This window comes from Ruminococcus sp. N15.MGS-57 (assembly GCF_000980385.1).
Taxonomy (GTDB): Bacteria; Bacillota; Clostridia; order Oscillospirales; family Ruminococcaceae; genus Hominimerdicola; species Hominimerdicola aceti.
On sequence record NZ_LARF01000001.1, the window covers coordinates 57672 to 100324 of the forward strand.

The window sequence follows — 42653 nt, forward strand, 5'->3', positions numbered from 1 at the left end:
GATATTCAAAGCTTCAGGCAGAAAGATATCACGTCAGATAGCGAGATGCCTTTATACAGGCATTGCAACGGATACAGGCTGCTTCAAGTATGAAAACACAACTCCGCAGGCTCATATCGCCTGTGCAGAGCTTATGTCATATGGCATAGATTTTGCTTATATCAACAGAAAAATGTTTGATGTAAAAAGCAAGGGCAGACTTATGGTGGAGCAGTCCGTTACAGCGAATATGGAGTATTACTGCGGTGGCAAATGCTCTATGATAGTGCTTACAAAAGAGCTTATGGAGAAAAGCGGCGTTGACGCTGCCGAGTTCGAGGGACTTGCTTCTATACCATTGTCCGTTGAGGGCGTGAAAATAGGCATAACAGTTAAGCAAAGACACGAGAACGTCTTTAAAATATCAGTAAGAAGCGACGATGAGATAGACGCTTCTGCATTCTGCCGTGAGTTTGGCGGCGGAGGACACATAAGAGCCGCAGGCTGTGAGATAACAGGAAGCCTTGAAGAAGTCAAGGCTAAGCTTCTCAAGCAAGCGGAAAAGGTCTTGGGCTGATGAGCTTGGATAACAGCAAGGATAATATCTGCGGCATTTTGCCTGTAAAAAAGCCCGAGGGCTGGACTTCTTTTGACGTTATCGCAAAGCTCAGAGGAGTTCTAAGGATAAAAAGATTGGGTCATTCAGGGACCCTTGACCCCATGGCAACAGGTGTTCTGCCTGTTTTCGTTGGCAGAGCCACAAAAGCCTGCGATATTATCCCCGACAGACGAAAGGTCTATACCGCAGGCTTTCAGCTTGGGGTAAGCACCGATACCTTAGACAGCACAGGAAAGACGTTAAAAACAAGCGACAAGGCAGTTACCAGAGCCGACCTTGAATGTGCAAAAAGCAGTTTTGTAGGCGATATTATGCAGGTGCCGCCTATGTATTCTGCAATAAAAGTGAACGGCAAAAAGCTCTATGAGCTTGCAAGAGCAGGCAAAGAAATAGAGCGTGAGCCGAGAGCTGTCCATATCGACAGCATTGATATAATAGAATATGACGAAGCTTCACGCAGGGGCGTAATGAAAGTTGATTGCGAAAAAGGTACTTATATACGCTCCGTTATCAGCGACATAGGTGAAAAGCTTGGCTGCGGCGGAATGATGACTTCTCTTGAGCGTTCCTATTCAGGGGGCGTTGATATAAAGGATTGCTATACCATAGAGGAGATAGCCGAAATTTGTGAGCAGGATAAGCTGTCACAAATGCTTATCCCCCTTGACAGAGCCTTTGTAAGCTACGAAAAAACTACCCTTGGACAGTGGGAAACAAAGCTTTATAGAAACGGAGTAAAGCTCAGACCTGAGCAGACAGGGATAAAAGACCTGTCTGAGGACAAGCTCTACCGTGTCTACGGCAGTGATAACAGCTTCCTGGGTATCGGCACTTTTCATGAGGGCAGCTTCAGAAGCTTCAAAAATTTCTGATAATTTGTTTTATTCGGAGGGATATTTTGACGGATATAACAAACAGCGGGTTTATCCCCGAAAAAAGGACAGTTTGCGCTCTTGGACTTTTTGATGGAGTCCACAGAGGACATCAGCTCATAATAACAACGGCTGTGAAAAAGGCTCAGAGCTTTGACGGACATTCGGCAGTTTTCTGTTTCAAGACCGACACAGTGACCTCAAAAGGTCATGACGGCAGGATAGAAATGCTTATGAGCGACGAGGAAAAGCATAAAAAAATGGCAGAGCTTGGGGTCGAAGTGCTTTTCTCACCTGATTTTGCAGAGTTCAAAGGAATGTCACCGGAGGATTTTGTGAAAAAGGTGCTGAAAGAAAGGCTCAATTGCAGCGGCGCAGTGTGCGGAAACGATTTTACATTCGGCAAAGGCGCACAGGGCAAGGCTGTTGACCTTAAAAGGCTCGGTGAAAAATATGATATAGATGTGGAAATAGTAAGTCCACTGCTCATGGGCGGTGAGGTCATAAGTTCCACTGAGATAAGAAGATGCGTCCGTGAGGGCGAGATAGCCAAAGCAAATGAAATGCTGGGTTATCATTTTGGATTCTGCCTTGAAGTGGAACACGGCTTTCAACGTGGCAGAACGTGGGATTTCCCCACGATAAATCAGCAGATACCAAAGGGCAGGGTAATGCCGAAATTCGGCGTTTATTGCTCCGCTGTTGAAATAGACGGAAATAAGTATGCAGGCGTGACAAATATAGGCGTAAAGCCTACCGTCCATGTTGAAACAGCTCCCCTTGCAGAAACCTTCATCATGGATTATCATGGGGATCTTTACGGCAGAAAGCTAAAACTTGAACTGCATGAATTTCTCCGCCCCGAAAAAATGTTTGACAGCTTTGACAGCCTCCGTGAGGAGATAGCAAAAAACAAAGAGCAGGCGGTCAGATATTTTGAGGAAAATAAAATATGACAAGTGAAGATTTGCCAAGACGAAAGAAAATACGTCTTGAGGGTTATGATTATTCTGCGAACGGCTTGTATTTTGTGACGATATGTGTTACTGAAAAATACCAAGTCCTGTGGGAGAATGTAGGGGCGAACAGTGTTCGCCCGCTGACTGCAAATGAAATTCTGCACCCAAAACTTTCTGTTACAGGAAAACTTGTAAAGAGAAAACTCACAGAGATATCTGAGCACTATCCCGACGTTTTTGTAGAGATGTCTTGTATCATGCCTGACCATGTGCATATTATAATCAAAATTGAAAAACAGCCGAAAAACGGGCGAACACTGTTCGCCCCTACAAGTGAAACACCGACACTTTCAAGGGTCATAAAACATTTCAAAGAGGCTGTCACAAAAGAACTAGGTTATTCCATATGGCAAAAATCTTTTTATGATACGATAATCAAAAACAGAAAGCAACACGCAGAAATAAGGCAGTATATTGCAAATAATCCTGCGAAATATGTAAAAATTGCATTTGATGAGCAGGATATGAAATAAGACTCTAATTTTGAAAGGAAGATATAAATGAACAAGGTAAGAACAAGATTTGCACCTTCACCAACAGGTTATATGCACATAGGTAACCTGAGAACAGCACTCTTTACCTATCTTATTGCAAAGCAGAACGGAGGAGACTTTATTCTCCGTATCGAGGATACAGACCAGGAACGTTACGTTGACGGTGCTGTTGAGGTCATCTATAAGACACTTAAGGACGTTGGTCTCAACTGGGACGAAGGTCCTGATATCGGCGGACCTGTAGGCCCTTATATCCAGTCACAGAGAATGGGTATGTTCAAGAAATATGCCGAGGAGCTTGTTGAAAAGGGCGAGGCTTATTATTGCTTCTGCGACAAGGAAAGACTTGAGGAAGTAAGAGCCATTCAGGAAGCAAGCGGTATCGCTCCAATGTATGACAGACATTGCCGCAACCTCTCACCTGAAGAGATAAAGGAAAAGCTTGACGCAGGTGTTCCTTATGTTATCAGACAGAAAATACCTACAGAGGGCGAAGTTACTTTCCATGACGAGCTTTACGGCGATATCACTGTTGACTGCTCTACCCTCGACGACCAGATACTTATAAAGACAGACGGTATGCCTACCTATAACTTTGCAAACGTCGTTGACGACCACCTTATGGGTATCACCCACGTTGTTAGAGGTAACGAGTACCTTGCTTCTGCACCTAAGTATAACCTGCTCTATAAGGCTTTCGGCTGGGAGATACCAACCTATATCCATGTTGAGCATATCATGAAAGATAAGCAGCATAAGCTTTCAAAGAGAGACGGTGACGCTTCCTATGAGGATCTTATGAAAAAGGGCTACCTTAAAGAAGCCGTTATAAACTATATCGCTCTGCTTGGCTGGGCGCCAAAGGGCGAGAACGAGATATTCTCACTTGAAGAGCTTGTTAAGGAGTTCGATATCCACGGACTTTCTAAGTCCCCTGCTATCTTCGATCCTGCTAAGCTTAAAGCTATCAACGGCAAGTATATAAAGGCTATGACCCCTGAGAAGTTCGCTGAGTATGCTATCCCTTATATCAAGCAGTCAGTTCATAGAGAGGACGTTGACCTTAACGAGATCGCAAAGCTCTTGCAGGCAAGAACAGAGCTTTTCACAGAGATACCTGAAATGGTAGACTTTATCGACGCTCTCCCCGAGTATGATATAGCTCTCTATACACATAAGAAGATGAAAACGAACCCTGAAAATTCTCTTGAATCTCTTAAAGAAGTTCTCCCTGTTCTCGAGGGCGTTGAGGACTGGACAGAGGAAAATATCCATGACGCACTCTTTGACCTTATCGGCAAGCTTGGCGTAAAGAACGGTATCGTTCTGTGGCCTCTTAGAGTTGCAGTTTCAGGTAAGGCGTTCACTCCGGGCGGCGGTGTTGAGATATCATATCTCATCGGCAAGGAAGATACTCTTGCAAGAATAAGAAAGGGCATTGAGAAGCTGTCATAATAAAAACTACGAAAATGTTGAACGTGTGTAGGGGCGAAATAATTTCCAAACAAGTGGGCTGTCGGATCTCTGCAAAGCAGAAATTGCACCGCTCCCCTACAAATTACATAGATACATCGCTTTTAGACAGATAAATAATTCAACAGCGGAGCATTTTGAGTATTTGCTACTTTAAATTTACTTAAAATGCTCTGTATTTCGTACAGCTATCACTCCCCTGTCACATAAGTATTATAAAATTGTAAAGACTTATGAATGCTTTTCCTAAGAGGAGGAAATAAAATGATAGAGGTTATAAACCTTACCAAGAGATACGGCGACAAAAAAGCTGTCGATAATATCTCTTTTAAAGCGGAGGACGGCGAAGTTCTCGGCTTCCTCGGTCCTAACGGAGCGGGAAAATCCACCACCATGAATATCCTTACAGGCTACATATCCTGTACAGACGGCAAAGCCCTTATAGACGGCGTAGATATCCTTGAAGACCCTATCAAGGCTAAAAAGCAGATAGGCTATCTCCCTGAGCTTCCGCCTCTTTATATGGATATGACCGTAAAAGAATATCTCTATTTTGTCTATGACCTTAAAAAGTGTAAGCTTCCAAAGGTGTCACATCTTAAAGATATATGTGGACTTGTAAAGATAGACCATGTTTATAACAGAATAATCAAGAACCTGTCAAAAGGTTATAGACAGAGAGTAGGTCTTGCTCAGGCTCTTATCGGCAACCCAAAGGTTCTTATCTTGGACGAGCCTACAGTAGGTCTTGACCCTAAGCAGATAATCGAGATAAGAACTCTTATAAGAAAGCTCGGCAAAAATCATACCGTTATCCTTTCTTCCCATATCCTCTCTGAGGTGCAGGCTGTCTGCGATAAGATAATAGTTATCAACGAGGGCAAGGTCGTCGCAAACGATACAGAGGAACACCTCTCACAGAAGCTCTCAGGCGAGCATAAGCTCACTGCAAAGATACAGGGCGATAAGGATAAGATCGTCAGAGCAATGCAGGGCATAAAGGGCGTTGAAAAAGTCATCTGCGACGCAAGCCATAAAGACGGCGTGAACGATATAAGAATAGAGGCAAAAGAGGGCGTGGATATCAGACGTGACGTCTTTGAAACAGTTGTTAAAAACGGCTGGTATATGCTTGAACTTAAGACCTCTGAGCTTTCACTTGAAGATATATTCCTCAAGCTCACAATGGGCGAGGCTTTGCCTGCCCTTGAAAATACTTCCGATAAGGAGGAAAATGACTAATGGGCGCAATATTCAGACGAGAGGTAAGAAGCTATTTTACCTCACCTATCGGTTATATATTCCTTGCGGCATTCTATGCCTATTCAGGCGTAATGTTTGCAAACTACAGCCTTGAAAGCGGCTATACAAGACTTGATTCCGTTTTCAGTGCGCTTCTTATAATCATAATAGTGCTTATACCTGTCCTCACCATGAGGACCATATCCGAGGAAAAGCGAACAAAAACAGACCAGTGTCTGCTCACCGCCCCTGTGGGTCTTGGCAGCATAGTTGTAGGTAAATTCCTTGCCGCTTTCCTTATCTATATCATAGCTATCGCTATCACAGGCGTTTTTGCAGTTGTCGTATCCGCTTTCGGTACGCCTGACTGGAACGTCGTTGTGGGCAATATCGTCGCTCTGGCACTTGTTGGCGGCGCTTATATCGCTATCGGTATCTTCTGCTCATCTTTCACAGAAAACCAGATAGTTGCCGCAGTAATAAGCTTTATCGCACTTATCTTCGTGTCGTTCCTGTCAACTATAGGCAATCTTCTGCCTTTTGAATGGCTCACAACAGTGTGCGAAAAGGTGTCATTCGGCGAGAGATATTATTCATTCACCTATGGACTTTTTGATTTTTCTAACGTTGTGTTCTTTCTGAGTGCAATAGTGGCATTTCTTTTCCTCACGGTGAGAGTGCTTGAAAAACGCCGCTGGGGCTAAAGGAGGGCTGTTTAAATGGAAGAGAATAATAACGAAAAGATCTCTGTATCAGGAGCAGACCTGCTTAAAGACGTTGTAGCAGACGAAAAGGCAGCAAAGACCGCTCCAAAGGATACAGAAAAGGATAAAAAAGATAAAGACAAAAAGAAAGATAAAAAAGAGAAAAAGACAAAGGACGGCAAAAAGTTCAATGCCAAAAAGCTCAAGCATGGAACAATGGCAACAGTGTTCACCTGCGTTTTTGTCGCTCTGCTTGTCCTAGTGAACGTTGTCACAACAATGCTTTTTGACAGATATCCTATCACTATCGACCTGACTACAAATAAGATATATTCAGTTTCAAACGATACAGAGGATTATGTAAAGAAAGTGAACGTTGACGTTCAGGTAACTATCTTCGCAGACGAGAATACTTATACAAATTACAGCTCTTATAATAAGCAGGCTGTTGAGCTTTTGAAAAACTATTGTAAGCTCAATCACCATATCACATATCGTTTCGTTGATATCGACTCACACCCTGAGATAGTTAAGGAGTATACCGATACTATCAGCCAGTTCGATATGATATTTGAAACAAAAACAAAGGTTGACGGCAAAGAGATAAGCCGAACAAGAAAACTTGGTATGCTCGACCTCCTTACATTCACAGACGAGTTCGAGCAGAAGCTGTCACAATCAGGCTACAGCATAGATACCCTTGCCCAGCAGGCAGGCGGCGACCTTTCATTCCTGTCCTATTACGGCAGCTATGTTGAGTCCTCAAACGCAGAGCAGGCTTTCACTTCTGCACTTATGACAGTAACAGACCCTAACCCTGTCTATGTTACTGTCCTCACAGGCAGAAGCGAGCTTACACAGCTCACATATTTCCAGACGCTTCTTACAGCTAACGGCTATAACGTGAACACGGTGGATATAACCTCCGAGGATATCCCTGCCGATACAGACGTTGTGGTTATCCCTGCTCCTAAGACTGACTATCTGGAGGAGGATATCAAAAAGGTCAGCGACTTCCTCAATAATGACGGAAATCTTGGCAAACAGCTCCTCTATATCGCTTCTTACGGTCAGGAGGACACCCCGAATCTTGATGAGTTCCTGTCAGAGTATGGACTTTCTGTCGGCAAGGGCGTTATCTGCGAAAGCGACTCAGGCAAGTATTATAACTCACCTTGCGTAACAGTTGCGTCAGATGTGTCCGATAACTTCACACAGGACGTTTCTACAGAGAACCCAGCTATCCTTTCAGCACTCTGCCGTCCTGTAAACACACTCTTTGACGAGCAGGATATGGTGTCTACAGACGCTTACCTCAAGTCCTCAGATTCTGCCTATACCGCAAATGTTGATATATCACAGACCACAGGTCAGGTGAATATAGGCGATGCTCTGGTAAAGGGTCAGCAGAATTATATGGCTGTCGGCTCAAAGGCAAAATTTACAGACGATAACAAAACTCTCTATAGCAATGTTATCGCAGTAGGTTCAGAGGGTATGCTGTCTGATACCTACTTGCAGTATTCACAGTATCAGAACAGCGAGTATTTCATAAGCGTTATAAACGGCCTTACTGGAAAGACCGCAGGTATCACTATCACACCAAAAACTATCACAGGCAATGTTTTCGATATCACTCAGCAGCAGAAAACAGTTCTTAAATGGACATTCTGCCTTGGCGTACCTGTTGTAGTTCTTATAGTGGGTATCGTTATCTGGGCAAGAAGAAAGAATAAGTAAAACACAGAGGTAATCACAAATGAATGGTAAATTGCAGGGTATCATTATCTGCGGAGTCACAGCCGCTTGTCTGGTGGGAGTAATGGCGTTTCTCAACTCCACCTCAGGCAAATCAGACGCAGACTCCAGCTCATCGTCAACAGCGGCAGTTTCAAGTCAGGACGAGAGCGTTGTTATCCTTACAAAGTCAAGCGACGATATAACAAGCGTAAAGGTTTCAAACGAACATGGCGAGTATTCCGTTAATAAGTCCGAGTCAGGTAAATCCACATGGAGCATACCTGAGCTTGGCACTCTCAATGCAAATGCCAACGCAGAAGCTTCCATGATATCGAATCTTGACGGCTTCAAGGCGAAAAAGCTCGTTGAAGAAAACGTTGAGGATATGTCAAAATACGGTCTTGATAAGCCCACAGCAGATCTCACAGTTGAATACAGCGACGGCACTGCCACTACCCTTCATGTAGGCTCTGTTTCACCAAGCAACGAAAGATACAGATATGTGAGCCTTGACGATGAAAAGACCGTCTATATGGTAATGGGAACAAAGCTTTCATACTATACAGATCCAGTGACCGCATATGCGAACCTTACTTTGCTCACAAAGCCGGCTGACGACGATTGGCCTGACTATGGCAAGGAAACAGTTACAAGAAAAGATCTGGACTATGAAATGGCGTTTGAAAATAACCCGAACGAGATAGAGGGACTTTCAGGTCAGGTAATGACAGAGCCTATCTTCTCATACCTGAACATCACAAATTCTTCAGCAACTACCCATGGTATGTGGGGACTTACAGCACAGAGCTGTGAGGTCATCGCACCTGATGAAACTGCAATGAAGGAGCATGGACTTTCCGACCCGTTCGCAACAGTAAGACTCTCGGGAGACGGCTATGACTATACCCTTAAAATAGGCGACCCTGTCTATGCTACCGCAGGCGACAGCAGTGAAACAACAGATACAGTGTCTGCATATTATTGCTACTTTGAGGGCGTAAAGGGCGTTGACGCTATATACCTCGTTTCAGCCGATAACCTTCCATGGGCAACGATCAAAGCAGAGGACGTTATCACAAGCCTTATGACTTCAAACTACCTTGTTGACCTTAAGAACGTTGAGGTAGTCTATAATGGTAAAAAGACCGTTTATGAGGTGGAAAGCTCAGGCACAAGTGCTGATACAGATTCTGACGGCAAAACTACCGCACAGGTAACAAAGGTCACAACAGACGGCAAGGAACTTGACGTTGACAACTTTAAGACCTTCTATCAGTATCTTATGGGTTGCCCGACAAATGAGATTTACTTCACAGACCCTGAGGGCGAAAGCTATCTGACTATAACATTCGACCGCAAGGACGGCAAAAAGGACGTTATGGAGATTTATAAGGATTCTTCAAGACGTTCTGTAGTCAAGCTAAATGGTCAAACCTCATTCAGAATACAGTCAACTTGGGTAGATACGTTCGTTGCAAATATGGACAGACTTCTTAAAGGCGAGGCTGTGGACGATAACTATTAAAACGCATATCCCATGCTAAGCATATGATCTGACGGGCGAACAGCGTTCGCCCCTACGGTCTTGTTTCGACAGCTTTCGCAAAGAATATGTGATACAATATGTATCCCACATAAAGCAAGGCTGAAAACCTGCGCAAAAAAGTTGTCAAAAGCTCTTTTAATTATGTGAAAAGTATGGTATAATAAAATAGTAAACAAAAAGAGAAATATATTATGAGAAAGGCGGAGAGATAAATGGCAGAAGAAAAGAAAGCTTTTTTCACCTATAAGGGCGTTCCACTGGTGAGAAAAGGTAATAATATCTATTTTGGAAATATGTATGACGAGTTCGTAGTCATGATAGAAATACTTTCTACAGAAAAGGTCGGCGGTATCGACGTTGCAAATAAGGTAAGAATAAGAAAATTTGCAACAGACAGCACACTGCCTCCGAATAAGCAGATAGTTAAGGTGGCAGAAAAATCAAGCCTCTATGAAGCTCTTGATTTTGCCTGCGCATGGCTCAAAGTATCATAAAAACATAATAGAAACGACCGGCGTGTATCTTCGTGATACACGCCGGTTTTGTATGTGTTGTATGCTATTCAACATTAGGTCTTGTTATAAGGGGCATTATCTCATCTATCATTTCCTTTGGCAAATTGTAATCCTGAAATTCGCCTGTATCATCTTTTATGCTAAAATTGCATATTTTACTTTCAGAGTGCATACCGCCTGAGGTGTCCCACGAATACTGTGAAACATCAATAACACAAATGCTCTCATACGCATCACTTGATTCATCCTTTTCGAGAGAGATTCCATAAGCGTCTGCACCGCCGTATTCTAAGCCGTCAATGTAAGGATAATCCTTGCATACCGATTTAGCGTTCTCTATCCACGCAGTTATCTTGTCGATAGTGTCCTTGTCTGTTATCTCATATGGTTCTTCTCCATACCAGTGATAAATATAATATGCCGAAATTTCAGTGCTGTCGGGTGAACTGTCAGCATATTCACTGCTGTCTACATATTTGAAGTCGCCCTCCTGACCCCACTTGCCGAGAGTGTTTTCATCAAGCCAGCAAGGACCGCTTGTAAGTCCGGTCAGATTGCTGTTGTCGTCATATTCCCATTCTACCGCCAATATAACTGTGCCAATTTCAGTCACAACTATTTTATACTCTTTTTCGCCTGTCCAATAAGCAACATCCTCTTTGATAATGTCATCCTTGCCGGGATTCCACTTTTCAAAAAGAGCATACATATCATCGCAGTGGAGCTGTATGTGATTGCCTGCGGTGATCTCAAAATAATAGCTGTTTGTGTCACCGTTAAGGTAGTATCGACCTTCTTTGACCTTTATGTCCGAAGCGTCAGGCACGTCATAAGAAACATCGTCATCGGCGTTAGCTTCCTTTTCTTGCTGTTCATCAGACATTTTTTGATAAAACACAAAACCAAATACTATAGCCAGTATTACAATTGCAACTATTAGCACGATTTTAACAGGCTTGCTGTTACATATCTTTGCCATAGTATCTACCTCCTATAATTTATTATATACACAATATACCATATTTTCGGCACCACTGTCAATATCCAATATATACAAATAAATATCAGTTATTAGTGCCTTTTGGACAATGACAAAAAGCATGACGATTTTCAATCGTTTAAGTTTCAAAAGTCTACAATCCCGAAAAAGTTTTTTGAAAATACGCCCATTTTTTTGGCTTTACCCCCTTGTAAAGCTATCGGAAGTATGCTAAAATAATATAAGCGTTATGAATAATGACGGGATCTATGAGGGAAACGTTTACGCCATTTTGGTGAAACGTTTACAACTTTAAAATATTGAAAAGGAGCGTATAAAAAATATGCAGTATGGTTATTTTGACCTTGAACACAAGGAATACGTCATCACAAGACCTGACACACCTGCACCTTGGGCTAACTATCTCGGCTCACCAGAGTACGGTGCTATCGTATCCAACAACGGCGGCGGATACAGCTTTGTAAAGAGCGGTGCTAACGGAAGAATAATCCGTTACCGTTTCAACTCAAATATCGGTCTTCCTGGCAGATATATCTACATCAGAGATAACGACGCCAAGGATTATTGGTCATGCACATGGCAGCCTGTAGGCAAGCCTCTTGATCAGTATAAGACAGAGTGCCACCATGGTACAGCTTATACAACTATCAAGTCTGACTATGCAGATATCCACTCCGAGCTTACATATTATGTTCCTCTGAACAAAACATATGAGGTATGGAGAACTAAGATCACAAATAACTCTGACAGATACAGAAACCTTTCAACATTCGGCTTTGTAGAGTTCACAAATGAGAACAACTACGAGCAGGATCAGGTAAACCTCCAGTATACACTGTTCATCACAAGAACAAGCTTTGAAGGCAATAAGATCGTTCAGCATATCAATGAGAACAGCGGTAAGGACGAGAACGGCTCTAACTGGAGAGAAAGATTTTTCGGCGTAGTTGGCGCTCCTGTTTCCGCTTATAACGGTAACCTGGACAGCTTTATCGGCTCTTACAGAACATACGGCAACCCTGTTGCAGTTGAAAGAGGCTTCTGCGATAACAAGCTCAACTATAACTCAAACGCTTGTGGCGCTCTTCAGTCTGACATTATCCTTGCTCCTGGCGAAACAAAGGAGATAATCTATGTTGTTGGTCAGAAGAATCCAAAGGTAGCAGACGAGATACTCGCTGCATATAACGAGCCTGGCAAGGTAGACGCTGAGGTAAAGGAGCTTATCGCTTACTGGCATGGTCAGCTCAATAACTTCCAGATCGAAACTCCTTCTGACGAGTTCAATAACATGGTAAACGTATGGAACGCTTATCAGTGTTTTATCACATTTATCTGGTCAAGAGCTGCATCATTCATCTATTGCGGTCTGAGAAACGGCTATGGCTATAGAGATACAGTTCAGGATATCCAGGGTATTATCCATATCAATCCTGAGCTTGCTGCTGAAAAGATCAGATTTATGATCTCTGCACAGGTAGATAACGGCGGCGGACTTCCACTTGTTAAGTTCGACCACAAGGCAGGCCACGAAACTTGCCCGGACGAGAACGACGAGAACTCTATCTACGCTAAGGAAACAGGTCACCCATGCTATAGAGCAGACGATGCTCTCTGGCTCTTCCCAACAGTTAATAAGTATATCGGTGAGAGCGGAAACAAGGCGTTCCTCGATGAGGTTATCGTATACGCAAACGGCGGCGAGGATACAGTTTACGAGCATCTTAAGAGAGCTATCAACTTCTCAATGGAAAGACTTGGTGCTCATACAATGCCAGCAGGTCTTTATGCTGACTGGAACGACTGCCTCAGACTTGGCAAGAAGGGTGAGTCAACATTCGTTGCATTCCAGCTCTACTATGCAATGAGCATCATCAAGGGCTATGCACTTGACAGAGGCGATAATGAGTACGCTTCATATATCGATAAGGTACAGCCTGAACTCGGCAAGAGCCTTGAAGCTTGCTGGGACGAGGATAGATTTATCAGAGGCTACAGAGAGAACGGCGAGATCGTTGGCGCTAAGAAGGATCCAGAGGCTTCAATGTGGCTCAACCCACAGTCTTGGTCAGTTATCTCAGGCTTCGCATCTGAGAAGCAGGCTGAAACTGCTATGGAAAAGGTACACGAGATACTCAATACTCCATTTGGCGTAAAGATCATGGAGCCACCTTATGTAGATCATTACTTTGACGGTGCTCTCATGCACATCTTTAACCCTGATACAAAGGAGAACGGTGGTATCTTCTCACAGACACAGGGCTGGGCTATCCTTGCAGAGTCACTTCTCGGTCACGGTGACAGAGCATTCGAGTACTTCCTCGAGTCCTCACCTGCTAACATGAACGATAAGGCAGAAGTAAGAATACTTGAGCCATACGTTCACGGTCAGTTTACAGAGTCAACACGTTCACCATATGCAGGACGTTCACACGTTCATTGGCTGACAGGTACAGGCTCAACAGTAATGGTAGGCTGCGTAGAGGGTATCTGCGGTATGCGTCCAAACGCAGAGGGACTTGTAATAAGCCCATCTATCCCACACACATGGGACGGCTTCAAGATCGAAAAGAATTTCCGTGGCAAGCACCTTTCTATCGATATCCAGAACCCAGACCACGTTCAGAGCGGCGTAAAGTCTATGACAGTCAACGGCGAAGCAGTTGAAGGCAACTTCGTGTGCGAGTGCAAGATGACAGAGCAGACAAACATCGTTGTTGTTCTTGGATAATTGCTTTAATGCTTAAAACAATATAAAACTATCGGCAGCAGACGCTATCATGTGCCTGCTGCCGATTTTTTTCTCAAAAAAACTCCCGACAGTCGGAAAACCTGTCGGGAGAAGTCTTATTAAGGGGATCAATAAGTTATCGCTGTGTTTGTTTCTTTCAGCATATTTATTATATCATATCTATTTTCGTTTTTGTTAAGCTGGCTGCTTAGTTTTCACTAAATATTTTGTATATTCATAAAATATTATAACATTTATATTGCATAAAAGACGCAGTATAAAATTGTGTATCTTGCCTGTCTTGAAAAATCTTTTGCCAAAAAGCTTGACAAATGCCGCTATTTGTTGTATGGTTAGTTGCATGAGTAACTAACTAATAAACTTGTGAGAATAAAAGAAAAAAGACAGCAAAAATCGAAACCGAAAGGGGGAAATGATATGGAACTCAGACTGGAGAGCGAAAAGCCTATATATGTTCAGCTGTGCGAGTGGCTGTCGGATATGATAATAAGCGGAACGATACCTGAGGGAGAGCAGATACCGTCCACAACAGAAATATCAGTGGAGTATAAAGTAAACCCCGCCACAGCCTTGAAAGGCATAAATATGCTCGTGGATAAAGGGGTAATATTCAAAAAAAGAGGTTTGGGAATGTTTGTTAGCGTGGGTGCAGTGGAAAAACTCAAAGCAGAAAGACAGCAGGATTTTCAGCAGATCTACGTTGACAAAATGTGCGCAGAAGCCAAAAAGCTCGGCATATCAAAAAATGAGATAATCGCAATGATCGAAAGGGGATTTGACAAATGAGCGTAATAAAAATAGATAACGTCACCAAAAAATACGGCAAAAATATAGCCTTGGATAACGTTTCAGCCGAAATAGAAAGCGGCAGGATATACGGACTCCTCGGCAGAAACGGCGCAGGCAAATCCACTCTTATGAATATCATAACGAACCGTGTTTTTGCCACCTCGGGCAGGTGTACTCTTGACGGCGAAGACCTTTTGGAAAATGATAAAGCACTGAATCGTATATACGCAATGAGCGAGAGCGTCACAATGCCGGCAGGTCTGACCTTTAAGCAGGCGGTGAATATCACGGCTGATTTTTACGGCGGTTTTGATAAGGACTATGCCTATTCTCTTGCCGAAAAGTTCAAGCTTGACCCGAAAAAACGCCTTTCTGCACTGTCAACAGGCTATCTGACAGTTTCAAAGCTCATTCTCACCTTGGTGAGCGGTGCAGACTTTCTCTTCTTTGACGAGCCTGTTCTTGGGCTTGATGCAAACCACCGTGACCTTTTTTACCGCCTGCTGGTAGAACGCTTTGCCGAAACTCAGTGCGGCGTGGTAATATCCACCCACCTTATCGAAGAGTGCGAGAACCTTGTGGAGAATGTCATAATAATAGATAAGGGCAAGGTGCTTGCGGCAGGCAAAACGGAGGATATTTTGACGGATGGCTATTCCGTCACAGGTGCAAAGAGTTTAGTTTCTGCCTATTGTCAGAATAAAGAGGTGCTTTGCATGAAAAACATCGGAACAATAAGCTCGGCGTATCTAAAGGGCACGCCCGAAAATGTCCCCGAAGGTCTTGAGATCTCAAGACCCGACCTACAGCAGGTGTTCATAAATCTGACAGGTGAGGAGGGGGAACAATGAATGAGCTGAAACTCTGTAAAACTACTGTTGTAAGAACTCTCCTTCCCCTTGCAGCCGTGCTTGTGTTTTTCCTTGTGCTGCTTGCGGCAAAGGCTTTGAGCGTGGAGGGTGTGTCGGAATATTATGAATTGCTTACGGGGGCGGCAGCATTTGCGGCGGCGTTTTTTACGGTAAAAGAGATATTCTCACTTTCAGTCTGCTGTGGTGTGTCAAGAAAAACGTCCTTTGCTGCAATACTTATCTGTGCTTTTGTCACAGCATTTATAGTTGTTGCCGCACACAGCATAGAGAGCTTTATTTTTGCAGATAAGCTGAAAGGAACTGTTATACGCCTTGACGGCGTGGCAGTGGACTATACACACGCAGAGATACTGCAAAATTATTCTCTTTTATCGCTGTCATTCAGCAAAAGTGCAGCTTATATCTATTCGATGCTGTTTGTGAGAACTTTTCTCATATTTTTCAGCGGCTCGGCATTTTTCATTATAATGAGCCGACTTGAACGCACAGGCAAACTCATCAACTGCGGCGTTATAGTTATCCTTGCGGCACTGAATATCGGCGGCGGTATCTTCACAAAGGCTTTGAGAAGTCCTTTGCTGAGCTATGAGTTCTTTGAAAATATCGTTCCCGATGTTGCACCGATAGCCTTTTCCGTTACCTATGCGGCACTTACGATCATCGCCGCATTGACAGCTTACCTTTTTTGGCACAGAAAGCCTATCAAAAGACAAAGGGGTGTGAAATAAAATGCGAAAGATCAAAACACTCACACTTTTCAAGACGATCCAGAGATATTACTGCCTTGTGATATATGCCTTTATGCTTTGCCTCTACGGCGTCATCACAGTATCTGCATTTTTATGCGGTAGCGGCGATATGGCAATAGCCTGCGATTTTGTGCTGCCCTTGCTGCTGATAGCCTCTTGCGTCGTCACCGCAGTGTGTGCATATGTGGTCTGCACGAACACTATTCAGATAACCTGTGCACAAAATATCCCAAGAAAATGCGGCATAGGCTGTGTGCTCCTTAGTATGATAACAATGTCGGTATTCGTTTCAGGCGGCTATCTCCTGTGGCTGCGTGTCATAGAGCTTATGTGCGGCAGCTCCGCAGGCTCTGTCGAATATGAACTTCTTGAACAAAGATCACAGATATTCGATATATTTTTCAGCGGCTCACGGCTTGGCAGCTTTGTTTCGGCAATGATGTTTTTTGCCATAATATTTTTGTCCGCACTGCTTTTGAGCGTGGTGATAAAGCGTTTTAACAGGTCTGTCGCTATACTTACAGCGGCGGCGTACACCGCACTTTTCATAAAACTTTTTTCTGAGCTGTATGCAGGAAATTTTGCTGAAAGCATCGTATACCGCAGAACTCTGGGTCTGCTTGCCGTTGCAGAGCTGGCAGTATTTTTCGCAGTAGCTTGCAGGCGAATGGACGTTAAAAGATAATATGCCAACAAAAAGTGCCGATACGGACAAAACGTATCAGCACTTTTTTATGCCTTGCGGCTATTAGTTTCACATATTATGAAATAAGCCAGTTAAGTATCTGGAAGTTAGGCTTTGAGTCATCAACGACAGTTACCTCAACAGTGTGAGTAGCCACCTCGTCAGATGAGTATATCTGCTGTGCCTTAGCGTAGTTGCCCCAGCCGCTTGTGAAGTCAGCGTTGATAGTCGCAACGTCCTCGCCATCGACCTTTACAGCAGCCACGCCGGACTTGCCGTCAACTGTCATGTAGTATATCATACCAATGTTCTTTGCAGTTATTTCAAACTTGATAGTGCCGCCTGTTGTCGTTCCCCAACCGTCTGTGAACTTCTGGAATGTTGTAACATCTGTGAATGTTCCCTCGTCAGTTGTCTTTACAATGTCCTCTGTCTGACGGCTTCCGATAGTAGCGTCAGCGAATACATCGCCCGTCGGTGCAACAGTGCTTGTGTCAAATGCCTTTGCTTCCTTGTCAACGCTGTCAATATTGTCCTTTATGTTGCCAACGAATTTTGTGAGCAGTGAAGCCATTATAACGTGTCCGTCATCATTAGGGTGAACGTTGTCAGGTGAAATGTCAGCCCATGTGAAGTTGCCGGCCTCTATCTCAGGCATAACAGCGTCATGATAAGATATCATAGGAATGTTGTAAGCCTGTGCTACCTTGAGATGTGCAGCCTGTGGAGATGTACCCCCCTCAGTTGAAGGCTCAAGTATCATAACTGCAGGATTGTTGTCCTGCTCAAGACACATTCTTACAAGGCTGTCCATGCAGGACTCATAAAATTCATCATCAGCGTCATTGATAAACTCGATAACGATAATGTCAGGCTTAGCCTCCAAAGCGTCACGCTGTGCTCTGTGAACACCTATGTATGAGTCAGTTGCACCGATACCGGCATTAGTAACATCAACATAGAAGCTTACGTTTTCCTCCCACCAGCTCTTGAACTGGTTTACATACTGATTAGTTGAGGAGTTAGCACCCGAACCTGCCGTGATAGAGTCGCCGATGAAACAGATCTTTGTTACCTCCTTAGGATTTTGCAGAGCGTAGTCGAGCTTAGCCGCAAGACGGGAAGTGTCGCCCTCGTTGATAACGCTTCTGGCGATCATGTTCTCAGTAGCACCATTTTTAACATCTATCTTTTCCGTAGATGCAGGGTATTCAGCAAGAAGCTTGTCTGAAACACTTTCGGCATCAGCCGCACTTGAATCGGAAGCCTGAGAGTTTGCCGCAGCGGAGTTTGAGTCAGCAGCAGAAGAGCTGTTTGAATCACCGCAGCTTGTGAGAGCAGCGCTTGTCATGCAAAGAGCAAGAGCCGCCGCAAGGAATTTCTTCATAGTAATAAGGTCCTTTCATATCTTGATTTTGCCAAATGGCTGTATATATTAACAAATATATTATACAACAAAAAACAAATTAATGCAATAGGTATAAAACGATTACATTTGAATAAATCAGGGGCGAGGGTAAATGAGGAGCGAAGTTAAGTGAGGAGTGAGGAATGAGGAATGACAGTGCCACACAAAGTAGAGTACCCAACACCGAGCGAAGCGAGCAAAAGGTCCAGGGACACGTCCCTGGTCAGGGTCAAGGGGTGAAACCCATTGTGGGGTCTAGGGGCAAAGCCCCTAGCGGAGTATGAGGCAGAGCCTCATTCGGCGCAAGCCGACAAGGTGCAGATTGTAGTATCAAAAGCAGATAGAAATAGGATATCAGATGAAAGTGATATCGGAGAATTAAATCTGCACCGTCTTTCTAGCCCTAAGCGCAATGTAGATACGCAAAGAGCGGAGCGATTTTGCGGCGGCAGGAACTTGCCCGAATGAGATGTAGGGGCGAACATTGTTCGCCTGTGCTTGGAGTTTGCTGTAAATTCAGGATTGTAGGGGACGACGCCCTCGGCGTCCCGCTCGAAGGAGTGAGGTTTGTATTTTTTTCACAAGCCATGCAGGGGGACAAAGGCTGTCGAGGGGTCGGGACGTCGAGGGCGCCGTCCCCTACAAATGCGTTGTGTGGTTATTCGGGGTTGTTGTGAAAAAACACAAATGGTGACGTGCGAGAAATAATGGGACGTCGTATTTCTGCAAAGCAGAAATTGCGCCGCTCCCCTACATGGTTTGTGCTAACACCCCCAGAAACCATTTGACAATCCCCTACCCCCATGCTATAATAAATTCAGGAGGTGACATAACATGGAAATGTTTGATCTGAGAGCCGACTATAAAACACTGCCTGACGAAACTCTTCGCAGGCATTTCCGCAGGCTTATAAAAAGGCAGCGGCGATTTGCAGCTTTTACCTTTGCGTTGCTTATTCCTGCGGCTATAATATACGGAATGATGGGATGGGCGAATTATTTTGCGGCGGAAAGTGCGATGTTCGCATTTTTTGATGTAAGCTCAAATGCCTTTTTTAACTATGTGGCGTTTGCCGCAAGCGGAGCTTTGCTTGTGGCGGATACTGTTAAATTGATAGCCGCCTCCCCTGCTGTTATGATACTGTATATGGGTCTGAAAATCGGACTTTTCGACAGCGTGTCAGGCGATACTTTCGTTATGCTCGCCTACCTTATAGTAGCCGCTGTCATCACCGCAAAAACTGTGTCTGACCTTAATTTCATGCGTAAACTCCCCAACTTTCCCTTCGACGGCAGAAAAGAGCGTATAGACTTCGAGGGGCTTACCCGTGATAAAATGACCGAAAACCTGCAAAAATTGCTTGATAACCAAAAGGGCGATAAGGTCATAACTAACGATTATGAGGATATCTTTACAAGCGATAAACCACAGGATATCGCCAGCCCTCCCGAAAATACCGACGAGTATCTCCAACAGCATAAAATGTCTTATCAGCGTGTAAGGTCATGGAACGATGTGAGCAGACTGGATTAACAGCCTGCTCCTTTTCTTTAATTATTTAATCAAGTGTGCGAAACTATGTCTTAATTTCTTAAAAATCGTCCGATTTTCTCTTGATTTATTCATTAAATCATGTTATAATAACACTGTGTTTGAATTTATAGGAAAGGAGCTGTGCTGTATGATCGGTAACATCAAAATAATTGCGGTCTGTATGTGTAAAGTCTATGATGAGCGTAACTATAGAATCATACGGGCTCTTAATAATTTTGCTGTTGAAAACGATTACAGATTGTTTGTATATCACACCTGCTCAGACCTTTATTGGAAGACTCTGTCTGAAAAAGGCGAGCAGTCTGTGTTTGATCTTATTGATTATAATATAACAGATGCCGTCGTGACCTTTGAAGAGGGTGTGTATGCTGAGAATGTAATGACAAAAATCAGAATGGACGCCGCCAAATATGGTAAGCCTGTCATATCAGTTGGCGTAGAGCATGACGATTGTATAAGCATCAAATTCGGCTATGCAAAAGGCTTTGAACAAGTGGTTCGCCATGTGATAGAACAGCATGGTGTAAGAGATATAGGCTTTATCGCAGGCAGAAAAGACGAAGAAAATTCAGAAGAGCGTATAGCAGTTTTCAGAAAGCTACTCGAGGAGTATGATATCCCATTCAGAAATGATGTCTTTTATTACGGTGACTATTGGTCTGTTCCTGCTTTGAAAGCAGTGGACGATATGATAGAAAAAAATAAAGTCCCAAGAGCAATCATCTGTGCAAACGATATGATGGCTATAGCCGCAGGGGCTGAGTTTCAAAGAAGGGGCTATAAGATCCCGGAGGATATTATCGTAACAGGCTTTGACGGCTCAGAAGAAGCTAATTTTTGCACTCCTATGCTTACAACAAGCGGCTGTAGCTATGATGATACCGCTAAAACCATCATTGATGTTATAAGTAAAGCTTTGGCTGGTGAAAAGCCCGAAAAGATATATACAGTAGACTATGATCTGTCCGTTGAAAATTCCTGCGGATGTAAACCATCAGTCGAGCAGATAAATACAGGGGAGTATATCAGAATACTCCGAGACAGAATGAACCGCTATCAGGACGAGGAGCGTGTCCTCTATGAGCTTGCAGTGAATATCATGAATTGCGAAACTCCTAAGACTCTTGCTACACTGCTGAAGGAGTATGCTTTTGGCGATGTGGCTGTTGTGGTGAACGGCGATTTCTTTGACGAACGTAAAGCCCCTGGTGTAATAAGCGATAGAGAACCGCTTTTTAGCGATAAAATGATACTTTTGCGGAGCCGTGCCGTGGAAGATAGAAATATCCCACAGCCTTTTGACCGCACTAACATCATTCCCGATATAGAGAATATAATGGACTATAAAGTCCCCCTCATATTTTCAGCACTTGCCCATATCGGCGTACCACTTGGCTATGCCTGCTTCTATTTTCCGGCTCAGCTCAGCGAGTATTTTAAAATACCACTCTATGTAAATTCCCTAAATACCGCCCTGGGCAGCTTCCGAAGCGTCACCTATCAGAAGTATATGACAAAGCATATCGAAGAAATGTACCGTCACGATATGCTAACAGGGCTTTATAACCGTACTGGCTTTTATAATGCCCTTGAAACTCTCCCACGAAGAAACGACCAGCTTGCACTGGTGGTCTCAGTGGACGTTGACGGATTAAAGTATATAAACGATAATTTCGGACACGAGGCAGGCGACTATGCAATAAGAGCCGCCGCAAACGCTATCGACAGCGTGAGCATAGAAAATAAAGTCTGCGGAAGATTTGGCGGAGATGAGCTTGCTCTTTTTGCTATAGTTGATACAGACCTTGCCGAGCAGGTCAAGGAGGAGATAAAGGATAAAATGGCGGAGCTGAACAGGCGAAGCGGCAGATCCTATGTCCTCTCAGTAAGCGTCGGTGCAGCAGTAGCCCCGGTGGAAAACTTCTGGTTTGACGATGTAATGCACATCGCCGATAAATATATGTATGAAGATAAAAGACAAAAACCTCATAACAGAATATGATTTGTAATGGTTCTGAAAAAACTTTTATGGGCGACCTTTGGCCGCCCTCTTTTTGTCATTGACCGGTCGGCAAAAATTTTCATACACCCTCAGAGGACGGATAAAACCGTCCGTTTTTTATTTTTTGCATAATTTTGCTTGACAAAACGACATAAAAGTTGTATAATATTAATTAATGCTTTGTGAACTATGTGTTTCTAACAATGTGTACAAAAAGCAGAATGTATATTTGTGCGAAAGGGAGAAGTTGAGCCGCAGTAACCACCTGTGTGCAACTTTTTGCCCCTGTGAACGCATTTATATGTGTCAGCATATTAGGAACGGAACGTGAAAATGAAGATAAAACAGCTTTTTTCGGGCGATACCGATAATACATTCATACAGTTTTTCAGATACGTCTTTGTGGGCGGATTCGCATTTGTGGTGGATTACGGCATTATGACAGCTCTTGTGGAGCTTTGCCGCTTCGACCCAGTCATTGCCGCGACTATCTCTTTCGTGGCAGGACTTTTGGTGAATTATTCCCTGAGTACGTTTTGGATATTCAAAAATTCAAAGATAAAAAACCGCCTTGCAGAGTTTGCGGCATTTGCCGCCGTGGGCGTTGTGGGACTTGGCATAAATGCCGCAATAATATGGTTTTTCAAGGATATCCTTGCTTCAAAGCTCATATTCGGCACACTTCTCCCGCAGGATAAATATTATCTTGTGGGCAAACTCGTTTCCACAGTGATAGTTTTCATATGGAACTTTGCAGGCAGAAAATTTATTATATTTGATAAAAATAAAGTCTAAACAGGAGAGGATAACACATGGAAAAGGTAATTATTATAGGCGCAGGTCCAGCCGGTCTGACTGCGGCAATAGAGCTTCTTAAAAACGGCGGAGACTATGACGTGACCATACTTGAAGGCTCGCAGGCAATGGGCGGAATATCACAGACAGTGAGATATAACGGCAACCGCATGGATATAGGCGGACACAGATTTTTCTCCAAAAATCAGCAGGTCATGGATTGGTGGGCAGACCTTATGCCTTTGCAGGGCAAGCCTGCCTATGACGATAAAAAGCTAGGCCACGAAAAGCCGCTTGCCGAAAACGGCCCCGACCCTGAAACCGATGATAATGTAATGCTCGTCCGTGACAGAGTGTCGAGAATTTATTACAATAAGCACTTCTTCGACTACCCTATCTCAATGAAGCCCGAAACCATAAAGAACATGGGCTTTGTCACCACCATGAAAGCAGGCTTTAGCTACCTTTGGGCGTGCGTGTTCAAAAAGCCTGAAACAAACCTTGAGAATTTCTACATAAACCGTTTCGGAAAAGTCCTCTATTCAATGTTCTTCGAGGGCTATACCGAAAAGCTTTGGGGCAGACACCCAAGCGAGATATCCGCAGATTGGGGTTCACAGCGAGTAAAAGGTCTTTCTATCACAGCCCTTTTGAAAGATATGTTCAAAAAGGTGTTCGGCACAAAGAATAAGGGCGAGGTAGAAACCTCCCTTATCGAGCAGTTCTGGTATCCAAAATACGGCCCTGGTCAGCTTTGGGAAACCGCCGCTGAGAAAGTAAAAGAGCTTGGTGGAAAAATACTCACAGGCTGTCAGGTAAAGAAAATAATGTGCGAGGGCAGGAAAGTCACCTCCGTTGTCTGCGATACCGCTGAGGGCGAAAAGACCTTCACAGGTGATATCTTTATCTCCTCAATGCCTGTCAAAGACCTTATCCTCGGCATGGACGGCACAAAGCCTTGCGATACCGTCATAAAGATAGCCGAAGGTCTGCCATACCGTGATTTTGTTACCGTTGGTCTGCTTGTCAATAAGCTCAACCTTAAAAATGAAACAAATAAAACAACTCTCGGCAATATCGTTCCTGACTGCTGGATATATGTTCAGGATAAGGGCGTAAAGCTTGGCAGAATACAGATATTCAACAACTGGTCGCCTTATATGGTGGAAAAGCCTGAGGATACAGTTTGGATAGGCCTTGAGTATTTCTGTGCCGAGGGGGACGATTTCTGGAATATGTCCGAGGAGGATTGCGTGAAATTCGCAACCGCTGAGCTTGTTAAAATGGGAGTTATCTCTGAAAATGAAGTCCTCGATTCCCATAGAGAAAAGGTCAAGAAAGCATATCCTGCTTATTTTGATACATATAAGCATTTCGATACCATGATAAAGTTCCTCGATACTTTCCCGAACCTCTATTGCGTTGGCAGAAACGGTCAGCATAGATATAATAATATGGACCATTCAATGCTCACCGCCATGGAAACAGCCGAAGCTATAAAGACCGGCAAAAAGAGCAGAAAAGATATTTGGAACGTAAATACAGAAAAAGAATATCACGAAGAAAGATCTGGAAACTAATATGAACAAAAAGAAAGGTGGACTTCTTCTGTCCCTGCGGAAAGACATGAACAGAAGAGCCATAAGCGACAGACGGCTTGAGGCGAACTTCCGCACCCTCAGCCGTCACCCTTATATAGTTGCAGCGTTCATATGCCTTGCACTCACAGGCTTTGGAAGCTATAGCTATAAGTTTTTAAACGGCGTCATTGTGTGTGGCGTTTTCATGATAATAGAGTTTTTCTACCTCAGACGGTTTTTGAAACAGCTCGATGACAGCGGAAAGCATACCGCAGGCTCAGTTTTGACCTTTGCAGGCAAGACCTTTTTGACCCTTGCGGCAGTGAATTATTTCGTACATGCCCAATATAAAGCGGCTTTTATCTGCTTTGCAGGACTTTGCGTCGTGCTTGTTATGTATGTCGCATTGCTCAATAACGATAAAAAGTTCCACGACCGTGTCACCTGCCTTGCTTTGGCAGGAGCAGGCTTTGTCCTGCGCTATTCCTATGTCTTTATGTCCGATATCTATACAAGACAGAATGACGTGTGGTATTTCGGCGGCGAGGGCGGTCACGCAGGCTATATAGAGTATATCTATAATAACAACGCCCTGCCGAATTTCGACCCTACCACCCTTTGGCAGTATTATCACCCGCCTCTCCACCATATCATCTGTGCAGTGTGGCTGAAATTCTGCGCCTCCGTAGGCATAGAGTATTACATGGCTTGCGAGGCTATACAAGCCTTGACCCTATTCTATGTCTGTGCCGTAACGATAACAGTCTATAAGATATTAAGGCTCTTTGACCTTAAAGGCAAAGCCCTGACTATCCCGTTCGGTATGTGCTGTATGTATCCATACCTTGTCCTAATGTCAGGGGGAATAAATAACGACCCTCTTATGCTGTGCTTTACAGTGGGAGCAATATATTGCGTGCTGAAATGGTATAGAGAACAGACCACAAAGAATATCGTCAAAGCCGCCCTCTGTATCGGTCTTGGCATGATGACAAAAATATCCGTAGGGCTTATCGCCCCTGCCATAGCCGTACTTTTCTTTATGGCGCTTGTGCAAAATCGTAAGAATATGGCAAACCGCCTGGGTCAAATGTGCCTTTTCGGTGTAATATGCTGTCCTCTTGGACTTTGGTGGAGCGTGAGAAACTACCTGCGTTTCGGCGTAAAACCAAACTATGTCCCAAGCCTTTCAAATGCCGACGTCCAGTATATAGGCGACCTTACAGCCAAACACCGCCTTACAGACTTCGGCTTCTCACAGATCAAAATAGTCTTTGAGCAGTGGGGCGGTGAAAGCTATAAAGAGTATAACCCTACCATAGCAATGCTTAAAAACTCCATTTTTGGCGAGGGCATAAACGAAACTTTCTTCCCTGAAAACGCAAGGCTCGTGCCATATGCACTTTTCTGGATAGCCTTGGTTCTTGCGGTCATAGCGTTCATCGCAATGCTCATAGTGCTTTTTGTAAAGACCGATAACGCAAGATTTACCGAAAAACTCATGCTCACAGTGGTCTATGCCACTATCTTAGGCAACTATTATAACTTCTGCATCAAATATCCTTTTATCTGCACAATGAATTTCAGATACATAATCCCATGTATGCTCATAGGACTTATAAATATCGGACTTTTCACAGACCTTTGCAACCGCTCTGAAAAAGCCCCCTGCAAAGCCATAGTCAGCACCCTGAGCTATCTTTCTTCTGCGTTTATCGTCCTGTCCTACATAACATACTTCTTTGTGGCAAGCACCAACGGATAAAACCCCGACCCCATGCAGGGGCGAACAACGTTCGCCCGCCTAGCTTCCCCACAAACTGAAAAATATCGCAAAAAAATACCGACCGCTCAACCCGAGCCGTCGGTATTTTCATTATACCAATATAGCCTTATTTCTTAGTAGTCACATTCTTAACAGTCGACCAAGCCCCGTAATACTTTGTGCCACCTACAGTTGTGTAAGATCTCACACGAACATAATATTTCTTGTTGGCAGAAAGCTTTGAAACAGTGGTCTTGTCTGTCTTGTTGTTTGTTATAGTCACTTTCTTTGCACCAGTGAACTTTGAGTTGGTAGCATACTGAATTTCATATCCAGTAGCAGAGCCTTTTTGCGCCCAATCCACAAAGAATGCCTTTGACTTAGCCGTAAGCTTCTGTATCTCCTGTTTTGCAGGGTTTATGTTGAAAGTCTTTGTGATAACTCCGCCATACTTGCCCTTGCCTGTTATTTTTACAGTAGCCTTGCCAACTTTTTTGTTGTTGGAGTATGAAACTGTGTAGTCAGTGCCGTTTTTAAGAACAGTGTTTCCGACCTTTACAGTTACGTTCTGTGTAATAGCCTTTCCTGTGAACGCCTTTGTGGAAATGCCAGAAACAGTAGCCTTTGCGATGTCGTTGTTAGCTGTCTTTATGCTCTTTACATCAGACCATGCGCCGTAATATACCTTGCCGTTTACGTTTGTGTAAGAACGAACACGAACATAATATGTCTTGTCCCCCGACAGACCGCTTACTGTCAGTGTGTCAGGCTTGTTTGCTGTCAAATGCTTTGAAACAGCACTGCTCATGTTTGCGTTTACAGAATACTCAATGTCATATCCCGTTGCAGAGCCTTTCTGCGCCCAGTCAATATAGAAGCCCTTGTATTTTGTTTCAAGCTTCTGTATCTGCTGTTTTGCAGGAACAATGTCGAACTTAGCGCTCAGAGAGCCTGAATAGTTGCCCTTGCCGTATACATAAACGTTTGACGTGCCAACGTTCTTGTTGTTTGAGTATGAAACTGTGTAGTCAGTGCCGCTTGTAAGCGTCCTGCCTGCTACCTTTACTGTAACTGACGGAGTAATATTGCTTCCCGTGAATGAAACGCTTGAAGCCACTGAAACTGTTCCGCCTGCCATTGCACGCTTTGTGATAGTGAAGTTCTTTGATGTGTAACCTGTGTAGTCGCCCATGCCTGTCGCAATAACAGTTGTAACGCCAACGTTCAGATTGTTTCTGTATGAGATAGTGTAATCCTTGCCTTCCTGAAGCACCTTGCCGCCAAACGTAACTGTAGCCGCAGGCTTTTTGTATGTGCCGTCATAAACATAGCTTGTTTCTGAAAGCGTAATAAGTCCGTTGTTAAGGCTCTTCTTTGAAACAACTATCTTAACGTCCTTTGAAACGCTGTTATAACCATTTGCAGAAGCCGTAACAGTAACATATCCTGTGCCTGTCTTGAGAGCGGTCACGTTTCCGTTCTTGTCAACAGTGCATATATACGGAGTCGTGCTTTTGTATGTGAGAACAGCACCGCTTGTTGATGAGCTTGCGCCAATGTTCTTGCTCTGTCCCGCAACTATGGTAACGCTTGAAGAGCAGTTAAGATCTGCTTTTTTGCCGTAAGGCTTCATAAGAGCCTCGATAACGTCCTTTGCAGGGCTTGTAACAGTGTTGTTTTTTCTGTTTATGTAGCCGTGATATTCACTGTTGAGAACAATGCTGTTTCCGTTGTATACTGCAAAAGCATTGTTGTCCCACAGTACGCATGGAATGTTGTTCTTCTTTGCAAGCGCAGTGTAGTCTGTTGCCCACTTTACACGCTCAGCAGTGTTGTTCTTGTCCGTTGAGCCAAACTCGCCGATAACAACAGGTATACCCTTGTCACGGAAATTGCTTTTCAGCGTGCTGAAAAGGTCCTGAAGCTCGTTCTTTATAGAAGATGTATATGTAGAGGTCGAGCCTGAACCAACATTCATTGCAAAGTTGTAAGGGCTGTAAGCGTGAACTGATACAGCGATGCGGTTTTTGTTGCCTGAAATATCTGTAGGAAGCTTGAAGCCTGAAACAGTTGCCCCGTCTATGGAAGCGTCGTAACCAGGACACATGATAAGTCTGCCCCTGTTGTTTGAGCCTGTGTCTCTTATGGTGTCAACAGCCTTCTGATTGAGTTTGTTAATGCACTCTATAGCGTCCTTTACCTCTGACGGAATGTTCCACTTGCTGAACCACCACTCATAGCCTGTGCCAATAAGCCGAGGCTCGTTAAGGGTTTCAAATATAAGATGATAGTCATAATCCTTGAAATATTCTGCCATCTGTGACCATACGCTCGTAACAAATTTCTCAGAGCTTGAATATGCAGAAGACCTTGGATAATATCCTGCTCCCGAAGCGCTTTCAGAAGACTTTGTGTCATGATGAATGTTGAGAATTACATACATATCGTTTTTGTAGCAGTAGTCAACTACTTCCTTTACTCTTGCAAGCCATGCAGAGTCGATAGTGTAGTTGTCACCCGATACGTGCTTGCCCCAAGAAACAGGCACTCTCACTGTGTTGAAGCCTAAAGACTTTACCTTGTCTATAAGAGCCTGAGTTGTTTTAGGATTGCTCCACGATGTTTCCGTGTCAAGACCCGAACCGCCTGTTGCGTCAAGAGAGTTGCCCAAATTCCAGCCCAGACCCATATCCTCAAGTATGGCTTCCGTGTCAGCGTTTTTGAGAGTATCTCCCGACAATGCCTGCGCATTTATATCCCCAAGGTCAAGACCAATAAATATGGTCATTGCCATTAAAAGAGATAAAATAAAGCTCAGGTATCTTTTTGATACTGATTTCATTCTTTCCCGTCCTTTCATATATAAAATATTAACCTCATCAGTACCTTTTATTATACCACATCTCTGTTCAAATTAGAATACGCTTATTAAACAAATAACGTACATTCTTTTTGTGTATAAATCTCATATGTTCATATTTTTAATCACTATATGAAAAAGTGTCGATTATTAGAGCTGATATAATTATACAATGTTAAAATTTTAGAGGATATTATCTGCAAAAAAATCAGATCTTGCTATTGAAAATGAAGCAGTATTGTGCTATAATCAAATGTGTTCAAAACTTTAGTCCAAAGAAAGGAAAGGTATATTTTATGAAAGTTAAACAGTGGCTTGCATCATCACTTGCAGTGCTGATGCTTGTTTCGACCGTGGGCTGCGGAGATAATTCCTCAAGCTCAAAGGCTGAAAGCAAATCAAACAACAGCTCTGCCGTTGTTTCGGAAACTGCAATGCCTGAAAAGGATTATGCAACAACGACCGACGGCTCAGCGAAAGTCAAGATCGACGGAACAAAATTCATGGTGGGCGACAAGGAACTTTGGTTCAATGGAGTGAACGCTCCATGGGATAAGTGGAACGACTTTGGCGGAGGCTTTAATTTTGAGTTCTGGCAGGATCATTTCCAGAAGCTTCACAATTCAGGCGTAAATGCCGCAAGGATCTGGATAATCTGCAACGGCGACGTTGGTATGGCTATCTCAGCAGACGGTACATTTGACGGTGCAACAACAGCTCATTGGGAGGATCTTGACAATCTGTTCTATCTTGCAGAGCAGTATCAGATCTATATAATGGCAACAGTTCAGTCCTTTGATAACTTCAAGGATCAGAACCAGAATTATCAGGCTTGGAGAACGCTCATTCAGGACAGCGACAAGACAGATATGTTTGTAGATAACTATATAGTTCCTCTCGTTCAAAGATACGGCAAGAGCGACTATTTCTGGTCTGTGGACCTTTGTAACGAGCCTGACTGGATAGTTGAAAATGAAGAGTGCGGCAAGCTTGATTGGCTCTATCTGGAGCAGTATTATGCAAAGGCAGCCGCAGCTATCCATGCAAATTCAGACGTTCTCGTAACCGTGGGCATGGGTATGATAAAGTATAACTCCGACAGCCAGCAGGGCAACAAAATATCCGACAGCGCGCTTCAGGACGTTTTGAGCGGTGATAAGTATGACAAGAGCCTTGCCTATGTTGACTTCTATTCAACTCATTGGTACACCTGGATGCAGGGAATGTGGGGATATCCTTTCAGCGAATCTCCAACAGACTTTGGCCTTGACGGTACAAAGCCTTGCGTTATAGGCGAATGCCCGGCCGTTGCAAGCGACAGCGATTTCGACATCACCTCAGCTTATGAGGACGCTTACAACAATGGCTGGAACGGCGTGTTTGCATGGAAAACAAGCGGTCAGGACGACGGCTGCGGACTGTGGCTGGATATACAGCCTGCTATAGAGAAAATGGCAGGTATCTGCGAGGATAAGATATTCCCTAACGGCAAAAAAGCTGTATAAACAAACTTTGATAAAATAATCACAAAAAGAGCCGACTTTTGCGGCTCTTTTTTGTTGCTCTTTTTTGTGAACAAATTGTGCTGTCTGTTGACTATAATGCGGCATAATGCTATAATAAGATACGGAAAATCAATGACGATTTGCAGAGAGTAAAATGCTGTAGATCGTTATTTTTACGCATTAACGTCATATAATGGCGGCGTGGAAAGGAAGTAAAATCATGGAAGAATACAGCTACATATTGTTTATTGCACTTATACTGCTTTCGACCAAAATTCTCGGACTTGTAACAAAGAAAATGAAACTGCCGCAGGTAGTCGGTGCGTTGTTGGCGGGCGTAATACTCGGACCTGCCGTTCTTAATGTTGTAAAAGAAACTGAGTTCATCTCAGAACTGTCAGAAATTGGCGTTATCGTGCTGATGTTCACCGCAGGACTTACAACAGACGTTAAGGAGCTTAAAAGGACTGGTAAAGCGTCATTCATAATCGCTCTTCTTGGCGTTATCGTACCACTGTTTGGCGGACTTGGACTTGCCGCTGCAATGGGCGTAGGCAAGGGCGATAAGCTCGCCTGCTCACCATTCCTGCAGCACCTCTTCATAGGCGTTGTGCTTACTGCAACATCAGTTTCTATCACAGTAGAAACTCTGAAAGAGCTTGGCAAGCTTTCTACAAGAGCAGGTAATGCCATTCTCGGTGCGGCTATCATAGACGATATCCTTGGTATCATCGCATTGACCCTTATCACAAGCCTTGCAGATACAAGCGTTCACGTTGCAACAGTTCTCATTAAGATAGTAGCGTTCTTTGCAGTGGCTATCGGCTGTACAGTCGTTTACCATGTTGTGTTCACAAAGTGGAGAAAAAGAGATAAAAAAGACCTTAGACGTCACGTTATCATTTCCTTCGTTTTCTGCCTGCTCATGGCGTATGTAGCAGAGCTTTTCGGCGTAGCAGATATCACAGGCGCATTTGTTGCAGGGCTTGCAATTTCAAGCGAAAAGGACGTAAAGTATATCTCAAACAGATTTGAAACACTTTCGTATATGTTCCTTTCACCAGTGTTCTTTGCAAGCATCGGTCTTACAATGAATGGTATCAACATGAGCGGCAAAATGGTGCTGTTTACAGTTTTGCTCCTTGCTGTGGCAATAATCACAAAGATAATAGGCTGCGGACTAGGCGCAAAGGTTTGTAGGTATACAAATCAGGAAAGCTTGCAGATAGCAATGGGTATGATCTCACGAGGCGAGGTCGCACTTATAGTAGCGGCTAAAGGACAGAAGCTTGGACTTATGGGCGACGAGGTTTTCGCACCTATCATCATTATGGTGGTTGCAACAACGATAATCACACCGGTATTCCTGAAGTTTGTGTTTAAGGATAATCATGAAGAACACGTTGAGGACGAGCTTATGAAGTCTGTGGAGGGCTTCTCACAGTATGAACAGGAGTTGCAGGAACTCTCAAGAAAAGAGAAATAATGATAATCAAAGAGGGCGGTTCGCTGAGAGCCGCTCTTTTTTTGTACAAAAAATCCGCTACCACGAATGATAGCGGATATGGGTGCAGGGGCACGCCCCTGCTTAAAGATTGAACATGATCTGATTGAGAACGCTCTCCAGATATTCCTGTCTGCCGCTTGAAAGTGAGTCAGTAACTTCGCCCTTCTCAACTGCATACTTCTCAAGGCTCTCCATGTCAGCCTTACCTGCAATGATGTCTGCACCAATGCCTGTTGTCCAGCTTGCATATCTGTCATCAACGAACTTGTCAAGTCTGCCGTCCTCAATGATCTTTGCAGCAGCCTTAAGACCAAGTGCAAATGTGTCCATACCTGCAATGTAGCTCAGGAAAATGTCTTCCATTGTGTATGAGCCTCTTCTTGCCTTAGCGTCAAAGTTCAGACCGCCGTTTGTGAAGCCGCCTGCCTTGAGAACTTCGTACATACAAAGTGTAGCGTCATAAGCGTTTGTAGGGAACTGGTCTGTATCCCAACCGAGCAGTGGGTCGCCCTGGTTAGCGTCGATAGAACCGAATACACCGTTATCTCTTGCAACTCTCAGCTCATGCTGGAAAGTGTGCTGTGCAAGTGTAGCGTGGTTAGCCTCAATGTTCATTTTGAAGTCCTTGTCAAGACCATATTTTCTCAGGAAACCGAGAACTGTAGCTGTATCGAAATCATACTGATGCTTTGTAGGCTCCTTTGGCTTTGGCTCGATGTAGAAATCGCCAGTGTAGCCCTTTGAACGAGCGTAATCAACAGTCAGCTTCATAAGTCTTGCCATGTTGTCAAGCTCCAGACCCATGTTTGTGTTCAGAAGAGTTTCATAGCCTTCTCTTCCGCCCCAGAAAACGTAGCCCTTACCGCCAAGCTTGATAGTAGCGTCAACAGCGTTCTTGATCTGTGCAGCCGCATAAGCAAAAACATCAGCAGAAGGTGATGTGCCTGCACCATGCATATATCTTGGGTGATCGAAGCACTTAGCAGTACCCCAAAGAAGCTTCTTAGTAGGGTCAGCAGCCATTTTTTCAGCTATGTAGTCAACTACCTCAGCAAGCTTTGCGTTAGTGGTGCCGAGATCACCGTACTCAGGAGAAAGGTCACGGTCATGGAAGCAGAAATAGTCGATAGAAAGCTTGTCCATTATCTCGAAAGCAACATCGACCTTCTTCTTAGCTCTTGCCTCAGGAGCAGCCTCGCCCCAAGTCTTGTCAGTAGTGCCGCAGCCGAACATATCAGTGCCGTCGCCACCCATTGTGTGCCACCATGAAAGAGCGAACTTGAGCTGTTCTCTCATAGTCTTGCCCATTACAACCTCATCTGGGTTATAATACTTAAAAGAGAGGGGATTAGTTGAGTTTACACCCTCATACTTGATCTTTGGAATATCCTTAAAATACTCTGCCATAATTTTGACCTCCGAATATATTATTGTTTGATCTTAACGATTAAACGATTACAATACAATAATACACCAAATCGCACCCGTTTGTCAACTGTTTTTTATCAAAATTGCATATATTGATATATATTAAAATTGTGGGATAACTGCATAGACACACTATTTTTTCTCGTATTTTCATCAATATTTCTGTAATAATTTTCTGTAATAACTGCACAAATTTTGACAACTAAACTTGTGCAAACAAATGATTTATCTTTTAATTTGGCAACATTTCTGCAATTGTTGCATTTTTTATGCAACAAATTACCCCTTTTTCGGGATAAGTATAAGGGTATTATCCCAAATCGAATATCCTGCAAGGTAGCAGTGTATGAGGAAACATTTTGTCAACGTGAGTTAGGTGAACACGATGAGAGGTTCTGATCGCACAGAAAAGCACTTCCTGCACCTTGTTTGAAGCTTGAAAATTGAATATAAAATACGGATAACCCCACGGCAACAAATCTGTAGGGGCGAACACCGTTCGCCCGTCGAAGGAACAAGCCCACAATTACAACACGGTTTGGCAACCGAAAAACTTGCCCACCGCACCTGTAGGGGAGCGACGCAATTTCTGTTTCACAGAAATGGGCGTCCCGATATTCCTCGCCCATTGAATTAACGGAGATTATCACAACAATGTCACCCCGAATAATTCAACATCGAAGATACCAAAACCACGGAGTTACCCCTCCGAACGGGACGCCGAGGGCGTCGTCCCCTACAATTATGGATACTGTTGATACGCATACCTCCATTGAATACATTTATCCCCACCCGAAAATCTGATTTCAGACCTGCAATACCCCTTAATAAATTGTACAATATGCTTCCAAAACCAATTTTTAGCTTGATAGATATTGTGCAACCCTACAAAAATCACATAAATGACCTTAAATGACTTGAATTTTGCGAAAAAGGTGCTAAAATATAATTAGCACTCAGAAAGACTGAGTGCTAACAATCCGAGCGTGAGAGTGCTGAAAACATAGGTACGACCACGAAGGATTCTAATTTAGCATATTAAAAGGTATCATAAAAGGAGGAACTTATCATGGCGATCAAACCATTGCAGGACAGAGTTGTAGTTAAGATGACAGAGGCTGAGGAAACCACAAAGAGTGGTATCATTCTCACAGGCTCAGCTAAGGAAAAGCCTGAGGTCGCAGAGGTAATAGCTGTAGGCCCTGGTAAAAAGGACGTTACTATGGGTGTTAATAAGGGCGACAAGGTGCTTATTTCTAAGTACAGCGGTACTAATGTTAAGCTGGATGGTGAAGAGTTCATTATAGTTAAAATGGACGACATTCTCGCAGTTGTTGACTAATTTCACTGCATTTTAAATAGTATATAAACGGAGGTAATTTACAATGGCTAAGGATATAATTTTTGGCGAAGACGCAAGAAAAGCTTTGCAGAGCGGTATCGACAAGCTCGCAAACACTGTTAAGATAACACTGGGACCTAAGGGCAGAAATGTAGTTCTTGATAAGAAGTACGGTGCTCCTCTTATCACAAACGACGGTGTTACTATAGCTAAGGAGATCGAGCTTGACGACCCATTCGAGAACATGGGTGCTCAGCTTGTAAAGGAAGTCGCTACTAAGACTAACGACGCTGCCGGTGACGGTACAACAACAGCTACATTGCTTGCTCAGGCTCTTGTTAGAGAGGGTATGAAGAATATCGCAGCAGGTGCTAATCCAATGGTACTTAAGAAAGGTATGGATCAGGCTGTAGATACTGCTGTTGAAACTATCGTCGCTAACTCAAAGAAGATAGAAGGCTCTGATGAGATAGCTAGAGTAGGTGCTGTTTCTGCCGCTGATGAGAATATCGGTAAGCTTATCGCTGAGGCTATGGAAAAGGTAACTGCTGACGGCGTTATCACTCTTGAGGAGTCAAAGACTGCTGAAACTTACAGCGAAGTTGTTGAAGGTATGCAGTTCGACAGAGGATATATCGCACCTTATATGGTAACAGATACAGATAAAATGGAAGCTGTCCTTGATGACGCTTACATTCTTATCACAGACAAGAAGATCTCTAACATTCAGGAAATTCTTCCACTTCTCGAGCAGATCGTAAAGGCTGGCAAGAAGCTCCTTATCATTGCCGAGGACGTTGAGGGCGAGGCTCTTTCAACTCTTATTGTAAACAAGCTGAGAGGTACTTTCACTTGCGTAGCTGTAAAGGCTCCTGGCTTTGGCGACAGAAGAAAGGAAATGCTCCAGGATATCGCTATCCTCACAGGCGGTCAGGTAATTTCATCTGAACTTGGTCTTGAACTCAGCGAAACAACTATGGAGCAGCTGGGCAGAGCAAGACAGGTAGTCGTTCAGAAAGAGAACACTATCATTGTTGACGGCGCAGGCAACAGCGACGATATCAAGGCAAGAGTTGGTCAGATCAAGTCACAGATCGAGAACACAACTTCTGATTTCGACAGAGAAAAGCTTCAGGAAAGACTTGCTAAGCTTTCAGGCGGCGTAGCTGTTATCAAGGTCGGTGCTGCAACTGAGGTAGAAATGAAAGAGAAGAAGCTGAGGATCGAGGACGCTCTGGCAGCTACAAAGGCAGCTGTTGAAGAGGGTATCGTAGCAGGCGGCGGAACAGCTCTTATCAACGCTATGCCAGCAGTTAAGAAGCTCGTTGACAAGCTCAGCGGTGACGAAAAGACAGGCGCTCAGATCGTTTACAAGGCTCTTGAAGAACCAGTTAGACAGATCGCTGTAAACGCAGGTCTTGAGGGCAGCGTTATCATAGACAAGATAATCCGTTCAAGAAAGGTCGGCTACGGCTTCAACGCTTATACTTCTGAGTATGTTGACATGATACCTGCAGGTATCGTTGACCCTACTAAGGTTACACGTTCAGCTCTCCAGAACGCAGCTTCTGTTGCTTCAATGGTGCTCACAACTGAGAGCCTTGTTGCAGACAAGAAGGACCCACAGGCTGACGCTGCTATGGCAACCGCAGCAGCAGGTGCAGGCGGAATGGGCGGTATGTACTAATAAGCTCCCATGACTAATATCTGATATAATTTACAGCCTCCGTAGTTATCCTGCGGAGGCTGTTTGTATGGAATGGGTAATATTTTATGACATGGTTTACAAAAATCAAATAATATCCTCAATACTTTTGTAAGTAAAATCCAAAAGTATTGATTAATTAAATTAAATATATACATATTGTTGCAGACGTCCGCTTAAAATTGAAGCAAATTATGATATTTAATAAAAAGTTAAATAAATATTCACACAATCGGTTTGTGAATTTGTTATAATACTTATATCAATTTGAATAATTATTGTCTTTTGTTCAAATTTTCAGAAGTGCGAAAATTTGAAATAATGGGCATGAAAAGAAGTAAATAAACGAAAGGAAGATGAAATATGTCGCTTGGACGAGTATTGGTAGTAGACGATGATAAGAACATCTGCGAGCTGCTCAGGCTTTACCTTGAAAAGGAGGGCTATGGAGTAATACTTGCACATGACGGTGAGGAAGCAGTGGTAAAATTCAACGCTCTTAAGCCTGACATCATACTGCTTGACATTATGCTGCCTGGTATAGACGGCTGGCAGGTATGCCGTGAGATAAGAAAGAAGTCCAACGTGCCTATCATCATGATAACCGCAAAGGTAGAAACATTTGATAAGGTGCTTGGTCTGGAGCTTGGAGCTGACGACTATATCGTAAAGCCTTTCGATACAAAGGAAGTTATCGCAAGAATAAAGGCTGTTTACAGAAGAGTAGGTCAGTCATCAGGCGAAGCTGAGATAAAGGAAGTCAAGTATGACAAGCTTTCAGTTAATATGACAAGATATGAGCTGAGAGTAAACGGTCAGGTGCTTGACACACCGCCGAAGGAGCTTGAGCTTCTGTTCCACCTTGCTTCAAATCCGAACAGAGTTTATACAAGAGATCAGCTCCTTGATGAGGTATGGGGCTTTGAATATTACGGCGATTCGAGAACTATCGACGTTCACGTTAAGCGTCTGCGTGAGAAGCTTGAGGGCGTTTCTGACAAGTGGGCACTTAAAACTGTATGGGGCGTAGGATACAAGTTTGAAGTCGCTGAAACACCGCATGAGTAATCGTAAAAGCATATTCTTTAAATACTTTGTAATTTGTTCAGCAGTAATACTTATAAGCTTTGTGTGCTTAGGAACGGTATTACTGCTGGTTTCTTCAAGGTATTTTATTGATGAAAAAAAGAGCCTGTTGGAGAAAAACACCAAGGCTCTTGCTTTATATACGCAGGAAGAAATGCTGGCTCAGCCTGCCGACTGGAAAAAGTCGGTGACAGATGAGATGATGCAGTATTCAATGGCGTGCAACGCTGATTTTATCTTGTGCGACTCTACGGGAGCAGTGCTTGTGAACTCCAGTAAGGATCCTGTGTGCAGCCCTCATAATATATCTGTCCATGAGCTTGAAGCTTTTTCTGACAATTGCGAGTATGTTTATTCGGATCTCGGAGGAGCTTTCGATGCTATATATCATGTGATAGGTAAGTCGTTCAAAGCGAATGGACCTGAATATTATGTGCTTGCATTCAGTTCAAAGGCGGCTCAGGACGACTATACCTACAACATAATGGAAATATTTATAGTTTCCGCTATAATAGTTCTGGTCATAGTAATGTTTCTGGTATATTTCATGACGCTGAAGCTTACAGAGCCTATAAAAGAGATAGCGGAGGTGTCAAAGAAGATAGGAGCAGGAGATTTTTCTGTCACGCTGCCTGATTATTCTACCTCGGAGCTTGAACAGCTCAGCAACGCTTTCAACGATATGGCTGCCAGCCTGAAAAGCTATGACACCATGCGAAATAGCTTCCTTGCGAACGTTTCTCATGAGCTTAGGACGCCTATGACGTCTATAGGCGGTTTTGTGGACGGTCTGCTTGACGGCACCATACCAAAGGAGCAGGAGAGATATTATCTTAAGATAATTTCCTCTGAGGTACACAGACTTGCAAGGCTCGTAAGAAGTATGCTCAATCTTGCAAAGATCGAGGCAGGCGAGCTTAAACCTAATTTGCAGTATTTCTCTGTGCTTGAGCCGATAGTCGATACCCTTGTGACTTTTGAGCCAAGGCTTGAGGAAAAGCAGATAGAGATAAGGGGTCTTGACGTTGACAGAGTGACCCTTTATGCTGATAACGATCTTGTGCATCAGGTCATGTATAACCTCATAGAGAACGCCATAAAGTTCGTTGACAAGGGCGGTTATATAGAGTTTCACTTTGAGCCTGAGGGCAACATGACGAGCATTTCTATCAGAAACAGCGGTGAGGGTCTGTCTGAGGACGAGCTTCCGCTGGTGTTCGACAGATTTTATAAGACCGATAAGTCAAGAGGACTTGACAAGACGGGCGTTGGATTGGGACTTAATATCGTGCGTTCTATCATAAAGCTCCACGGGGGCAAGATAATGGTACGAAGCGTTAAGAATGAGTATACGGAATTTGTGTTCACGCTGCCTAACAAGGCGGAGGGCGACTAGGAGGCTCATATGGAGCAGTTTGAAGAGCAGCCTTGTCTGCATGATGAAAATGAAGATACAGCCCAAGAAACTGGGCATTACAAGCTGCCTGAGGGAGCGGTAGCCGCTCACAAGGTGGATGGAGATTTTTGGTCGGCTGTTGATTCGGCAAAAAAAAGAAGCCGCTACAGAGAGCGTATGCGCCATGCAGTTGCAAGGCTGTGCTTTATGGTGCTTTTTGTAGGCATCGGAATAGCCATATCAATAACCTCCATAAGGGGAAGCGGCTGGGTGAGAAATCTTGTTACAGGGGACGAGAAGATAAGCTTTACGCTTCCTGTGGCTGACAAGCCGAAGCTTGACGATGAATTTTATCAGGCTGACGGAAGATACACTGCCGAGGGTATCGCAAAGGGGTTTTCTCCCGCTGTGGTATCTATAGAGGTTTACAAAAATTCGGGTGGATATGTTGCGGCAGGTCAGGGCAGCGGTGTTATAATGTCTGCTGACGGATATATCGTCACAAATGCTCATGTTGTAAATGCGGCGGAGTCGGGCATAAAAGTTGTTCTAAGCGACAATTCGGAGTATGAAGCCAAGGTGGTGGGGCAGGACTCTGCCACGGATATAGCGGTGATAAAGATACAGGCGCATGGCTTGCAGGCGGCTGAGTTCGGTGATTCAACTCAGGTGAATGCAGGGGAAGAGGTAGTCGCTATCGGCTCACCGGCTGGCTATTACGGCACTGTGACAAAGGGTATCGTGTCAGGTGTGAATCGCAGGATAAGGCTTGAAAACTCGTCAATAATAATGAACTGCATACAGATAGACGCAGCCATAAACCCCGGTAACTCAGGTGGAGCGCTGTTCAATATGTGGGGGCAGGTCATAGGGATAACCTCATCGAAGCTTGCTTCAAGCGACTATGAGGGCATAGGCTTTGCGGTATCTATAGACGAGGCGAAGCCTGTTATCGAGGAACTTATGGAAAAGGGCTATGTGGCAGGCAGAGTAAAGATAGGTGTGACTTATTATGCTGTCAGCGACACCACTGCTGAGATATACGGCATAAAGCCGGGCATTTGTATTGTGTCCATAAACTCTGATTGTGATGTTGCCAACACAGACCTTGCGGAGGGCGATATCATCACGGAAATAGACGGAAAGTCCACCGCAGGAGAGGTGGATATAGCGTCGCTGTTTTCAGGAAAGCAGGCAGGAGATGAAGTCGTCTGCAAGGTATATCGCAAGACGGACAGCGGTGATGAGAAAGAGTTTGAGATAAAATTCAAGCTTATGGCGGATAACGGCGGTCTTGTTACAGACAGTCAGAATAAATAAAAAAGAAAAAAGCTGTGGTAAGAAAGGGTACCACGGCTTTTTTCTTAGGGGATTAATAAAATATGTGATGATATTATAGAATTACTATAATACTATTATTATATATTCCCCTTAGTTTCATGTCAACATAAAAGTGTGACAGCTATTTTAAAAAATCTGTCACACATTTTGTCACTGGAAAGATGTATAAAAATACAAAAGAGCAGACCATATTGCGGTCTGCTCTTAGTTTTCATGAAAAATTATTCAGAAAGGCCCTCGATAGAGAATGTAATCTCAAGGCTGTCCTCAAATGCAAGATTGTCCTTGTCGATAGGAGAATCCTTAGCTGTATCGCCGTAATCGTTGTAGATCTCGATTCTGTAGCAGTTGTTGTTGTCCTCGATGTTGCCATACTTGATCTTAGCTTTATCGAATGCAACTTCCTGACCGTCAGCCTTGATAGACTTAAGTTCTACCTTGAGATCGTCAGCGTTGTACTTACCTGGAGTTTCCTTATCAGTCTTAGGATCGCCTGTGCCCTTGAGTTTTTCGCCGTTAAGAAGACCGATGATATCAACGCACATTACTACGCAACCCTGAGCGCCAACAGCATAGTCACCGTCAAGAGCGATCTGTGGATTGATACCCTCGTCTGGGTCATCATAAGAGATAGAAGCGTTTGTGATAGAAACTGTGTACTCACCGTCGCCTGTTATGTCAGCGTCAACACCGAAAGCCTTAGTTGCATCAGGTTCGCCCTGACCTTCCCAGTTGCCCCAGAGCCACTCTCCGTCACCGAACATAAGGAATGCGTCATAGCCCTTGAATGTCTTTACAGGTGTGTAATCAGAGTCACCGCCTTTTGTAGAGTCAGCAGAACTGTCTGTTGCAGCTGAATCAGCAGCAGACTCGGCAGCGGCTGTAGTTGTTGTTGCTGCAGTTGTAGTTGTAGTAACGGCTGTAGTTGTTGTTACGGCAGCAGTAGAGCTTGAAGAATCAGCTGAATCGCCGCATGATGCGAATACTACTGTTGTCAGAGAAAGAGCTGTGACAGCAGCAAGAATTTTTTTAGCTTTCATTATAATAACCTCCTGAAAAAATAATGGCAGTTACACTGCCCCTAAGATAGAATATCTCTAATAAATATGATACAAAATTTTCGCATTTTTTTCAAGATACTATTTTAACAAATTTCCTTATGATAAATCGTTTACATTATACAAAACTTGTTGAAACTATATAAAAATATTAACCTTACAGCAACATATTGACCAAATTATGCGAAAAAAGTGCAGTTAAAAAAATGAATAAGCATTGATTTTTGAGGAACAATAGGTGCAAACATGATAGAAAAAAGGAGCGAAAGAAATGGATATAAATTTAAGCAAGGCGCAATACAGCGAGATGTACAAGGAGGCTTCACACGGGACGAAGTGGTGGGTGACCATACCGAAGGCGTTTTTATTTGGCGGACTTATATGTGTTATCGGGCAATCGCTGATGGATATGTATTTATATTTAGGTTTATCCAAAGATAACGCCTCAATGTCGGTATCAATAACTTTGATATTTTTATCTGCACTTCTCACAGGTCTTGGCTGGTATGACCGCATAGCGAAGCACGCAGGTGCAGGCACGCTTGTACCCATAACAGGTTTTGCAAACTCTGTGGCGGCGCCTGCTCTTGAGTTCAAGACGGAGGGATATATTCTTGGGCTTGGGGCGAAGATCTTCATTATCAGCGGACCTGTTATTCTTTACGGCACTTTGGCGAGCGTGCTTTACGGGCTTATTTATTATTTGTTTTTGCGATAACAAGCAGCGAGGTCTGTTTGTCGAAAAAAATGATGTTGGTGGGCTACCGAAAAATAATATCAGCGGGCGACCTCAGGTCGCCTCTACATAGAAACACCGCACTGGATATGTTTTAGGCAGAATAAAGGGGCTGTAAAAAAAGTCCCCAAGAAAAAAGGCTGCGATCTTGCCAAAAAGCAAGACAGCAGTCTTTTTTGTGGTATAATTAAAGTATCATGAATAACCAACCACAAGAATATTATACACCATATCAATTAAAATTTCCAATAGAAATTGAAAAAATAATTGAAACAACTGACCCGGTATATACATTTTGTGAAGTGATGAATCATATTGACCTGAGTAAATACCTGACGACTGAGGACCGCAGGACAGGCCGTCCAAGATATGAAGAAGAAACTTTGCTGAAAGTAATACTGTTTGCATTTATGGAAAACGGATACGAATCATTGCGAAAAATAGAAAAACTCTGCAAAACCGATATTCGCTTTATGTGGCTGCTGCAGGATAATCCTCCGCCAAGCCACTCGACAATAGGCAATTTTATGAACAA

Annotated in this window: 34 protein-coding genes (1 of these 34 only partly in view); 29 read left to right on the forward strand and 5 right to left on the reverse strand. The window is 43.7% G+C overall.

Translation table 11 applies throughout. The features are described from left to right. The 10 genes from WS40_RS00245 to WS40_RS00290 all read left to right on the forward strand — a co-directional run. Positions 1 to 556: the 3' portion of a DHH family phosphoesterase gene (locus WS40_RS00245; protein WP_038670212.1), read on the forward strand. The gene continues 392 nt to the left of window position 1, outside the view; 556 of the gene's 948 nt are visible here — the last part of the coding sequence; its start codon lies beyond the left edge, outside the window; it ends in the stop codon at positions 554 to 556. Beyond that, positions 556 to 1470: a tRNA pseudouridine(55) synthase TruB gene (gene truB, locus WS40_RS00250; RefSeq protein WP_195249118.1), complete on the forward strand. Its 915-nt coding sequence runs from the start codon at positions 556 to 558 to the stop codon at positions 1468 to 1470. The genes WS40_RS00245 and truB overlap by 1 nt, the downstream gene beginning before the upstream one ends. A 26-nt stretch (positions 1471 to 1496) precedes the next feature. Beyond that, positions 1497 to 2426, forward strand: a complete 930-nt coding sequence (gene ribF / locus WS40_RS00255; RefSeq protein ID WP_046439157.1) for a riboflavin biosynthesis protein RibF — start codon at positions 1497 to 1499, stop codon at positions 2424 to 2426. Then, the gene (locus tag WS40_RS00260; protein WP_046439159.1) at positions 2423 to 2962 is read left to right on the forward strand and encodes a transposase; all 540 of its coding nucleotides are present in this window, start codon (positions 2423 to 2425) and stop codon (positions 2960 to 2962) included. The genes ribF and WS40_RS00260 overlap by 4 nt, the downstream gene beginning before the upstream one ends. Before the next feature lie 27 nt (positions 2963 to 2989). Then, on the forward strand, positions 2990 to 4438 hold the full coding sequence (gene gltX / locus WS40_RS00265; RefSeq protein WP_022287263.1) for a glutamate--tRNA ligase: 1449 nt from the start codon (positions 2990 to 2992) through the stop codon (positions 4436 to 4438). 282 nt (positions 4439 to 4720) lie between these two features. Then, positions 4721 to 5698, forward strand: a complete 978-nt coding sequence (locus WS40_RS00270; RefSeq protein ID WP_046439161.1) for an ABC transporter ATP-binding protein — start codon at positions 4721 to 4723, stop codon at positions 5696 to 5698. Next, entirely contained in the window at positions 5698 to 6402 is a 705-nt protein-coding gene (locus WS40_RS00275; protein ID WP_022287265.1) for an ABC transporter permease subunit, read from the forward strand. Before WS40_RS00270 ends, WS40_RS00275 begins: the two co-directional genes overlap by 1 nt. A 15-nt stretch (positions 6403 to 6417) precedes the next feature. Next, on the forward strand, positions 6418 to 8142 hold the full coding sequence (locus tag WS40_RS00280) for a GldG family protein (RefSeq protein ID WP_022287266.1): 1725 nt from the start codon (positions 6418 to 6420) through the stop codon (positions 8140 to 8142). Between the two features lie 19 nt (positions 8143 to 8161). Continuing rightward, positions 8162 to 9667: a DUF4340 domain-containing protein gene (locus WS40_RS00285; RefSeq protein ID WP_046439163.1), complete on the forward strand. Its 1506-nt coding sequence runs from the start codon at positions 8162 to 8164 to the stop codon at positions 9665 to 9667. A gap of 233 nt (positions 9668 to 9900) precedes the next feature. Beyond that, positions 9901 to 10182, forward strand: coding sequence for a hypothetical protein (locus tag WS40_RS00290; RefSeq protein ID WP_022287268.1), 282 nt, complete (start codon positions 9901 to 9903; stop codon positions 10180 to 10182). A gap of 64 nt (positions 10183 to 10246) precedes the next feature. On the opposite strand, the gene WS40_RS00295 is transcribed toward WS40_RS00290, so the two are convergent. Next, the gene (locus WS40_RS00295; protein ID WP_046439166.1) at positions 10247 to 11182 is read right to left on the reverse strand and encodes a hypothetical protein; all 936 of its coding nucleotides are present in this window, start codon (positions 11180 to 11182) and stop codon (positions 10247 to 10249) included. 343 nt (positions 11183 to 11525) lie between these two features. Here WS40_RS00295 and WS40_RS00300 point away from each other — a divergent pair, with 343 nt between their 5' ends. From WS40_RS00300 to WS40_RS00320, 5 genes are all read left to right on the forward strand, one after another. Next, complete coding sequence (locus WS40_RS00300; RefSeq protein WP_046439168.1) at positions 11526 to 13934, forward strand: GH36-type glycosyl hydrolase domain-containing protein; 2409 nt, start codon at positions 11526 to 11528, stop codon at positions 13932 to 13934. Between the two features lie 438 nt (positions 13935 to 14372). Then, positions 14373 to 14741 (forward strand): GntR family transcriptional regulator, encoded by a 369-nt coding sequence (locus tag WS40_RS00305; protein WP_046439170.1) that lies wholly within the window; start codon positions 14373 to 14375, stop codon positions 14739 to 14741. Further along, positions 14738 to 15595: an ABC transporter ATP-binding protein gene (locus WS40_RS00310; RefSeq protein WP_046439173.1), complete on the forward strand. Its 858-nt coding sequence runs from the start codon at positions 14738 to 14740 to the stop codon at positions 15593 to 15595. Before WS40_RS00305 ends, WS40_RS00310 begins: the two co-directional genes overlap by 4 nt. Continuing rightward, positions 15592 to 16344 carry a hypothetical protein gene (locus WS40_RS00315; protein WP_046439175.1) on the forward strand — a complete coding sequence of 251 codons (753 nt, stop codon included), beginning with the start codon at positions 15592 to 15594 and terminating at the stop codon, positions 16342 to 16344. The genes WS40_RS00310 and WS40_RS00315 overlap by 4 nt, the downstream gene beginning before the upstream one ends. 1 nt (position 16345) lies before the next feature. Beyond that, positions 16346 to 17050 carry a hypothetical protein gene (locus tag WS40_RS00320; RefSeq protein WP_046439177.1) on the forward strand — a complete coding sequence of 235 codons (705 nt, stop codon included), beginning with the start codon at positions 16346 to 16348 and terminating at the stop codon, positions 17048 to 17050. Between the two features lie 76 nt (positions 17051 to 17126). Here WS40_RS00320 and WS40_RS00325 read toward each other — a convergent pair whose 3' ends face one another. Beyond that, on the reverse strand, positions 17127 to 18437 hold the full coding sequence (locus WS40_RS00325; protein ID WP_046439182.1) for an SGNH/GDSL hydrolase family protein: 1311 nt from the start codon (positions 18435 to 18437) through the stop codon (positions 17127 to 17129). An 855-nt stretch (positions 18438 to 19292) separates the two neighbouring features. Here WS40_RS00325 and WS40_RS00335 point away from each other — a divergent pair. The 5 genes from WS40_RS00335 (at position 19293) to WS40_RS00355 (ending at position 26154) form a co-directional block, all read left to right on the forward strand. Next, positions 19293 to 19991, forward strand: coding sequence for a hypothetical protein (locus tag WS40_RS00335; protein WP_038670236.1), 699 nt, complete (start codon positions 19293 to 19295; stop codon positions 19989 to 19991). Positions 19992 to 20139: 148 nt separating this feature from the next. Further along, the gene (locus WS40_RS00340) at positions 20140 to 22014 is read left to right on the forward strand and encodes a diguanylate cyclase domain-containing protein (RefSeq protein WP_046439188.1); all 1875 of its coding nucleotides are present in this window, start codon (positions 20140 to 20142) and stop codon (positions 22012 to 22014) included. Between the two features lie 333 nt (positions 22015 to 22347). Next, positions 22348 to 22809 carry a GtrA family protein gene (locus WS40_RS00345; protein WP_046439191.1) on the forward strand — a complete coding sequence of 154 codons (462 nt, stop codon included), beginning with the start codon at positions 22348 to 22350 and terminating at the stop codon, positions 22807 to 22809. 17 nt (positions 22810 to 22826) lie between these two features. Next, positions 22827 to 24389 carry an NAD(P)/FAD-dependent oxidoreductase gene (locus WS40_RS00350; RefSeq protein ID WP_046439193.1) on the forward strand — a complete coding sequence of 521 codons (1563 nt, stop codon included), beginning with the start codon at positions 22827 to 22829 and terminating at the stop codon, positions 24387 to 24389. A gap of 1 nt (position 24390) precedes the next feature. Then, on the forward strand, positions 24391 to 26154 hold the full coding sequence (locus WS40_RS00355) for an ArnT family glycosyltransferase (protein WP_046439195.1): 1764 nt from the start codon (positions 24391 to 24393) through the stop codon (positions 26152 to 26154). 127 nt (positions 26155 to 26281) lie between these two features. Here the strand turns inward: WS40_RS00355 and WS40_RS11195 are convergent, their stop codons facing one another. Next, positions 26282 to 28996 carry a cellulase family glycosylhydrolase gene (locus WS40_RS11195; RefSeq protein WP_325208338.1) on the reverse strand — a complete coding sequence of 905 codons (2715 nt, stop codon included), beginning with the start codon at positions 28994 to 28996 and terminating at the stop codon, positions 26282 to 26284. A gap of 314 nt (positions 28997 to 29310) precedes the next feature. Here WS40_RS11195 and WS40_RS00365 point away from each other — a divergent pair, with 314 nt between their 5' ends. After that, positions 29311 to 30519, forward strand: coding sequence for a cellulase (glycosyl hydrolase family 5) (locus WS40_RS00365; protein ID WP_038670246.1), 1209 nt, complete (start codon positions 29311 to 29313; stop codon positions 30517 to 30519). 220 nt (positions 30520 to 30739) lie between these two features. Further along, the gene (locus WS40_RS00370) at positions 30740 to 32005 is read left to right on the forward strand and encodes a cation:proton antiporter (protein WP_046439197.1); all 1266 of its coding nucleotides are present in this window, start codon (positions 30740 to 30742) and stop codon (positions 32003 to 32005) included. Between the two features lie 102 nt (positions 32006 to 32107). Here the strand turns inward: WS40_RS00370 and xylA are convergent, their stop codons facing one another. Beyond that, positions 32108 to 33433: a xylose isomerase gene (xylA, locus tag WS40_RS00375; RefSeq protein ID WP_022287212.1), complete on the reverse strand. Its 1326-nt coding sequence runs from the start codon at positions 33431 to 33433 to the stop codon at positions 32108 to 32110. A 1090-nt stretch (positions 33434 to 34523) separates the two neighbouring features. On the opposite strand from xylA, the gene WS40_RS00380 reads away from it, so the two are divergent. From WS40_RS00380 to WS40_RS00400, 5 genes are all read left to right on the forward strand, one after another. Continuing rightward, on the forward strand, positions 34524 to 34796 hold the full coding sequence (locus WS40_RS00380) for a co-chaperone GroES (protein ID WP_022288719.1): 273 nt from the start codon (positions 34524 to 34526) through the stop codon (positions 34794 to 34796). A 43-nt stretch (positions 34797 to 34839) separates the two neighbouring features. Then, complete coding sequence (gene groL / locus WS40_RS00385) at positions 34840 to 36483, forward strand: chaperonin GroEL (RefSeq protein ID WP_046439201.1); 1644 nt, start codon at positions 34840 to 34842, stop codon at positions 36481 to 36483. A 381-nt stretch (positions 36484 to 36864) separates the two neighbouring features. Further along, positions 36865 to 37569, forward strand: coding sequence for a response regulator transcription factor (locus WS40_RS00390; RefSeq protein WP_022288718.1), 705 nt, complete (start codon positions 36865 to 36867; stop codon positions 37567 to 37569). Then, positions 37562 to 38983, forward strand: a complete 1422-nt coding sequence (locus WS40_RS00395) for a sensor histidine kinase (protein WP_038670254.1) — start codon at positions 37562 to 37564, stop codon at positions 38981 to 38983. Before WS40_RS00390 ends, WS40_RS00395 begins: the two co-directional genes overlap by 8 nt. Positions 38984 to 38992: 9 nt before the next feature. After that, positions 38993 to 40303 carry a S1C family serine protease gene (locus tag WS40_RS00400; protein WP_046439204.1) on the forward strand — a complete coding sequence of 437 codons (1311 nt, stop codon included), beginning with the start codon at positions 38993 to 38995 and terminating at the stop codon, positions 40301 to 40303. 242 nt (positions 40304 to 40545) lie between these two features. On the opposite strand, the gene WS40_RS00405 is transcribed toward WS40_RS00400, so the two are convergent. Beyond that, a complete protein-coding gene (locus WS40_RS00405) occupies positions 40546 to 41364 on the reverse strand; it encodes a hypothetical protein (protein WP_325208339.1) in 819 nt (272 codons plus the stop codon). 289 nt (positions 41365 to 41653) lie between these two features. On the opposite strand from WS40_RS00405, the gene spoVAC reads away from it, so the two are divergent. Beyond that, positions 41654 to 42100: a stage V sporulation protein AC gene (gene spoVAC / locus WS40_RS00410; RefSeq protein ID WP_158455015.1), complete on the forward strand. Its 447-nt coding sequence runs from the start codon at positions 41654 to 41656 to the stop codon at positions 42098 to 42100. 215 nt (positions 42101 to 42315) lie between these two features. After that, the coding region (locus tag WS40_RS11200) for a transposase (RefSeq protein WP_325208340.1) at positions 42316 to 42653 on the forward strand (338 nt) is incomplete at its 3' end.

Bases quoted from the DNA above. Each gene is read 5' to 3' on its own strand.
- WS40_RS00300 (WP_046439168.1), top strand. From the start codon at position 11,526: ATGCAGTATGGTTATTTTGACCTTGAACACAAGGAATACGTCATCACA.
- WS40_RS00285 (WP_046439163.1), top strand. From the start codon at position 8,162: ATGAATGGTAAATTGCAGGGTATCATTATCTGCGGAGTCACAGCCGCT.
- WS40_RS00295 (WP_046439166.1), bottom strand. From the start codon at position 11,182: ATGGCAAAGATATGTAACAGCAAGCCTGTTAAAATCGTGCTAATAGTT.
- WS40_RS11195 (WP_325208338.1), bottom strand. From the start codon at position 28,996: ATGAAATCAGTATCAAAAAGATACCTGAGCTTTATTTTATCTCTTTTA.
- WS40_RS00370 (WP_046439197.1), top strand. From the start codon at position 30,740: ATGGAAGAATACAGCTACATATTGTTTATTGCACTTATACTGCTTTCG.
- WS40_RS00355 (WP_046439195.1), top strand. From the start codon at position 24,391: ATGAACAAAAAGAAAGGTGGACTTCTTCTGTCCCTGCGGAAAGACATG.
- WS40_RS00325 (WP_046439182.1), bottom strand. From the start codon at position 18,437: ATGAAGAAATTCCTTGCGGCGGCTCTTGCTCTTTGCATGACAAGCGCT.
- groL (WP_046439201.1), top strand. From the start codon at position 34,840: ATGGCTAAGGATATAATTTTTGGCGAAGACGCAAGAAAAGCTTTGCAG.
- spoVAC (WP_158455015.1), top strand. From the start codon at position 41,654: ATGGATATAAATTTAAGCAAGGCGCAATACAGCGAGATGTACAAGGAG.
- WS40_RS00275 (WP_022287265.1), top strand. From the start codon at position 5,698: ATGGGCGCAATATTCAGACGAGAGGTAAGAAGCTATTTTACCTCACCT.
- WS40_RS00390 (WP_022288718.1), top strand. From the start codon at position 36,865: ATGTCGCTTGGACGAGTATTGGTAGTAGACGATGATAAGAACATCTGC.
- truB (WP_195249118.1), top strand. From the start codon at position 556: ATGAGCTTGGATAACAGCAAGGATAATATCTGCGGCATTTTGCCTGTA.
- gltX (WP_022287263.1), top strand. From the start codon at position 2,990: ATGAACAAGGTAAGAACAAGATTTGCACCTTCACCAACAGGTTATATG.
- WS40_RS00400 (WP_046439204.1), top strand. From the start codon at position 38,993: ATGGAGCAGTTTGAAGAGCAGCCTTGTCTGCATGATGAAAATGAAGAT.
- WS40_RS00350 (WP_046439193.1), top strand. From the start codon at position 22,827: ATGGAAAAGGTAATTATTATAGGCGCAGGTCCAGCCGGTCTGACTGCG.
- WS40_RS00290 (WP_022287268.1), top strand. From the start codon at position 9,901: ATGGCAGAAGAAAAGAAAGCTTTTTTCACCTATAAGGGCGTTCCACTG.
- WS40_RS00260 (WP_046439159.1), top strand. From the start codon at position 2,423: ATGACAAGTGAAGATTTGCCAAGACGAAAGAAAATACGTCTTGAGGGT.
- WS40_RS00280 (WP_022287266.1), top strand. From the start codon at position 6,418: ATGGAAGAGAATAATAACGAAAAGATCTCTGTATCAGGAGCAGACCTG.
- WS40_RS00345 (WP_046439191.1), top strand. From the start codon at position 22,348: ATGAAGATAAAACAGCTTTTTTCGGGCGATACCGATAATACATTCATA.
- WS40_RS00380 (WP_022288719.1), top strand. From the start codon at position 34,524: ATGGCGATCAAACCATTGCAGGACAGAGTTGTAGTTAAGATGACAGAG.
- WS40_RS00365 (WP_038670246.1), top strand. From the start codon at position 29,311: ATGAAAGTTAAACAGTGGCTTGCATCATCACTTGCAGTGCTGATGCTT.
- WS40_RS00335 (WP_038670236.1), top strand. From the start codon at position 19,293: ATGGAAATGTTTGATCTGAGAGCCGACTATAAAACACTGCCTGACGAA.
- WS40_RS00405 (WP_325208339.1), bottom strand. From the start codon at position 41,364: ATGAAAGCTAAAAAAATTCTTGCTGCTGTCACAGCTCTTTCTCTGACA.
- WS40_RS00270 (WP_046439161.1), top strand. From the start codon at position 4,721: ATGATAGAGGTTATAAACCTTACCAAGAGATACGGCGACAAAAAAGCT.
- WS40_RS00315 (WP_046439175.1), top strand. From the start codon at position 15,592: ATGAATGAGCTGAAACTCTGTAAAACTACTGTTGTAAGAACTCTCCTT.
- WS40_RS00305 (WP_046439170.1), top strand. From the start codon at position 14,373: ATGGAACTCAGACTGGAGAGCGAAAAGCCTATATATGTTCAGCTGTGC.
- WS40_RS00395 (WP_038670254.1), top strand. From the start codon at position 37,562: ATGAGTAATCGTAAAAGCATATTCTTTAAATACTTTGTAATTTGTTCA.
- WS40_RS00310 (WP_046439173.1), top strand. From the start codon at position 14,738: ATGAGCGTAATAAAAATAGATAACGTCACCAAAAAATACGGCAAAAAT.
- WS40_RS00340 (WP_046439188.1), top strand. From the start codon at position 20,140: ATGATCGGTAACATCAAAATAATTGCGGTCTGTATGTGTAAAGTCTAT.
- WS40_RS00320 (WP_046439177.1), top strand. From the start codon at position 16,346: ATGCGAAAGATCAAAACACTCACACTTTTCAAGACGATCCAGAGATAT.
- xylA (WP_022287212.1), bottom strand. From the start codon at position 33,433: ATGGCAGAGTATTTTAAGGATATTCCAAAGATCAAGTATGAGGGTGTA.